Raw genomic sequence first — 52,681 nt, 5'->3', positions numbered from 1 at the left:
TTCTGGATTCTATTTTCCGTCGTCACAGCCGCCATCCTTGGAGCGATGCTGTAACGGCCGGCGAGGCTGCCTGCATTGGGCCTGCGCCGCCTGCGCGGCGAAGGCTTAAACCGTCGATACGGCCTTACCCTTCAAGATGTCAGGGCAGTTTCAGGTGGGGAAAAAAGAGATGGTGGACGTCGATCCAGCCACCTTGAACCAATTGTTTGAAACTCTTGAGGATTGGAACGCCTGCCTGTCCAGTCTTCCAGACCTGCCGATAGCTGAGGAAGCACCACCTCCTGCACCGGCACGGCGTAAACCACCCGCACCGTCGATCTAACCCACAATCTGAAAGAGCCTTTATCAGGCGGCCTCCCGTATCCCCCATCCTGACGGTGATCGACAACTGCACCCGCGAATGCCTGGCGCTGGTGGCCGATACCTCGCTGTCGGGCGCGCGAGTGGTGCGGGAGTTGGACGCCGTCATCCGGCAGCGGGGCCGACCGGACACCATCGTCAGCGACAACGGCACGGAATACACTTCGAACGCCGTCTTGGCCTGGGCCGACGACACCGGCGTCGGCTGGCACTACATCGCACCAGGCAAGCCCCAGCAGAACGGCTTCAACGAGAGCTTTAACGGGCGCCTGCGTGACGAGTTGCTGAACGAGACGCTGTTCCGCTCCCTGCCGCACGCCCGCGCGGTGCTGGAGGTTTGGCGGCGCGATTACAACGAGAGGCGACCGCACTCGAAACTCGGCTGGCTGACGCCGCAGGCCTACGCGCACACCCTTGCTGGAAACGTCGGGCGGTCTGCTGCGCTGGTTGAGGGCTGCGCAGGCCGCCCTATTGCCAACCCAGCCAACCTCTACTCAGATCAACCTCGGACTCTCGTTATGGCTGGATGAGAAACGGGGGTCACGTCAAAAACGGTCCATCTTTCCGAGCATGCGGGTCCAGCACAGTTCCCTCTTCGCCCATTCGGAAATGTTTGAAATTCCCTCCGGCGGATTCAACAGCTCTTCGTTCACAGAGCGAGAAACTGAAGCGAGTGTGCTTTCCAGCGTTGGGCTTATCTCCTGCACATTCCATACCCGCAGGAAATCGAGGCTCTTTTCCTGCCTCTTGGAAATCACGCCGATCACTGCGAGCGTATAGGCAACAATATTGGCTCTATAGCCGCCGTTGTACCAAGACTGCGCCGATACAAGCCGCTCCGTCGCTCTGAATATGATGGCACGCGCCACCGCACGTTTGAAATAGGCCTCGTTGAAGCTGTCCGAAGACTTACTCCACTCCTTGCCTATACGAGCAGCATACTGCGCAAAGTTCTTTTCTGCGCCGAGGTTCACAAACCTAGGGTGTTCATCCCAGACATTCTCGAACTTCGCGAGTTCGGACTTTGTGAACATCTGCGGTTTAGGGTTCTCGGCTTTGAAACGCCGCTGTTCGCCCGGCGTAAGTTTGGCCTGGGCATCAGCATACTGGCCACGCGCCCTCTCATAAAACCATTTGGTTTCGCGCTGAGCGCCTTTTCCAGCCGGAGCCCACAGCCGCCTGGAGAATTCCTCCATACGGATATGAAACGGGTGATTGGAGAAGAAGTCGGCGGCCTGAACCCGGTTCTGGGTGTTGGCGTACTCGGAAATCCGGGGCACGACTTTCTCGCTCGCCTCGCTATCGATCACGGAAAGCTTCATCTGAACGAAGATGTGAGCGAGGTCGGCTTTGTCCTTGCGTCGGGTGTGGAAAAGCGAAGCCGTCGTCTGGCCGCCATTCACAATCTGAAGGTCGGTGATGCGAGTGATCTGGAGGCCGTTTTCTCCCTGCCTGGTCTCGACACCCTGAAAGGTGCGCGCCGGCTGCTTTCAATGCGGATGAAGTATCTCGCCTATGAAGCCCCGCATCGCCTGCGCCTGTCGGAGCTGTGGCGGTTCGTGAACGCCTCCGACGGCCAGCTTCAAGCGGCCTTTGCCGATATGAGGGGCAGTCCGCGTGAAGATGTGGCCGGAACGGCAGCCTCCATGCTCTCGGTGATGCTGGAAGCGCCCAAACAGTTCGAGGCATACCGTTCGGATTGCATAGAGGCGCTGGCGCCCTTCTCCCCCGGCTCATCCCTCGACCGGGCCACCTCTGAAAACACCGTCGATCTGGCCGCCATGAAAGAGCGTCCGACGACCGTCTATCTGTGCGTCCCGTCATCAAAGATCGGCGTGGCGGCCCCGTGGCTCGCCCCTTCGTCAGGATCACGGTCACTGTCGTCCAGCCCTCATCCTGTCCGATGATCTCAGCCTGCAATACGGGAGTGCCGAGCTCGCTTTGAGCGGCATAGTCCATAGTGGCGTTGAGGCTGCCCGCATTCTCGATCCCGCGTCGCTGGCCGACGATCATCGCCTCGTCGCGTGACATGCCATTGGGGGCATAGAAGCTGGTCGGCACATTCCGAAACGTCGGGTTGGCGAGACGCAGGAAGGTCAACTCTTCTCGGACGCATAGCCTTGCGGGTGGCGCTGCATCCGAGCCGCGCTGCCCGGTAATCGCATAGCCCACGCTGCCGTCAGTGTTCGAGGTATAGATCACGCTGAGGGTGGGGTTTGTACTGACGCCCTCGACCAAGATCGCATCGCCATTGAACACAGCGCGCTGGCCTTCCGAGCGCAGGCGCGCGACCATCTCCTGATTGGGAAGACAAAGCCCTTTCTCGACTGCATGTGCAGGAGCGGCGGTGATGGCCAGTGCGGCAACCGCACCGGCCATCATAAATGCTCGGCCGATCCTAGAACGCGGCATCGACATACCCCGTGCCTCTGCACAGCGAGTGGCGCTGTCGTTCATACTGCTCGCGATAGCCCGTGCAGCAGTAAGTGTTGTCCGACATGTAGCCGCGACCGCCGCAGCGCGAGCAGGGATACTTGCGCGTCACGGGTACGTAACCGCCGCTACAACTAATATCAGGGCAAGGTTTCTTGTTCACTTGACGCTCCAATGATTGGGCTAAGCCCGCCTATGAGAGCCTGTTCTCAGTAGTTACGAGTCGTCTTTCTCAAAAACGACCGTTTATGGTGGCGGTTATCTAGCAGATTGGAGAGATCAGTGCTACATAGTGCTCACGCCTGATCTCTATCACGGCAACGCGGAGAGGGCGGGGTGATAGCCCCACATGCCCCATAGCGAGCCGTCTCGTTCGCCTCAGTGACGACCCGCAAACGGTCGTTTTCAGGAGGCGTGACCCCAGAGCTACAGGGCGCTTCGGAGACATGATGCTGATTGGCTATGCGCGCGTGTCCACGGCGGACCAATGCGCCGATCTGCAACTCGACGCCCTGAGGGCTGCGGGTTGCGAGCGTGTGTTCATGGAAAAGGCATCCGGTGCGTCGCGAGACAGGTCGCAGTTGAAGGCGGCGCTGCGGGCATTGAAGCCAGGCGATAGTCTGGTGGTCTGGAAGCTCGACCGGCTGGCTCGTTCCATCCGCCAGCTCATCGACACCATCGAACGCCTGGAACATCGCGGCATCGGCTTCAAGAGCCTGACCGAAGCCATAGACACCACCACCTCATCAGGGCGGCTGGTGTTCCACATCATGGCGGCGATGGCTGAGTTTGAGCGCTCGATCATCCGCGAGCGCACCTTGGCTGGTCTTGCCGCTGCTCGGGAGCGTGGTCGCGTCGGTGGACGCCGCAGGAAGCTATCGGATTCCGACCTCATACGAGCGCGGCAAGCTCTTCAGATGGGGACCAAGGTGTCCGAGGTCGCCAATCAGATGGGGGTTGCAAGCTCGACTGTGTATCGCATCAAGAACAGTAGAGACAATTTTTATTGATAAACGATATGTTGTTATGTTAAACACATGCCAACACTAACAAGTGAGGGATTGTGAAAGAAGAATTCAAAAGATTTTCTGCTAACGGAAAAGAATATGTGGATGACGGAGTTCAATCTTTTGAGGTTAGAAATGGTAAAGTCGATGAAGATCCTGTTGAGGAAGATCTAAACTGGGCCTATGTGAGCTCGACCGAAGTTTCGACCATCAAGAACGGACCACTGTTAAATGACAGGCATTATACCAGTTATGTGGTAATGAAAAATGCCGAAAGCATTCATGTTATCGGGCACCCAAGTGAAATATTAAGAATGGTGCAAGATCACGTGAAGATGTTTAAGAATGGAGAGTCTGGAATTGTAGCGCTTGACCCTGTTGATAGGGTGCATAGCTTCCCTGACTATTTACAGGGAAAACTGCCAAAATTTGATCCACGATTTGGCTAGGATGCCCAGTTCACGGACCCGCGCGCCAACACTTGATTGATATAGTTCCAGTTCGGCAGATTTGCGGCTTCCGATCTTAGCAATACGCACGGCTCTGGCGTGGTCTCGCTACGAACGATCAGCATGGCGCTGGCGGTGGGAAGCGATCCCGAGGAACCAACGATGACCGCGCCTTGGGCATGTGAGAGAACATTATTGGACTTGGCAAGTCTCGACAGAATGAAAATGAACGGCGCGCCTGTCCCCTCGATTTTTCCAAGAAAAAATGCGTTTCCCGCGTACGGAATGATTGAGCCCGTGACGTGACCCCCTGAATCTCCTCCAGGAATAGCTAGAGTCCGCCCTAACGAAGGACGGACAGAATGAAGCGATCAAGGTTCACAGAAGAGCAGATCATCGGGATTCTGCGGGAGCAGGAGGCCGGTGTGACGACGGCGGAGGTGTGTCGGCGTCACGGGGTCAGCTCGGCGACCTTTTACAAATGGAAGGCCAAGTTCGGCGGGCTCGACGTGTCGGAGGCTCGGCGGCTGAAGACGCTTGAAGACGAGAACGCCCGGCTCAAGCGGATGCTGGCGGACGCGATGCTGGACAACGTGGCCCTGAAGGACCTGCTGGGAAAAAAGTGGTGACGCCCGCCGGTTGGCGCGAGGCGGCTGGTCATCTGCAGGCCGCCTACGAGTTGAGCGAAAGGCGGGCGTGCCGTGCTCTGGGCGTCGATCGGACGAGCGTGCGCTATCAGGCGACGCGGCCGGACGACGGCGCCCTGCGCGACCGGTTGAAAGCCCTCGCCCAGGAGCGTCGCCGGTTCGGCTATCGCCGCCTGCACGTCCTGCTGCGGCGCGAGGGCCATGCGGTCAACAAGAAGCGGGTCCAGCGGATCTATCGCGAGGAACGGCTGACGGTGCGCCGGCGCGGCGGGCGGAAGCGAGCGATGGGCACGCGGCGACCGCTGGACCTGCCGCTGGTCGCCAATCAGCGCTGGTCGCTGGACTTCGTCGCCGACCAGATGACGGACGGGCGGCGCTTGCGCATCCTGACGGTGATCGACAACTGCACCCGCGAATGCCTGGCGCTGGTGGCCGATACCTCGCTGTCGGGCGCGCGAGTGGTGCGGGAGTTGGACGCCGTCATCCGGCAGCGGGGCCGACCGGACACCATCGTCAGCGACAACGGCACGGAATACACTTCGAACGCCGTCCTGGCCTGGGCCGACGACACCGGCGTCGGCTGGCACTACATCGCACCAGGCAAGCCCCAGCAGAACGGCTTCAACGAGAGCTTTAACGGGCGCCTGCGTGACGAGTTGCTGAACGAGACGCTGTTCCGCTCCCTGCCGCACGCCCGCGCGGTGCTGGAGGTTTGGCGGCGCGATTACAACGAGAGGCGACCGCACTCGAAACTCGGCTGGCTGACGCCGCAGGCCTACGCGCACACCCTTGCTGGAAACGTCGGGCGGTCTGCTGCGCTGGTTGAGGGCTGCGCAGGCCGCCCTATTGCCAACCCAGCCAACCTCTACTCAGATCAACCTCGGACTCTCGTTATGGCTGGATGAGAAACGGGGGTCACGTCACATGGAAGGGAAATCGCCCGACATGCACTCGGATTCAGGCGCGGAATAATAAGCCGCCAGATCATCGCCGCGCGTCGGCCTCTCCCCAAAAACCTCATACCAGACGCCCCCGCCGTGAGCCTATGCGCTCGCGACGCGCGGGCGCGCGCGAGACGCCCATGAACACACCCGCATACCCTTCTGCCTTCGACCCCAATCGCCACCTGCACCACTTCGACGGCCTCGACCTTACCCACGCCGAAAAGCTCGATCTCATTGAGACCGTTCGCCAGATGATGGAGGGCTTCGTTGACGCCGCCTTCGGCACGCATTCAGAGCAAATTGCTAGGGATATCGAGCGCAAACATCGTGCAATTACAAATTGTAAAGAGGTAAAATCAAACAACGATATTCGTAATTCATTCAACGCAAACAACGCGGGCGCAAGCCTCGCGGGAAAGATTGATCCATGAAAGCAAAGGAGATCAAAAAGGCGCTCATCTACTGCCGTGTGTCGAGCGCCAAACAACGCATCGAAGGCCACGGCCTTGAATCTCAAGAGACCCGCTGTCGCCAGTATGCGCAGGCGCGCGGCTATCAGGTGATCGAAACCTTCAAGGATGAGTTCACCGGCGCATCAACCAAACGTCCCGGCATGTTGGCCTTGCTGAAAACGCTCAAGGCTGCACGCGGCGAGACCTATATCGTCATCATTGATGACATCTCACGTCTCGCGCGATCTGTCGAAAGCCATATTGAGCTTCGCAGCGCGATCACGCTTGCGGGCGGCATTCTGGAATCTCCGAGTGTCGAGTTCGGGGATGATGCCGACAGCGAGTTGCAGGAGTTTATCTTGGCGACCGTGGCTCAACACCAACGGCGCAAGAATGCCGAACAGGTGAAGAACCGGATGACCGCTCGCGCCCTCAACGGCTACTGGGGTTTTCAAGCGCCTGTGGGCTATCGCTATGCCAAGGTTTCCGGTCACGGGAAGCTTCTGGTGAAGGATGAGCCTTATGCCTCCTACCTCAAAGAGGCGCTCGAAGGTTACGCCTCGGGGCGCTTCCAAACCCAGGCAGAAGTCATGCGCTTCCTGATGGCGCAGCCTGAGTGGGCCAACTCCACGGCCAGCAAGCTGCATTCTCAGGCCATCTCCAACATCCTGACCCGGGTGATTTATGCGGGCTACATCGACATCCCCGATTGGGGTGTGACGATGCGCCAGGGCCAGCATGAGCCGATCATCTCGTTCGAGACGTTCCAGAAAATCCAGAAGCGTCTGACGGAGGGCGCGAAGGTGCCTGCGCGCCTGAATATCAAGGATGACTTCCCGCTGCGCGGTTTCATCAAGTGTGGTGATTGCGGCATGGCGATGCAGGGCATCCACGCCAAGGGCAGAAGCAAGCACTACAATTACTATCTGTGCATGCACAAAGGCTGTTCGCAGTACGGCAAGTCCAGCAAGCAGGAGGTGGTCGAGGAACAGTTCGCTGACCTGCTCAAGGCCATGCAGCCAAGCTATGCGCTGTTCGCGGTTGCGCGCGACACGCTTTGCGACCTGTGGCGGGCGCGACTGGCGGCCAGCACGACGCAGCGGCGCTCATTGGAATTGGAGTTGAGCAAGCTCGACAGGGGCATAGCCCAACTGGTTGACCGCATCGTCGCTTGCGAGAGCGACAGCCTCGTCAAAACCTATGAGGCGCGCATACGAGAAATGGAAACCCGCAAGGTCGAGATAAGAGAAAAAGCGGCCAATCTCGGAAAACCGAAGAAGGACTTTCCTGTAATTTTTAAAACCGCCATGAGATTTCTCGCAAACCCTTATAATATATGGGCTTCCGGGGAGATGATTTATCGGCGGATGGTGTTGAAACTGGCCTTTGCAGACCGCGTGACCTACTTGCGCGGCGAAGGCTTTAAAACCGTCGATACAGCCTTACCATTCAAGATGTTAGGGCAGTTTCAGGCGGGAATAAAAGAGATGGTGGACGCGACAGGGATTGAACCTGTGACCCCCTCGGTGTGAACGAGGTGCTCTCCCGCTGAGCTACGCGTCCGCTCTGGAACGGGGCGGTCAGTGACTGCGCCGTCGGGAGGCGGGGACATAGCGTGGCCCTTCGGCCCACGCAACCCCAAATGCCGGAACCTCGCAAGAAGAGTCTGTTATCCAACGATGGTTTCGCACGCAGACGTCCGTTAACTCTCACAAGGCTGGCCTCATGCGCTTGTCGCAGCTTCATACAGGGGCGATCCAAGCCTTGCGCCGTCCGCGCAATGTGTGAATATGAGGTCATCTTCAATTTTGGGGGAGTTCAGTAAATGGTTCAGCCGGTCGATCAGGCTCAGGAAATGGTTTCGGACTGGGTCGAGGTGACGCAGACCATGATCGACGACTTCGGTCGCGCGACCCTGGATAACGATCCGTTCCACAACGATCCGGAATGGGCGAAGGACAACACCCCCTATGGCGGAACGATCGCCTTCGGTTTCCTGACGGTGTCGCTGCTGACCCATCTGGCCGCCAACGCCATCGAAGGCGCCGGTGGAAACTTCAAGCCTGCGGGCGGCTACTTCCTCAACTACGGTTTTGACCGTATGCGTCTGGTGGCGCCGGTCCCGACGGGCAGCCGCGTGCGCGGTCGTTTCGTCAAGGGACCGGAGCATACGGACGACGCCGGGCGCGTGCGCCGCTCAATGGACGCCGTTGTCGAGATCGAGGGCGGCGAACGCCCTGCCCTGGTGGCGACCTGGCTCAGCGTCTGGGTGCCGGACAGCGCGATGGAAGAGAGAGCCTGATGTCCAGCGTTCAGCAGCGGTTGATGCCTTCCATGACGACGTCGGTGGCAGGAGATGCCCCGCTGCTGACGCTGATTTCCGACTACCCAGCCTGGTATGCCGACAAAACACCGGACGCACCGGCGGCGACCCAGGACGGTCAGGTTCTGACATGGACGGAGCTGGCGCACGATGTCGACGCGCTGGCCCGCGCCATGATCGAGGCCGGCATCAGCAAGGGCGACCGCGTCGCCATGCTGGCGCCGCCCTCCCCTGACTTCCTGACCGTGTTCCTGGCCACCGCAGCGATCGGCGCCATCTGGGTCGGGCTGAACCCGCGCTATCGCCATGAAGAACTGGCCTATGTGGTGCAGGACTGCGCGCCATCGCTGATCATCGGTCGGCGCCGCGTGGCGGACCGGGACTATGTCAAGGATCTGGAGATACTGGCCGCCGAGGCCTCGGCCGATCTGGTCCTGATCGGCGAAGACGAACTGGATGCGCGCGCCCATCTGCCGCTCGGCGCCTATGTGGCCCAGGGCGCGACGGTTTCAGCCGAAGCCCTGGCTGAGCGCAAGGCCTCTGTCACGACCCGCGATCCCTGCCTGATCGTCTACACCTCGGGCAGCACCGGCAAGCCGAAGGGCGCTGTCCTGCATCATGAAGGGCTGATCCTGCCCGCGCTCGAACAGGGCGAGACGATGCGCGGCGAGCCGCTGTGCATGCTGAACTACCTGCCGATCAATCACATCGGCTGCGTTGGCGACATCACCGCCCTGGTGCTGGTCAATGGCGGCAAGCTGGCCTTTCTGGAACAGTTCGACGTCGAGACGGGCCTGAATGTCATGGCGTCCGAGGGCGTCACCCTGTGGGGCACGGTGCCGTCCGTGTTCGAGATGACGGTGGCGCATCCGGCTTTCGCTCAGGCGGACCTGTCGGCGGTGCGACGCGTGTTCTGGGGCGGCGCCGCCATGCCAGCGCCCACAATCAAGGCGCTGATGCCCGTCGCGACCTGTATGGGCACCAACTATGGCCTGACCGAATCCTGCGGTCCCATCACCGCCACTGGCGACATGACTGTCCAGAACGAGAAAGACATCGCCTTCGCCACCGCATCGGTCGGCCTTCCCACACGCCACTATGAGGTTCGACTGCGCGCCGAAAACGGGGCGTTGGTGCAGAACCCCGGCGTCGACGGCGAGATCGAAGCCAAGGGCGCGCCGCTGTTTCTCGGTTACTGGAACCGTCCTGACGCCACGGCCGAAGCCTTCACCAAGGACGGCTGGTTCCGCACCGGCGACGTCGGCGCCTGGCTGGAAGACGGGCGCCTGCGTATCACCGGCCGCCTGAAGGAGATGTACAAGTCCGGCGGCTACAATGTGTATCCGCGCGAGATCGAGATCGCCCTTGAGACGCACCCGGCCATCACCGAGGCCGCCGTGGTCGGGATCGCCGATCCGGTCTGGGGCGAGGTCGGCGTCGCCTTTGTCATCGCGCGCGGCGAAGTTGACGAAGCTGAGCTTCAGACCCATTGCCGCCACCGCCTGGCCAACTACAAGGTTCCCAAACGCTTCGTGATCGCGCCGGACCTTCCGCGTCTGCCGGTCGGCAAGGTGGACAAGATGGCGCTGCGCCGTCTGGCGCTGGAGGACTGATGGACGCCGCTGTCGAGACGACGAACGCCGTGGAGCAGGAAAAGCCCCTGCGCCCTCGCCTGCTGGCCGGATATGGTCTGGCCAATATCGGGCTGGCCTGTTTCCTGATCACGCCGCAGCTGCTGCTGCTTTACTTCCTGACCGACACCCTGGCGGTGCCGGCGGCGACGGCGGGCGTGGTTCTGCTATTGCCCAAGATCTGGGAGGTCGTGTTCGACCCGGTCGTCGGCCTGTGGTCGGATCGACTGCGCGGTCGGATGGGGCGACGCTGGCCGCTGATGGCGGCAGGCGCGGCCCTGTTCCCTCTCGGCTTTGCGGCCATGTTCGCCCCGCCGACGCATCTGACGGGCTTTAACGCCGTGATCTGGGTCATGGCGGCCTATATGGCGGCGACGACGGCCTACGCCCTGTTCTCAATTCCTTACGCCGCCATGCCGGGCGAGATTTCCCGACGCCAGCAGGACCGGACGCGTGTCGTGGCGTGGCGTGTCGGCTTTCTGGCGGTCGGCCTGATGATCGCGGGCGGCCTGTCGCCACTGCTGGTCGACATGGCCGGCGGCGGGCGGCCCGGTTATGCCGTCATGGGGATGCTGCTGGCCCTGATGGCGGGCGGCGCCCTGCTGGGTTCTTTGCGCGCGATCTGGAAGCTACAGGACCGCAGCCGCGATTTCGGCACGCCGCTTAAGCCCGTCAAGGCGCTGGCCGCCGGGGTGCGGGCCACCCTCGGCAACCCGGCCTATCGCTTTCTGTGGATCGGCTACGCCTTCCAGACGGTCGCCATGGGGGCCCAGTCGGCGATGATGCCCTATGCCGTCACCTATCAGATTCAGGCGTCATCCGGCGTGCTGGCGCAGTTGTTCGTAGCCGGCGCGATCGTTCAGGTCGCGGCCATGCCCCTGTGGGTCAAGATCGCCGACCGCTGGGGCGCGACGCGCGCCGCCATCGGCGCCGCCGGGGCCTACGCCCTGGCCACGCTGGGCTATGTGTTGTGCGGACCGGGCGATGTGGCGCTGGCGACGGTCGTTGCAGCGCTGGCGGGACTGGGTCAGGCCGGGTGCTATGTCCTGCCCTTCGCCCTGATGCCCAGCGTGGTCGCCGCCCGCGATCAGAAGGAAGCTGAGGCCAACCTCGGCCTGCTCACCGCCGTCTGGGTGTCGGGCGAGAAGCTGGGGCTGGCGCTGGGCGGTGCGGCTGCGGGCGTTCTGCTGGGACTGGCGGGCTATGTATCCGGCGGTCAGGCGCAGCCTGAGTCGGCGCTGAAGGCCATTCCCCTGCTGTTCGCGGCAGGTCCGGCCCTGATGCTGGCGTGCAGCGCGCCGCTGATGCTGATGCTGGACCGGTTGCGTCGCCGTCAGGGGAGACCGCTTTAAGACGCTAAATGTTTCAAGGGAATGCGCCGCCGTCAGGCGGCGCTTCCGGCTGCCGAGTGCGTTGCGCGCGACAGGAAGGCCGCCAGCCGCAAGGCCGCTTCGGGCAGTTTCTCGTCGCCGACATAGTCGTTGATCGGCGCGTCGCCATAGGTCAGCTGGTGCCAGACCACGGTCACGGCGTCGGCCAGAACGTCATCGGCGTCCGCCCCCATGCGCGCCAGCACCTCAATGAAGGATTCGTCCGGCAGGACGATCATCTTGCGGGCGATTTCATCGGCCATGGCGACCAGCATATAGCCCGCCAGACGCACCGCATCCGGGTCGCCGTCGGCACGTCGCCGCTGGATGCTTTCAGCCACAAGCTCGGCCCAGCGGCGGTTGATCTTCTGGGTGATCTGCAGAAACTCGGGCACATAGTTCCCGACCTGGAAGATGCACTTCATCAGGCCCGGATTTTCACGGCAGACACGGAACCAAAGACGGTTGGTCGAGCGGATGCGCGCAAACGGAGTATCACCCGTGGCCAGCGTCATCGCCTTGCCGACATAGTCGTCGAAGAAGCGGTTCAGCGCCTCTCCGGAAATCTCGGTCTTGTCCTTGAAGTAGACATAGAAAGAGCCTTCGGCGACCTCGGCCTGCGCGGTGATGTCGCCTACGCGCATGGCGTGATAGCCGCGCTCTTCCAGCACCTGAGCCGCTGACAACAGGAGACGCGCGCGCGTGCGCTGTCCCTTCAACCGGGGCGGATTATCCCGCAACTCGGCTGCCAGATAGGAAGTATAGCTCTGCAGTTCCATCAACGCCCCGTCGACGACGAGGTCGGATCACGCCCCAGCCCGCCGCTCAGATCAAGTAGGGACGGCGCCGGATAAATCCGACGCCGTCAGCCCCCTTAGTAACGCAAACGAAGATAGACGCCAGCGGAGCGGGGCTCGCCCATCGACACCCGGTCCATGCCAAGGGCCTCCAGGTTGACGATGCCGCGCTGATAGACCTCGTCCGTCAGGTTGCGCGCCCACAGGCCGACCTCGGTCTTGCCGTCCGGCAGAGCCCAGCCCAGTTCGCCGTTTACGGTCCAATAGCCGTCCTGGCTGAGGCGCTCGACGTTGCCCGAGCTGAAGTAGAACTTCGAGCGATACGACCCCGACAGGGTCATCAGCAGGTCGCCCTTGTCCGCCAGGCTGTGCTGATAGGACACAGCCCCGTTGAAGGTGAACTCCGGCGCGGTCGGCAGGCGATTGCCCGAGAAGTCCTCTCCGACCGAGATGTAGTTCTTGTATTCGCTGTCCAGCACGGCGGCGCCCAGCGAGATATCCAGTCCCTTCATCGGCGCAACGGTCAGCTCGATCTCTGCGCCCTTGATGACGGCGTCCGAGGCGTTGTCCAGGATCGGCACGCTGGTCGGGCCGCGCACGACGTAGCTGTAAACCTGCAGGTCCTGATAGTCGTAGTAGAAGGCCGCCGCGTTCAGGCGCGCGCGACGCCCGAACAGCTCGCTCTTGAAGCCGATCTCATAGGCGTTCAACACTTCGTCGTCATACGGACCGAGGTCCTGAATGTCGGTGATCATGCCGCCCGCAAAGCCGCCGCTCTTGTAGCCGCGATTATAGCTGACATAGGCGCGCGAGTTGTCGCTGAGATCGTAGTTCAGCACGGCGCGGCCCGAGATGCTCTCGAACGACTTGGAGCCGTGGAAATCGACCAGGGTCACGCCCGCCTCGGTGAAGCGGCTGTGATAATCCATGGTCTTGTCGTCACGCGACCAGCGCAGACCCGCGACCAGCGACAGGCGCTCGGTCAGCTTGTAGTCGACCTCGCCGAAGACGGCGTAGCTCTCTGTCTTCAGATCGTGCGGATAATAGACGCTGCCCACGCCCATGGCGACGCCGGTCATCGGATCCGGCAGGGTGTTCAGCAGATCAAGGCCGATCTCGAACGTGTTGGCCGACTTCAGGCTGTCGTTCATGTAGAAGACGCCCGCGACCCAGTCGAAGCGGCCGCCGCTGTTTGACTGCAGGCGGAACTCCTGGGTGAACTGGTCCTGATCGACGCGGTAGAAGCCCTTGATCAGTTTGTTCGGACCGGAATCCGTGTTCTCATCGTCGCGGTGGCGGGCGTTGACGAAGCCCGTGACCGACACCAGCGACACCTTGCCCAGCTCGACCGTCGTGGTGACGTCGGCGTTGAACAGCTTCAGCCGGTCGCGACCTTCCATCGAATAGTCGCCAGCATAGGGGTCGCCGTCGGTATCGACGTAGCCCAGTGCGTCGGTGCAGGCCGAAGTGCCATAGAAGGCGGGCAGGCACCAGCCGTCGGCCCCCGTGGCCTCAGCCGTATTGGGGATCAGCCCCCTCGCCTGCCCCTGCAGGGCGCCGTTGCGGCTGTTGCCGCCGCCGACGTGGGCCAGAACCTCAACCCGGTCGTTGGGCGTATAGAGCAGCGACAGACGCGCAGCCCAGCGATCGGTGTCGTTGACGTTGTGTCCCGTCAGACGGTTCTTCGTATAGCCGTCGTCGCGGACATAGTTGGCCGCCGCACGGAAAGCCAGAACGTCCTCGATCACCGGGCCGCCGACGCCGCCTTCCAGCTCCAGCCGCTCGCGCGAGCCGTAACGGGCGGTCATGTCAGCCGTATAGTAGTCCGTCGGGCGACGGCTGGTGATGTTCAGGGCGCCGCCCGTGGTGTTGCGGCCGAACAGCGTGCCCTGCGGCCCGCGCAGCACTTCGACCTGCGACAGGTCGAAGAAGGAATCCAGCTGCATGATCGACGAGCCGCGGATCACGCCGTCCACATAGACGGCGGTCGGGCTGGGATTGGTCGGGTTGAAGTCGTTCGATCCGACGCCGCGGATATAGACCTTGGGCGCCACGGAAGAATCGCCGCCGTGGACCTGAAGCCCCGGCGCCAGACCGCTCAGTTCCAGAACGTTGTTCACATTCATCCGGTCGAGATTTTCGCCCGAATATGCGGTAATGGAGATCGGCACGTCCTGCAGATTCTGCGCGCGGTGGCGCGCCGTCACGACAATGTCGCCAACGGTTGCGACATCAGAGGCCGCGTCCGACTGGGCGTGCGAGGTCTGGACTTGTGCGGTCTGGGCCTGGGCGTTCGCGGCAAAGGCGAGCGCCACAGTGCATACGGCTCCGAACAGGCTGGTCTTGTTCACGCTTCTTCCCCTAGAATGCCTCTGACTGTCATTTTAATTAAATATGAGGCCAGATTCATATACGCCTCATTCGAGCATTTCTGTCAATGCAACCTACAGGGTCGGATACAGGCCCGCCGATCAACTTGACCGGCGAAATCCATAAGGCATTGATCAACACGCGAAAAGTGTATCGTCACAAAAGACACACGTCGTCGATTTTTTAATAAGCGATGGCGCTGGCCGAGCGCTCGATACCCGGCCGCAGATTATGCATTTACAGCGTGTTCTTGTGAACGCGCCCGGCCTTTATGATCAGCTTCATGGTGCGATCCGGCTCGGCGATGATCGAAACATCCGTCAGGGGGTCGCCCTCGACCACCAGCAGATCGGCATAGGCGCCCGCTTCGATCCGCCCCAGTCTTGCCGGGTATGGATTACGCGGGCCGGACATGTTCAGAAGCTCGGCGTTGCCGCCTGTCAGCAGGCGCAGAACCTCCGCATCGCCATACCAGCGCGCGAACTTGGCCAGTTGACGGCCCTGTGTGGTCGCGCCTTTCGGGCTGAACAGGATGTCGGTGCCCAAGGCCATTTTGACCTTGTGCTTGCGTCCCCATTCCACCGCCATCGCCGTGCCCTGGGCGATGGCCTGCTGCTGGGCGCGCTGCTCGGCTGAGGCGTAAACATTGGCGTCTTCATCCGCCAGGAACGGCTGGATGCTCCACCATGCCCCGGCGTCGGCCATGCGCCGCACGGTTTCCTCATTGGCCAACTGGCCGTGCTCGATGGACTTCACGCCCGAGGCGATCGCGCGCTGGATGCCCGCCGACGTATAGGTATGGGCGCACACATAGACGCCCCAGTCCGTCGCCGCCGACACCGCCGCCTTCATTTCGGCCTCGGAATACTGCAGCGCATCGACCGGGTCGTAGGTCGAGGCGACGCCGCCGCCCGCATGGATCTTGATCTGGCTGGCGCCCAGCATCAGTTGCTCGCGCACGCGGCGCAGAACCTCGGCTTCGCCGTCGGCGATGGCGGCGATGCCCGCCTGCTCTCCGACGCTGAGAGGACTCTGCGAGGTGCGCGGCAGATCCGTCCGCATCCGGAAATCGCCATGGCCCGAGGTCTGGGAAATCATCGCACCCGAGGGATAGATGCGCGGACCGGCGAAACGCCCCTCATCAATCGCGCGCTTCAGGGCGAAGCTCGGCCCGCCCATGTCCCGCACGGTCGTAAAGCCGCGCATCAAGGTCCGCTCGGCTTCCTGAGCGGCGACCAGATGAAGATAGGGAATGTCGGCGGTCATCGCCGCCATCTGGGAAATGCCGACCAACATGGCGTGCCAGTGCGCGTCGATCAGACCAGGCATCAGGACACGCCCGCCGCAGTCGACGACATCGGCGTCCGCCACGATCTCTCCGGCCGGGACAAGGGCCTGAATACGATCGCCGACGATCAGAACATTGCGTCCCTCGATCAGACGCGCGCCCTGCCCGTCAAATATCCTGACGTTGGAGAGCAGCCGCGGCTTCGCGGCGTCCTGCGCAAAGGCCGGCAGCCCCGCCGCAGCGAATCCCGCCGTCGCCCCTGCCAGAACGGCCCGCCGAGACATTCCCTCCATACGCGCCAGCAGCTTCTGCGCCTGCGGGCTGTGGCAGGCGCAGCCTGCCCCATGATGCAGACTGCGTGTCTGTGAGACGCCCCCGAACCAGGTTTTCACAGCCCTATCCTCATCCGTCGCGCGGCGAGCGCCGCAGTTGAAACGATAAAAACAGTTACGCTAGACGTAATCCACAGGGCAGACGAAATTCTGAACAGATACAGCTCTGGCGAAGCGCAGGAAGCATCTCCGGCTTCTGGAAAAAGCTGGGTGACAATGACGACGTCGCTCGCAGACCTCCTGCGCGGCCAGACCTGCACCGTCAGGAACGCGAAGCGCATATGGACGGTATATGGCTTCGCCGTCTTCAGCGGGATCGCCGACCAACATCCTGAAAAGGAAGTGGTACGCCCCCCCGGGCTCGAACCGGGGACCCTCTGATTAAAAGCCAGATATATTTCTGTTTGTTTTCAAGCGGGTAATGCAAAATAGACTGTATATGTTTCGGCGGAGTTGGAGTGCGCCAGCACCCCTATCCGGCTACCGTGACGAGACCCCTCTCGTCCTAGAAGGCACCCGGGACCGTGAAGACGAAACCTCAGGACTGAACCGCGGACACGCATGCTTGCCATCCCAGACTAACCGAACGATGCTAGGCGAAGTGTGGGGGAGAGATTCTGTGGGTTGCTGGCAGCATCTAGATCGAAATATCGGCGCGTCATGGCTCAACCCAGGTGCGTCATTCTTGGTCGCACCTAACGACGGTCCGCCACCTTTAACTCGTCCTTTGCCTTCAGTTATGCATTAAGCCGTCATGGCAAGCGTGAACCCTGAAGTGCTGGCGTGGGCCCGAAAGACGGCAGGTCTTTCGGAAGAGCAGGCCGCTGCCCGGATCGGCCTAGGCGATACCAAAGTCATGAACCGCGCTGATCGCATCGCCGCGCTCGAGGAAGGAGCAATCGAGCCGACGCGCGCCCAGCTGGTAAAAATGGCTGCTGCCTACCGTCGTCCGCTAGTCGCTCTCTATATGGCCCGCCCCCCCGTCGATGCTCCCGCAATCGAGGATTATCGCACACTCCCCGATCGGGAACCTGATGGATCGGAAGGCACGCTTAAAGCCCTCGTTCGGGACATTCGCGCACGTCAGGAAGTCGTGAGAGACCTTCTGAAAGACCTAGAGGTGCCAGAACTGACTTGGGTAGGGTCGATTGCCCAGGGTCCAGTCGAGCAGGCCACGCAGCGTATCCGGCGAATTCTCGGTTTTGAACTGACCGATTTCCGCAACCAGCGGACTCCTGAACGGGCTTTTGAGTACTGTCGGCGGCTGACTGAGGCCCAAGGCTGTTTTGTGTTGCTGGTCGGCAACCTTGGCAGCCACCATACCAATCTTCCCGTCGACGTCTTTCGAGGCTTTGCCCTAGCCGATGCCCAAGCACCCTTTATCGTAATAAATGATCAGGACGCTAAGGTCGCTTGGTCGTTTACCCTTCTGCACGAACTCACTCATATCGCTCTAGGCGCGACGGGGATTAGTGCGGGCTTTGGTCAAAGCCAGATTGAACGTTTTTGCAATCAGGTCGCCAGCGCTTTACTTCTTCCTGAGAACGAATTGGAAGACATTCGAGTTGACGATCGTGGCATCGACGATCTCGCGACGGAGATCGGAAGGTTTGCCGGCACCCGCCTAATCAGTCGCCCCCTAGTGGCCTATCGCCTCTATACTGCAGGCAAGCTGACATTTCCTCAGTGGAACGAACTGAACGACACTTTTGCTGCATATTACCGCCAAGCCAAACAGGCGGCTACGGAGAAGCAAAAGGGTGCTCCCGACTATTATACCGTCCGGCGGCATCGCTTGGGCAGCGCCCTCCTGAGTCTCATCGAAACAACTATGGCTGAAGGTATGGTCACTCCGGTCCGCGCTGGAAAGGTGCTCGGCGTGAAGCCCCGCAATGTCGGCCACCTGCTTGCGGAGAGAGCCGCATAATGCACCTCATCGACGCGAACATACTGATCACAGCCCACAACAATTACTATCCGACCAACCGTGTTCCAGAGTTCTGGAGCTGGGTGCTTCACCATGCGGAGCATAATCGAATAAAAATGCCCGTTGAGATGATCGAAGAAGTGCAAGGCGGTACAAGCGACGCCGAGAAAGATCTTCTCTATGAGTGGCTACAGCAACCCGGTGTCGCCGACACTCTTCGCTTGGACGAAGAAGTCGATCTAGACGCGCTAAACGAAATCCTGAGCAATGGCTACGCCAACGATCTGAATGAAGTCGAGATCGAGGCGATTGGGCGCGATCCCTTCATAATGGCCTACGCATATAAGGATCCCCAAGTGCGCTGCGTTGTCACAAACGAGGTGCGTAGGCCGAGCGCACAACGCGCAAACCGGAAAATCCCAGATATCTGTGACAGGTTCAATTTACAGAGCTGCAACGCCTTCAAGTTGATCCGGAAGCTGGATTTCTCCACGTCCTGGGCCTGAAGCGGCTCTGCCTGCAAGGATTTGCAATGGGCTAGAGTGGGCACGTTCACCTCTTGGCCTCCATGCAGGCTTGGCTCAGCGCCTCACGATCTATGCAATGACTCCGACACACAAAGCCCGCGGGCGAGGCGGGGGGAAAAGCGCGGCGTTTGGGGGCGCGGCGGGCCGGGGCGCCTTGGGCGCCTCAGCGGGGTGGCCGCGCCCTATTCTGGCCAGACCCGGCGCACCGTCAGGGTGCCGGCCGGGCACGGAGCGAGCATCAGGTCCTGGGCGGCCGACAGGTCTAGCCAGTGGACGCCGGCCTCCGGAGGCAGCAGCACGATCTGACGGTCATGATAGGGCGCGACGTCCGGGCCGGGCTCGGTCGTTAGCATGGCGAATGCGCCATCCTTGACGATGCCCAGGATCCAGAACCACGGCTGGCCGGCCATGGTGAAGAGCCACTTCGTCTTCTTGCCCTGGACCTTCGGCTCGGTGAACTCATAGAAGCCGTCGGCCGGGATCAGGCAGCGCGTCGAGCCCTCAAAGGATCGGCCGTCCGATCGGAAGTTGAACACCGGCCGCCCTGTCGGCGCCTTCCACGCCCAGGGCGCCATCTCCAGCAGCGGGCCGTCCTCGCCCGCCACCACGATCGGCGCGCGATCGCCGATGCGATAATCGCCCGGCTCGAGGTTCGGCCGGCTCAGAGGCATGATCAAGGTGCGGCCCAGCGCGGTGAACGGCGTCGCCAGCTGGTTCGCCGGTACGTGGAGGCGATAGTTGTTGCACACCCTGGCCTACTCCCTGCGGGTCGCGGACTCAGCCCGAGGCCCCGCCTTATGTTCCCTCTCGAACTTGGCCTTGTAGCGCGCTTCCGCCCTCTGGAGCGCCCTGGCCTGATCCTCGCGCTGGCCGTCATCCCAGGCTCGAGGCCTCAGCGGCACCATCAGAAGCTTCTGGCCGGTCATGCCGTCGCGTCGAGAAATCTCGATCGCGCGCGGATAGACGCCGCATGTTCGGCACCGAAAGCGCAACTCCTGGAGATGATCATCCGCCAGGCGCGCGCCGATGCGCCAGACGTCCATCTCCCGCGACACGCGGCATCCCTCGCAGAAGGCGGACAGGACGATATCGCGCCACACGACCAGGTCGCGCGCGGTCACGTTCTCGGCGATCCATTCCTCAATGCGGCAGCTGCGCGGTCATCTCAGCCTCGCTCCGCCAGCCGTTCGAACAGAGCCCTGCCCTTGGCCGCCGCCTCGGGCGAGATCCGCGCCAGCTCAGCTGCAACCCTGGCCTGCATGTTCAGCAGCACCGGATCCGCGCGCGCGGCTTCGCCGTGCTGCCAGATGGCCATCAATGCGCCGAGCGCCCTATCCTCGCGCGTCGGCATCGTCTTCGGCGGCGCCTGCCGCCCTTCGTTCGTTTGCATGGTGCAGCTCCAGACCAGCTGACCGACCCGACGCCGCTCTAGGGCGCCGGGCCGTCACGGCTCAAGCTGTTTGTTCTTCATTTGTTCCACACCCTGCGCCGGGCTGTGGAGAAGGGTCAGCCGCCGCCGGTTATGATCACCTCTCGCGCGGCCGCGGCGCCCCTTCCAGCCAGCCCGTAGTGGGTCCCGACGCTTTCGATCTCGAATGCAGCGAAGATCTCGCGCACCTCCGGCCGGTCGTTCAGCGACAGGATGAACCGCCCTTTCAGGCCGGCCAGTTGCTCGGCCATCGCCGCGAACTGCTCGCGGCCGAAGCCGTCGCCATAGTCGCCCTCGCACCCGAAATAGGGCGGGTCGAGATAGAATAGCGCCCCGGGCCGATCGTATCGGCCCATGAAGACCGACCAGTCCAGGTTCTCGATCGTCACGGCTTCCAACCGCGCGGCCGCCGCCAGTAAATCCTCCGTCACCTGGCCGGATCGCCAGCGCGCCGGCCCATCCGTCCGAACGCCGAAGCTCTGTCCCCTCACCTTCCCGCCGAAGGCCAGCTTCTGCAGCTGGATAAACCGCGCGGCTCGCTGCAGGTCCGTCAGCGTCGACGGGTCCGTCCGCATCAGCAGATCGAAGTCCGCCCGACAGGCGAAGGTCCACGCCGTCAACTCGGTCAGCGCCGCCGGATGCGCCCGCATGCAGCGGAACAGGTTCGCCACCTCGCCGGACCAGTCATTGACGATCTCGCACTTCGGCCGGCTGCGGCGCCGGAAAAACACCCCGCCCATCCCGACGAAAGGCTCGGCATACAGCTCATGCGGCGTGGCCTCGATCATGGCGCACAGGCGCCGGGCAAGGTTCCTCTTTCCGCCGATGTAAGGGGCGACCGGGCGCACAGGCTTCACGGTTCTAATGGACGTTGCAAACATTCTCGACTCAACAGCTATTTGCGCCCGCCGGTCTGGCCGGTGGCGGGGCGAATGGGGCGTGCACCCCCTGACGTGCTGAGTTCCGGCTCGGCGGCTTGGGTGCGCTAACACCCCGGCCTCCGCCTCATTTCCGCGAAAGCCGAGGCTGCTGTCCGCCACCCAAGCTGTTCGGCAAAGCCTGCCTTCTTGTGCGGGGCGGACCCGACCACAGCTCAGGCTGTCGACGGCTCCCTCGGCTTGAACCGCACCACCTCCTGCCCCAGCCAGTCGTTGATCGCCAGGAACCGCTGCTGCAGCGGCTGAATCTCGTTGCGATAGAAGACGGCGTCCGCCTTCTCGACATCGCCGAACCCGCCGGCGTTCGCGGGAATGACGCCCAGCAACTGCGGCGGTACCCGGTGCGCGGCCAGCACGTCGTCCCGCGTCGTGTTCTTGATGCCAACGAACTCATCCTTCGCCGCCGCCTCGCCGGGATGCAGCAGCTGCAGGCTGTCCTTCTTGCCGTTCGGCAGATGAACGAACATCGACCTGAAGTTGCCGACGCCCTTGGTGTTCTTCATGGCTTCGCGCAGCGTCTTGGCGTCTTCCTGGGTCAGGCCGCCCTCGCCCACATACATGATGAACCCCGCATGGGCGCCGTTGATGTAATAGCGACGGCGGAACAGCGTCGCGCCTTCGTTCAGGAAGGCCGACTGCAGCGCGCTCAGATATTCCGGCACGCCATAGATTTCCTGATCCAGCCACGGCTGCATGCCGTGAAAGACGGCGCCGGTCTTGAACCAGTGTTCCTTCATGAAGCCCGACAGGAAGACGAAACGGCCCTCCTCCACCCCGCGCCGCGTATATCGCGCCAGGCTGCGCTTCAGCTTCATCGGCCGGCCGGCGATATTGTCGACCCGCTCGACGTAGAAGTTGGCCAGAACCAGCTGATCCAGCGCCAGCCCCTCGAACGTCTGCCGGTCCAGCAGGGGGTGCGGAATGAAATCGCGCAGCAGCTGGTTGATCTTCACGCGAAACGCCGAGGAATGGTGCGAGGTGACGTTCCCCGCCTTCGACAACACGTCCAGCGGCAGCGGCGGCTGGTAATACCGTCCATACAGGCCCGAAACCTCCCAACAGTCCAGGCCGTCCAGTAGCTCGCGCCGGTTCAGCACCGGCTCGGCGTCGCCCAGGGCGAAGGCCGTCGGCCCGCTCTCGACCACGCCCTCAACAGGTTCGGCCGGCGCGGCGGCAGCCAGGGTCTCAGTCGTCATCGCCGAAAATCTCCACGGTGGATGATCCGCCGTCCGCCCCGATGGCGGCCTCGATCGGTTCATTGAACAGGCATTGCAGCAGCGCCCAGGCCAGATCGGCGTGGCCGCTGGTCTTGGTGCGGCCGGCTTCGTATGTGACCTTGCGACCCGACGCGGTCAGGGCCCGGCGGATGGCCATCAGCGCCCCGGCCAGATCCTTGAAGTCGTGGTCGAACTCCAGGCGGTGCTTGGTGATGACGTCCAGCGCCTTGTAGACCATCTGGGCTTTCAGCAGCGCGTCGTACTGGTGCCCCGTCACTGTCGGGAAGAAGGTCTTCACCAGCTGATAGACGGCGTCGCCGATCCCGGTCTTGTCGATGTCGATCTTGGTGACGCGATACCGCTTCGTATATTTGCGGATCACCTCGGCCTGTTCATCGAACCGGCTGCCCTTGAACGACTTGCGCTCAATGACCCGGAACTTGCCGCCCGGTGTCGATGGCGGCGCCACGATGACCAGCGCCGCCGCATCCGCGTTTTCGCCGTCGCCGTTGGGGTCATAGGACAGCCAGACCTCGCCGGCGTAGGGCCGGCCGGCTCCAAGCAGAATCCGCGCCCGGTCCACGTCCGGCCAGGCCTCGACCGGGTCGACCATGCACGGCGTCAACATCGCCATCGGAAACACCGACAGGGTGTCATCGACGAAGGCACACATCAGCAGGTTTTCGAACTCGGGGACGGAATACTCGTCGCGCAGCTCGTCCAGATCGAACAGGTCGCAGCCCAGGCGCTCTGCGTCCTCGATCGTCACCATGTGGCGCCAGATATTGTCCGCGCCCATCAGGCCGTCTTCGTTCAGCGCCGCCCAGCTGACATCGAACGCCTCACGCTTGTCTTTCGAGCGCCGCTTGTTCCACTCCTCGCCGGTCCAGAACTTGTAGGCGTCGTGCGTGACTGACGACGGCGTCGAGAAGTAGGTCTTCCGATACCGCTTCTGCATCGCCATGCCGCTGGCGACCTTCTTCAGGGTGTCGAAGCCGTAGACCCAGAAGAATTCGTCGAAGTAGAAATCCCCGTGATATCCCTGCGCCGTGCGCGCATTGGTGCCCAGGAAGATCAGCTCGGGCTGCTCCAGCGGCTTGCCGTCCTCGCCTTCGCCGCGATCGATCACGATCGGATCGCCGGTCAGCTCGACGCCGATCTCTTTCATGACGAAGGCGCGGATATAGCCCTTGAAGACGTGCGCCTGGTTCTTCGACGCCGACAGGAAAATCTGGTTCTTGCCGGTCTCCAGCGCGACGATCAGCGCCTCCAGGGCGAAGTAGTAGGTCGCCCCGATCTGCCGTGACTTCAGGATTGCCCGATTGCGCAACTCGCGCTTCGACCACCAGATCGCCTGATAGCCAAACATCAGCTTCAGCAGGGCCGCCTTCAGCACCTCGACCTGGTCTGTCGTGATCCGGTTACGCTCCGGCTTCTTCTTCGGCCCGGCGTTGCGGTTCGCGACCTTCGGGTTCAGGTCGCCTTCATGGCCTCCCGGCTCCTGGTATCGGCGGATCCGCGCGAACCGCTCCGCCAGACGGCCCAGCAGGTCCAGCTCCTTGAAGTCCAGGCCGGTCTTGGCCGCCTTCATGGTCAGGGCGACGTACCGCGCCTCGGTGACGCCCTCCATCCGCTCCAGCGGCGAGGCGTCATCCCATTTGTCCCGGCTCTTCCAGCTGGCGATTGTGCCCTCTGGCTGATCCAGCAGCCTGGCGATGTCGACCAGGCGCCACTGCGACCAGTACAGGAACTTCGCCGCGCGCCGCTCATCCAGCATGGCCGCGACCGGAAAGCCGAACCCCCCGCACGACGCCAACAGCGCGCCCAGATCGTCAGGGCCGCCCGGGTCGGGCCCATCCTGCTTTTTCGGCTTCTGTCTCATGCCGGCGGACGCTACCCGCGCGACCCCGCCCGATCTGACGCCTCCCTGTGGTCAGGTCCGCCCCGCACAACAGCCGCGCCTTGAGAATGACGGCCGCTCGGCGGTGATCTGCACTCCTCACTCGCTGGTCCGCCCGTTCGCCCAGCAAAACGCCCTGCAGATCGCCCGAGGCTCCATGTCGAAGAAGCGCACCACCAAGTTCACCCGCGTCGCCGTCGCCGGCCTGACGGCCTCGGACGGCCGCACGATCGAGCCGCAGTGGCTGCGCGACATGGCGGCCACCTACAATCCCAAGACCTACACCGCTCGCCTGAACGTCGAGCACTACCGCAACGCCTCCGCCACCGGCCCCTTCCCGGCCCTGGGCGACGTGATCGCCCTGAAGGTTCAGGAAGACGACATCGAGATCGGCGGCAAGACCGAGAAGCGCGTCGCCCTGTACGCCCAGATCGAGGGCAATGAGACGCTGCAGGGCTACGTGGCCGCCGATCAGAAGAAGTTCACCTCCATCGAGGTCGAACCGAACTTCTCCGGCTCGGGCAAGGCCTACCTCATGGGCCTGGCCGCCACCGACAGCCCGGCGTCGCTGGGCACCGAGGCCCTGCAGTTCTCGGCCCGCACCGACGACGCCTACGCCAAGCAGCTGAAGGCCGATCTGGACGCGCGCAAACAGCACGAAACCTGCCTCTTCTCCGCCGCCTTCGAAACCCGGATCGAGTTCGCCGATCAGGCCGACCCGACCGCCGAGGCGGACACCCTGATCGACCGCATCGTCGCCCGCTTCACCAAGGCCCTGCCGGCGTCCGAACCGGTCACGCCGACGGCGCCGGAAACGCCCGCCGCCCAGCCCGACCTGACCGCCCTGACGACCGCCTTCACCGACGGCCTGAGGGAGATGGGTCAAAGCTTCACCCAGGCCCTGGCCCAGGCGTCGCAGGATTCAAGCGCCCGTTTCGCCAAGCTGGAAAGCGAATACGCCTCCCTCAAGTCGGACATCGAGGGCACGCCCGAGCGCGCCTACACCGCCCGCCCGACCCACGCCGGCGGCGACGGCCGCGAACTGGCCGACTTCTAAGCTCGCCCCCGCCCGCGCGCCCCACGCCCTCGCCCTCACGCCCGCCCCTTCACGGAAACCCTCCCCGATGCGCAACGCAACCCGCGAACACTTCAACGCCTATCTGGACCGCCAGGCCGAACTGAACGGCGTCGACCGCTCGACGGTCCGCGACGGCAAGGCCTTCTCGATCGAGCCGTCCGTCCAGCAGAAGCTGATCGAGAAGCAGCAGGAGTCTTCGGGCTTCCTGAAGCAGATCAACATCGTCCCGGTCCCGGAACAGTCGGGCGAAAAGCTGGGCCTGGGCATCTCCGGCCCGCTGGCCAGCCGTACCGACACCACCCAGGCCGATCGTGAAACTGTCGATCCTGGCACGCTGGACAGCGACAAGTTCCAGACGCGCCAGACCAACACCGACACCCATATCCGCTACGCCAAGATCGACTACTGGTCGAAGTTCAAGGACTTCCAGCCGCGCATGTCGTCGGCCATCACCCAGCAGTCGGCCCGCGATCGCATCATGATTGGCTTCAACGGCCGCACGGCGGCGGCCACCACCAACCGCACGACCAACCAGCTGCTGCAGGACGTGAACATCGGCTGGCTCCAGAAGATCCGCCTGAACCGCCCCACCCACGTCTTCGCCGAAGGCGCCAAGGAAGCCGGCAAGATCATCATCGACCCGACCAACGGCGACTACCGCAACCTCGACGCCCTGGTCTACGACGCCATCCATTCCTTCCTGCCGGAATGGGCCAAGCACGACGGCGGCCTGAACTGCATCGTCGGCGACGGCCTGCTGCATGAGAAGTATTTCCCCATGGTCGATCGGGAAGAGAAGCCGACCGAGCGCCTGGCCCTGGACGTGCTGATGTCCAAGAAGGAGCTGGGCGGGCGATCGGCCGGCCGCGTGCCCTTCATGGTCCCCGGCGCGATCCTGATCACCCCCTTCGACAACCTGTCGATCTACGAACACGAAGGCACCCGCCGCCGCACCGTGGTCGATAACGCCAAGCGCGACCGGATCGAAACCTACGAGTCCGTCAATGAGGACTACGTGGTCGAGAACTACGACTTCGCCCTGCTGATCGAGAACATCCAGATCGGCGCCACCGCAGATCCGGGCCAGGGCGGCTGACGCCGCCCATCCCTTCCCTTTTTCCGGATCGTTTGAATGGACCCGATCATGAGCATCGCCGCCCAGGCCCGCGCCAGAGCGGAAGCCGAAGCCGCCGCCAGAGCTGACGCCGAAGCCGCGACTCAGGCCGCGGCCGTCAAAGCCCGCCCCCGACCGCTGAAGCCAGCCCTGACGCCGGCCCCTTCCGTGCCGGCCATGGCGCCGCGCCCGGCCTCGCCGGCCGCCCGCCAGCGCGCCTTCCTGATCGCCAGCAGCCGGGGCTCCATCCTGGCCGCCGCCGGCGTCGCCCTTCAGGAAGCCGGCGCCAACGACGACATCGACCTGTCCAGCGACGTCGCCAAGGTCGTCATGCAGCTTGAAGCGGACAAGCGACGCCTGAAGGAGATCAAGGCGACCGAGCGCAAGGTCGACGCCAAGCGTCTGATGCTGCCCTTCTATTCGGGCTGGCGCGACGGCGTGCTGGCCGCTCCGGCGGCGGACCTCGGCGCCGTGGCGTCGGTGTTCACCACCCTGATGGCCTGGACCATCGACGTGGGCGACTATCTGGCCGCCCTGCCCATGGTGGAATACGCCGTGATCAACAGGCTGGAGATGCCGGCCGGGTTCAACCGCGACCCGATCACCTTCGCGATCGACCAGATCGCTGAAGCCGCCATCCATGCCTTCGACCTGGGCGGCGACGCGGCGGTCGGTTTCGAAGCCGCCGCCCTGCCGATGCTCCAGGACCTGGTCGAGGACCACGACATCGACCTGCATGACGAGGTCGAGGCCAAGCTGCAGAAGGCCATCGGTCACGCCATCCTGGCGGGCGCGACGCCCGACGACGCGGCCGACCTGCGACAGCGCCAGGAACAGGCCCTGAAGGCCTATCAGCGCGCCTTCGAGATCAATGACCGCATCGGCCTGAAGAAGGCGATCGAGCGCCTGCAGCGGGACCTGAAGAAGACTGAGCCCGACACATCGGACGCTCCCCCGACCACGTCTACCGACACGCCGCCCTCTTCGGGCGGCTAACCCCCTCGCCCCCCGGCGCTCGGGGCGGGGCTGGTCCGACAACAGCGGGTTCGCCCGTCTGCAGCGTCCGGCCAGCCCCCCACCCCGTAGTCGGCGGGCGGCAACCACGAAGGGCCAGCAGGCGGCCAATCAGGAACCCCTAGCAACAGCGCCATGACTGGACCCTTCTCCCCCTCCTCGACCATCGCCCCGCCGTCCACGGCGACGCCGGCCGGCACGATCACAGGCGACGGCTTCTGGCCGGACTTGGACCTGGACGCCCTGCGCAAGGCCATTCGCGTCGACCAGACCGTGACCCCCGAACGCCTGCGCGATGTCGCCTGCTCCGCCATCCTCGACATCATGGTCGAACTGGCAGACTGGCGCGCCGAGCAACGCGCGCTGGGTCATGATCGCCTGCAGGATGTCCCCGGCCGCCATCAGGTCGACGGCCGGTCCGACTATCAGATCCGCTGGGTTCAGGCGGTCCAGGCCGTCGTCGCCGCCGACCTGGGCGACCGCCATCTCGGCCAGGCCGCGCGCTCGGCCGGCGTCGATCGGGCCGAGGAGTTCGCCATCGACGTCGATCTGCACCGACGCAACGTCACCTGGGCGGTGCGCGCCTTCCTGGGCCAGCCCCGCATCATCGCCGAGGTGATCTGATGGCCTCTCCCGGCGATCTGACGGTCGAGGCTCTGAACGGCGAAACCGTGGACGAACTCGTCTGGCGAACGCTCCGCCTCACCTCCCCCGCTGTCGAGCGCGTGCTCGACGCCAATCCTCACCTGGCCGACGCCGACACCTTCCTGCGTCACGGCGAGCGCGTGACGATTCCTGACCAGGCCCGACGCCCGCAGACCGCGCCCATGACACAGCTGTGGACCTGACATGACCTCTCAGCCGCTCTCTGGCCATCACCTCCCCGCCCACCTGAACTGGTCCAAGATCGCCTTCCTGTGGGGCGTGGCCGTCACCCTGGCCGGCTGGATCGTGTTCGGCGCCCAGGCCGCCCAGCGCCTGTCCGCGCTCGAGACCCGCACCCAGCCCCTCGCGAACGGCGACCTGGTGGCCGTCCAGCGCGATGTCTCCTGGATCCGCTCCCGCCTCGAACAGGAGCGCCGTCCGTGACCGTCACGCGTCGTCAGATCTTCGATATCCTCCGTTCCCTGCCCATGATCCGCTTCGCCCTGATGCTGGGCGGCGGCGTCGTGGCGACCAGCTTTGTCGCCTGGGTCCAGGGCCTGATCGGCCACGGCCGCTGGCCCGCGTCCGAAGCCGTCGCGATCGCCCGTATCTCCGCCCTGCAATGGCTTGGCCTCGGCGGCCTGCTGATCATCGCCATCGTCATGGTCGCCCTCGCCTTCGGCCAGCTCGGCAAGGCCACGGTCGGGGTCGGCGGCGTCCAGGTCGATCTCGATTTCGACAACCCCGACAACCCCGAAGCCGGAGCCCCATGATGAGCTTTCGCCTCAGCGCCCGATCGCGCGAACGCCTTAAGGGCGTTCACCCCGACCTGGTCCGCGTGGTCGAACGCGCCATCCAGTTGACCGGCGTGGACTTCATGATCACCGAGGGCCTGCGCACGCCCGCCCGCCAGGCCGAGCTCAAGCGCGCGGGGGCCAGCCAGACCCTGAACTCGCGTCACCTGACCGGCCACGCCGTCGATGTCGCCGCCTGGGTGGATGGCGACGTGCGCTGGGACTGGCCGCTCTACCCCCGCATCGCGTCGGCCTTCAAACAGGCCGCACGGGAACTGAACACGCCCATCATCTGGGGCGGCGACTGGCCGCGCCTGCGCGACGGCCCCCATTTCGAGCTGGACCGAAAGGCCTACCCCTGATGACCCGCGCCCGCCGCAGCGTCCTTACGCGTACCTTCAACTTCGCCACGCCCTTCGGCGGCCTGATGGCGGCGGTCATCCTGATCGCCATCGTCGGTCTTCTGATCATGGCCGCCGGCGGTCTCGGCTTCCGTTTCGACCCGTTTGACCGCGCCGTCCGCCGCGCCGACCAGGCGGAGGCCACCGCCGCTGCCGCGACCTCAAACGCTCTGGCGCGAATGATCGAGGCGTCGGGCGAACGCGACACCGCCGCCCGCGTCGATGTCGTCGTCCGTCAGATCGCCGCCGCCGATCGCGCCGTCTTCTCCCTCACTTCCGACGCCAGGATCGCCCTCGATGCGAACGACCCACTGGACCCCGAGCGCGCTCGCCGCCTGCGCGATGTTGATCACCAGCTGTGCGCCGCTCGCCCGGCCATCTGCCCCGACCGTCCCTCCGCGTCGCTCGATGCCGACGGCGGCGATGCAGCCCTGCACCCTGGTCGGCCGCCTGCCTTCTGATCCGACACAGTCCGATCTTGAGATCGGCTACGCCGTGCGCGGCGCCGAGATCCTGGCCTGTGACGCCAGGCGCGATCTGGCTGTCTCCGTCCACCAGGGCGAACATGACGATATCGACGCCTGGCTGACCGCTCTTGCTCCTCGGCCGTCTCTGTGGCGCCGTCTGCTGGGCGCGCGCTGATGCGCAAGTACCAGAGCCTGAAGGATCACATGACCAAGGCCCTGACGCATCGCGGCGTCGCGGCCAACCCGGCGGATCTCTACTTCCACATTCCGCAAGGATCCCTGCAGGCGACCCAGCGCGACGGCCTGTCCTTCAACTACGCCTACACCCTGACCTTCGCCGTCCTCGATTCCGCCTGGTCGGTGGACGAGATCATGATCCCCCTGCTGATGTGGGTTCAGCGCTGGCAACCCGACCTGCTCGCGCCCACGGCGCCGGAAGGCGGCATCGCCTTCGAAATTGAAGATCAGGATGAGGGATCCAAGGTCGATGTCATGGTGCGCGTCCCGCTGACCGAAGCCGTCTGCCTGACGCCGCGCGAGGGCGGCGGCTATGACGTGACGCGGCCCGAAGAGCCTGTTCCCTTCGCCCTGCAGGGCGGCGAACCGCTGCACGCCGTCTATCTCGGCGACGAGCTCATCGGCCACTGCGCCGATCATCCCGAGCTGGGCTGACGGCGATCATGGACCGCGCCGACGAGCTCGCCAGCTACAGACAAGCCGTCTCCGATCTGCTGGAACGCCTGTCGCCCAAGGATCGCTCGCGCCTGCTGCGCAAAACGGCCCACATGCTGCGCCGGTCGCAGCAGCGACGGATCGCCGCCCAGGTCGGTCCGGACGGCGCGCCCTGGCCCGGGCGTAAACAGCGCGCCGACCCCAAACCCGCCAGCCGCGCCATCCGGTTTCTGTATCGCCGCCCTGGCGCTGACCCTCGTCTGGTGGACATGCGCAGCTGGACTCGACGCGGAAACATGCTCACCGGCTTCGACCGCGAAGCCGAGGGCGTCCGCACCTTTCGCGCCGATCGCATCTCTCGCCATCTTCCTGCAGAGGGCGCGGCTGACCCGGGTGCCATGGCCGGCTCGATCCGCGGCCGTCGCGGCGGGGTGAAGAAGAAGGCGCGAGCGATGTTCTCCCGAATGCGCACCGCCTCCCACCTCAAGGCCGGCGCCACGCCGGACGAAGCCTGGGTCGAGTTCACCTCCCGCGCCTCGCGCATCGCCCGCATCCACCACTTCGGCCTGAAGGATCGCGTCTCTCCCGGCGGCCCCGAAATCCGCTATCCCCAACGTGAACTTCTGGGCTTCAGCCAGGAAGACGACGAAGCCGTCCTGGCTCTGATCGTGGAAGAGATGGAGCGCTGAGGCGGCGCCGCTTCCTTGTGGTCAGGTCCGCCCCGCACAACAGAGCCCTATCGCCAGCGTCGGCGCCTGACGGCGACATGGCGCCATGTCCGGCGCCCTCGACCTGTCTAAGCTGCCGCCGCCAGCGGCGGTCGAACCCCTGTCGTTCGACGCCATACTCGGCGAGCACCGGTTCGACCTGATCCAGCGCCTGCCCGGCATGGCGGCTGTCGTCTACCTGCCCAGCGAGCCCGCCTCCAAGCTGGCCGAGTCCTACGCCTGGCGCGAGCTCCTGCTGCGCAACCGCATCAACCAGGGCTTCAAGGCTTCGACTCTCGCCTTCTCGACCGGCGCCGACCTGGACATCGCCGCCGCCAATCTGGCTGTCGAACGGCTTCCCGGCGAAGGCGATGAAGACCTGCGCGCGCGCGCCGTCATGGCGCCCGACGCCTGGTCGGTCGCAGGCCCGCGCAAGGCCTATGAGTTTCACGCCAAGTCGGCCTCCCCCCTGGTCGCCGGCGTCGCGGTCTCCTCGCCCAGCCCCGGCGTCATCCGCGTGGTGGTTCTGTCAGACGCGGTCGACGGCGTCGCTGATGCTGATCTGCTCGCCACCGTCTCCCGGGCGCTCAATCACGAAGACGTCTGCCCCTTCGATCAGGTCGACGTGGTCAGCGCCGGCGTCAGCCCCTTCGACGTGCGCGCCCGGCTAAAGATCCACGCCGGACCGGACCCCGGCCCTGTTCTGCAAGCCGCCGAAGCCGCCGTGCGGGCCTACGTCGCCAAGCGCCGGCGTCTGGACGACAGCATCGTTCACAAGGCGCTCATCGCCGCCCTGATGCAGCCGGGGGTGGAGGACATCGACCTGATCGCGCCCGTCGGCGACATCGCCGCGATACCTGACACGGCGCCGGTATTGCGGGATCTGTCGCTCGAGATCGAGGTGCTGCCATGACGGCGGGCGATCCCCAGCTGCTGCCCCGAAACGCGCGGCCGGTCGAACGCGGCTTCGACGCCATCGCTGAAACGCGCCTGAATCGTCTCGCCGCCATCGCCGCCGGCATCCGCAGCCTGAACGATCCGGCCACCTGCCCCCCGGCCTGGCTCCACGTTCTGGCCTGGTCGCTGGGCGTTGAGACCTGGCGATCGGACTGGCCGATCGCGACGAAGCGTGCGGTGATCGCCGCGACGCCGCGCATCAAACGCCGGAAAGGCACGGTCGGCGCGGTCCGTCGCGCCGTCCAGGCTGTCGCGGGCGCGTGCCGCGTGCAGGTCCTCCGCTGGTGCGATCCCGGCGGTTCGGGCGTTCCCCACACCGGTCTGGTGGACATTGACGTCACAAGCGGCGCGCCGTCGGGACTCCCCCGCGACGCCATGGAGGCGGCAAACGCGGCAAAGCGCGAAAGCGTCCATCTGTCGTTCCGTCTCACTGCCCGCCCCAGGACCGATGAAGTCACGGCCGCACTGATCCGCCGTCCCATCGTCAGCGCACGACTCGCCCTGTCCTCCGACCTGCGGCCGAACATCAGCGCCCCGATCCTCAGCGTCGCCCTCCTGCGCCGCCCACTCATCCTCGCCCGCATCGGAACCCCGTCATGAGCCTGCTTCCCGCGTTGACCAAGCTCGGACTTCTCGCCCTTCAGTCCGCAAAGGCCGGCGGCGAACCCGTCGTACTGACCGACGTCGCCCTCGGCTCAGCCCCGCGCCTGCCGACCACGGACGAGACAGGCCTGATCGCCCCCATCGTCTCGACCCCGATCACCTCGCACACCCTGGATACAATGACGGGCCAGCTGGACCTCGGCGTCCAGATCGACGGCGCGGCGGTCGGCCTGACCCAGGACCACATCGTCCACGAGGCGGGGGTCTTCGATCAGTTGGGCCGCCTCATCTACTACTGGGCCTCGCCCGACAGCCTGGGGTCGATCACCCCGCGCTCGGCCTATGCGCTCAACATCGCCGTCCTGCTGGCCCAGGCCGACGCCGCCGTCATCCATATCGTCGACCAAGGTCCGCCCTGGGACGCTGTCCTCGGCCGGCAGATCACTGCCTTGGAAGCCCGCACGCGCCAGGCTTCCTTCCGCAACCTCTTCCTCGCTCAAGCTTAAGGAGACGCCTCATGCGGCTCGCCGCCTCAAACCTGCCCGCAGCCCAGGACGTGTGTCTCTACGCGGTTCCTGCCGACAGCCGGGCGGTCTTCACCGTCTCGTTCTGCAACCGCACCCCTGCCATGGCCAAGGTGCGCCTGGCGATGACCAACGGCGAGGCTCCGACCGACGCCGACTGGCTGGAGTTCGACACGCCGCTGATCGGCTTCGCCGTGCTGGAACGCACCGGCCTAGCCCTGACAGGCGGCCAGAAAGTCTATGCCCGCGCCGACGTTGATGGCGTTTCGGCCGTGGCCTTCGGCGTGGTGGACAACTGATGGGCCGCTATCTGTCCAGCGCCGGCGCGTCTGCGCTCGGCCTCGCCGCCGGAGGTTATCTCCTGCCCGGTCAACTGCCCGGCTTCGGCTCGGGGCGGATCGAAGTCCTCGGGCCGCGTAATACCGCATGGCGTCCGCCTGCCGGCGTCACCCGCATTCGTGTCCGCGTGGCGGGCGGCGGCGGCGGGACCGAAACCGCCGCCACCACGTCGTTTGGCGCGCTGATTTCGGCTACCGGCGGCGCCCATGGAACAGCGGACGCGCCCGGCGCCGGCGGCCAGGGTTTCGGCGGCGACTTCCAGGCTTCGGGCGGGCCCGGCGGCGCTGGCCGCCGATCCGGCGGCGGCGCGGCCGGTTCGGAACTCGGCGACGGCGGCGCGGGCGGCGCGGGCCATCCATCTGGAGGCGCGGCTTCTGCAGGCGGCGGCGGCGCGGTCGGCGGCCGCGTCGGGGGCGCGGGAACCGACAGCGGCGAGACCAACGCCCGGAACGGCTCAGGCGCGTCCCCCTTCGCCGATGGCCAGCAATGGACCCCGACCGTCGGGCCCTTGAACCCAGGCGGCCCTGATTTCTCGACAGCGGGGCAATATGCCAATGCGCTAGGCGTCGCTTTGCCGCATCCGCTGTTCGCTTTCATCGGCTGCGGCGGCCGCGCCGAAAGCAACAACGTCAACCAAGGCGGCCCGGGCGGCGGCGGCGCGGGGGCGTCAAACAACGGCGGGCCGGGCGGCGTGCTGGGCGGCGGAGGCGGCTCCACTGGCAACAGTCCCGGAATGGGGGGGCTCTACCTACCCGCTGACACGACCAGACTGAAGGACGCCGTCTCATCCTACGAGCCACGCTACATCGGCGGCGGTCGTGGTGGTGACAGCACCCGCATGGGCTCCGGCGGCGGCGGCTATGCGCGCGGCGAGTTCGATGTCCTGCCCGGCGTGGACATCCCCCTGACCATTCCCGCCCACAACACCGCCGGCTGCTCGGGCGGCATCATCATCGTGGAATACTGACATGAAGTGCGCCCGCATCCTCAACAACGTCGCGGTCGATGTCATCGATCACGACCCGGCCGGGGCCTTCCACCCCGACCTCGCCGTCCAGTTCACGCCTGTCCCTGCCGAGGTCGTGCCCGGCGCGCGCCTCGTCAACGGCGAATGGATCGCGCCCGAGCCGGTCGCGCCTGCGCCCGCTCCGGCCCCGCCGATCCAGATGGCCATCATCGACTTCCTGCGCCTATTCACGCCCGCGGAGCTGGCCGGCTTCAACGCCCTGCGCAAGACGGTGGCCGCCCTGGCCCCCGAGGACTACGGCGACCCGACCAAGGCCGCTCTGGTCGGCTTCGAGGTCGGCCTGACACACTACGACGCCCTGCGCGCCGGCCTGATCGAGCTGGACCACCCCGAGACGATCCAGTGGCTGTCGCTGCTGGTGCCGCTGGGCGTCCTGACCGAGGCGCGTCTGGCCCAGGTGTTGAGCGGCCAGAAGGTCGACTGACCCCGGTGATCCGTTTCCCGCCGCCCGCGCAAATCCTTCTCTCGCCCGCTCTGGTGGAATTGCGCGGGCGCGGCCTCATGACGGTTCGCGCGCCGATCAGGGTGCGGCTGGAGCTCGGCGACACCTGCGCCTCCTTCATCACCATCCCGTCCGGTTTTCAATCTGACGGCGTCAGCAGGCCCTGGTGGCTGGGCTGGATGATCGACCCCTGGGGCCGGGCCGCCCTCGCCGCGCTTCTGCACGACTACCTGCTCTCCCTGCCCGGCGTAACGAAATGGCAGGCCGACCTGATGTTCCTTGCGGCCCTGCGCTCGCAGTCGGTCCCTGCGCTTCTGGCCCACCTGCTCTACTTCGCCGTGCGGACCCGGCGCCCAGGGCCGACGCCAACATCCTGACCAGCCCTCGCTCTTGTGCGGGGCGGACCTGACCACAAGCGACGCAGGCGTCTCTTGGCCGTCTGCGCCATCGTCCGCGCCATGAGCCGCCCTTCCCGCAGATCCAGCGCTGCCGCGCCTGCAACGACCGATCGCGCGATCGCCGATCTGGTGCGCGAAGGCGTAATCGACAGCGTCGACCTCAACGCCGGCAAGGCTGTGGTCCGCATGGGCGACATTCTCACCCCGCCAATCGACTGGCTCATGTCCGTGGGCGACACCACCATCTGGCTCGCCCCGACCGTGGGCCAGCCCGTCGCCGTCATCTGCCCGGAAGGCGACATCGAGCGCGCCTTCATCGCAGGCGGCCTGCCCTCCTCCCAGATGGCGCCGCTTTTCCTGGGCGCTCAGGTCGCGATCCGGTTCAAGGACGGCGCCCTGATCATCTACGACCCCGAAGTGAAGGCCCTGCAGCTGCAGCTGACCGGCTCGGCCGAAATCGTCGCTCCTGACGGCGTCTCGATCACGGCGGACGTCGCCATCGAGGGCGGCCTGTCGGTGACCGGCGACGTGGCTGTCAAGGGCCAGATCGACGCTCAGGGCAAGATCACCAGCCCCGACGATGTGGTCGGCGGCGGCAAGAGCCTCAAAGGCCACCGTCATACCGGCGTCCAGACCGGTGGCGGCCTCACGGGCGCGCCTCAATGAGCGGCATCTCCTCCATGACCGGCCGGGCCCTGGACCCGACCAGCGACGAATACGTCCTGCAATCCGCGGTCGACATCCTCACCACCCCGATCGGCTCGCGCGTCATGCTGCGCGACTACGGCTCCTGGCTTCCCGATCTGGTTGATCAGCCCGACAACGCTTTGACCCGCATCCGCCTGTATGGCGCCACCGCTCTGGCCCTGCTGCGCTGGCTTCGCCCGGCCCGCATGACGTCTGTCCGGCTCGAAGCCGAGGGCGACGCCCGCTCGCTGCGCATCGAGCTCGAACGCACCGACCTCCCCCGTCCCCGCTCGCTCGGCTTCTCCCTGCCGCTGGCGCGCGCCGGCCTCATGCCCCTCACCTGAACAAGGAATATCGCCCATGGCTCTCACGCCGCGACGCCACGGCGTCAAAATCATCGAAGGCGCCGCCGGCGTCGCCGCCCTCGCCCTGGTGGCGACTTCAGTCTGGGGCCTGGTGGCCGTAGCGCCGGGCGCCGATGCGGATGTCTTCCCGCTGAACAAACCGGTCCTGGTGACGGACATCGACGCCGCCGTGGCGGCCGCTGGCGCCGACGGCACCCTGGCGCGCAGCCTTCGCGCCATCAGCGACCAGGTGCGCGCGATTGGCGTCGTCGTCCGCGTCGCCCCCGGCGAAGGCGACACCGAGGGCGAAAGACTGGCGTCTCAGAACGCCAATCTGATCGGCCTGGGCGGCGTCGGCGAACGCACCGGCATGCAGGCGCTGCTGGACGCCGAAACCGTGACCGGCGTTCGTCCCCGTATCATCGCCGCGCCCGGTTTTTCCGAAGCGACCGTAGGCGCTGCGCTGGGCGTCCTGGCCGCCAAGCTGAACGCCATCGCCTATTTCGACGCCGGGCCGACCCGCACGGTCGCCGCCGCCGCCGCCTTCCGCGAAGGCTTCGGTCAACGCGAGCTCTTCCTGACCTTCGGCGACTTCCTGGCCGCCGATCCGACCACGGGCGAGCTCGAGGTTTCCTACGCCGCCGCGCGGGCGGTCGGCCTGCGCGCCCTGCTCGATCAGACGGAAGGCTACAGCAAGACGATCTCCAACGTGCCGGTCGCCGGCGTCGCGGGCATCACCCCCGCCGTCAGCTGGGACCTGCAGGACGAGAACACCGAGGCCGGCCTGCTGAACGGCGCCGACATCACCTGCCTGATCCGCCGCGACGGCTATCGTTTCTGGGGCAACCGCGGCTGTTCCTCGGACCCGCGCTACGCCTTCGAAAGCGCCGTGCGCACCAACCAGGTGCTGCGCGACACCATCGCCGAAGGGATGTTCCCCTACCTCGACAAACGCCTGACGCCGGCCCTGGCCAAGGACATCGTCGAGGCGATCAACGCCCTGTTCCGCCGCGAAATGGCGGCCGGCCGCATCATCGGCGCCGAGGCCTATCTCACCGAGGCCAACACGTCCGACCAGCTGGCCGCCGGCAAGCTGTCGATCGCCTACGACTTCACCCCGCCCGCGCCGCTCGAGAACCTCGAGATCACCGCGACCATCACCGACGAATACTACGCGGACTTCACCCTTGCCTGACGCGGCCCTCTGAAGGCGCGGCTCTCGTCGCGCTTTCAGACATCCCGACAGTCTCTTCAAACTTCACAGGATTCTAATCCATGAACATCCCGCGCAAGCTTAAGGACTTCGTCGTCCATGGCGAGGGCCAGTCCTTCATCGGCGAAGCCAAGAGCATCACCCGGCCGCCGCTCGAGCTCGAGGGCGAGGACACCAGGCTGTCGGGCATGATCGCCCCGATCAAACTGTTCAACGGTCTGCAGGCGCTCGAATTCCTGCACGTCTACGGCGGCGAAATCCCGGCGCTCAACGCCTCCTTCGGCCGTCACGCCCTGGACGCATCGCAGCTGCGCTTCACCGGCGTTTACCAGCATGGCCTGCAACAGGGCTACGATCAGGTCGAGATCACCGTGCGCGGGCGCACCTATTCCTTCGACCCGGGCTCGGACGAGATCGGGGCCGATGGCGACGTCACCTACAAGACGACCTGCGTCTATTACAAACAGGTCCGCAACGGCCGGCCCGAGTTCGAAATCGACATCCTGAACAAGGTCTTCCGTGTCGCCGGCGTTGATCGCCTGGCCGAAGAACGCCGCCTGCTGGGCATGTTCTGATCCACCGCACCCTCAGCCGTCGTCGCGCCTCCTGCGACGACGGCCCCTGCCCTCTTCAAACTGACCGCCGTCCATCGACCGGGGAACCGCCATGAACAACGCCGCCGAAGCCGCTGTAACTGAAGACAAATCGACTGTCCGCGTGCCGCTGGACAACCCGCTGAAGCGCGGCGACGAGACGATCACCTCCGTCACCCTGCGCAAGCCTCTGGGCGGCGCCACCTCGGGGACCAAGCTGGTCGACCTGCTGAACCTCGACCTGGTGGCCGCATCGAAAGTGGTGCCGCGCATCTCCTCGCCGGTCATCACCGCCGTCGAGTTTCTGAACATGGACGTCGAGGACTGCACGGCCATCGCCGGCGAGATCGCGGCTTTTTTGCTGCAGAAGCGCCAGAAGGAGGCGCATGGCCTCTAAGCGTCGATGACGCCATGGCCGACATCGCCGCCGTCTTTCACTGGACGCCGGCGGCGATGGCGGACCTCACCCTGACTGAGCTTTTCGAATGGCGTGACCGCGCCGTCGATCGCTGGAACCGCATGCACGCGGCGCCGGAAAAAGCGTCCTGACACACCCTCCTGACCGGCCATCATGTCGCGCAACCTCCGCCTTTCCCTGATCATGGACGCCGCCGGCAACGCCACGCGTTTCCTGAAAGGCGTGCATGGTGAAACCGAAGCCACGTCAAAGGCCTTGCGCGCCGCCCGCGAGCGGTTGCAAGAACTGAAGGCCTCCTCACGCGACGTCGCCTCCTATCGTCGGATGACGGACAGCCTTGGGCAGACTCGCCAGAACCTCAAAGCAGCGCGCGAAGAGGCGGCCCGTCTGGCCAAGGCCCATGCTGCGACCACGACACCCACCAAACAGCTGACCCGCGCCTTCGAACTGGCGAAGATCAAGGTGCGAGAGCTCAAAAAGGCCGAGGAAAGCCAGCGCCACGGCTTGCAGGCCTTACGCGGCAAGCTGGATGAGGCGGGGCTTTCGGCCAAGCGTCTGAGCGCCTCCGAAGCTAGACTCGCCAGCGACACCCGGCGCGCCAACGCGGCCCTGCATGAACAGCGCGACAAGCTCGAGAAGCTTAAGGATCGTCAGGACAAGATGCGGGGCGCGCGCGAAGCTTACGACAAGCGCCAGCAGTTCGCCGGAACGGCGGCGGGCGCCGGCGCCTCGGCGATCGGCGCGGGCATGGCGGTCGCGGCGCCCCTGGTCCTCGGCGCCAAGGCCGCAATCTCCTTCCAGGACGCGATGCTGGATGTGAGGAAGGTCGTGGACTTCGACACCCCCGAACAGTTCGCCGAGATGAACCGCGACGTGCGCAATCTGTCTCGCGACCTGGGCCTTCCGGCCGAGGGCGTCGCCCAGATCATCGCCGCCGCCGGCCAGGCCAAGATCCCGCGCGAGGAACTGCGCGGATTCGCCAGGGATGCGGGCCAGATGGGCGTGGCCTTCGGCACGACCGCCGAGGACGCGGGGCAGAAGATGGCGACCTGGCGGACCGCCTTCGCCATGACCCAGGACCAGGTGCGCAGCTTCGCCGACCAGATCAACTATCTGGGCGACAACGGCAACGCCACGGCCATGCAGATTTCCGATGTCGTCACCCGCGTCGGCCCCCTGGCCGGCGTGGCCGGCGCGGCCGCGTCCGAAGTCGCCGCCCTGGGCTCGACCATCGTCGGCTTCGGCGTGGCCGAAGAGATCGCAGCGACCGGCATCAAGAACACCATGTTGGCCCTGACCAAGGGCGAGGCCGCCACCAAGTCGCAACAGAAGGCCTACGCCGCCCTCGGCCTGGAAGCCAAGGCGGTCGCCAAGGCCATGCAGATGGATGCGGGCGGCACGATCGTCGACGTTCTGGAGCGTGTGCGCGGCCTCTCTGTCGATCGTCAGGCGGCCGTCCTGACCCAGCTGTTCGGCTCTGAATCCGTCGGCGCCATCGCCCCCGTCCTGACCCAGCTCGACGTGCTGAAGACCAACCTCGAGGCCGTCGCCGACAGTCAGAAGACGGCGGGTTCCATGGCCGTCGAGTTCGCCAATCGCCAGTCCGGCGTCCAGGGCGCAGCGGATCAGGCGGTCAACGGATTGAAGGCGGCCGCATCCGCCGCGGGCGAGCCCTTCCTCGCCCCGCTCCGCGAAGGGGCGCTTGCGCTCGTCAGGATGTCCGAACACTTCCAGGCCTTCGCCGAAAAACACCCTGGCCTGATCACCGTCATCGGAACCTTGGTCGGCGTGATCGCCGGCGCGCTGCTCGTCTTCGGCGGTCTCGTCCTGGCCGTCGCCGCCATCCTGGGCCCCTTCGCCCTGCTTCAGTTCTCCCTGGCGATGGCCGGACCGATGTTCGCGCCCGTCATCGCCGGCGCGCTGGGCGCAGCGCAGGCCTTCGCCGCCTGGGGCCTCGCCATGCTGGCCAACCCGGTCACCTGGATCGTGCTGGGCATCGTGGCGGCTGTGGCCCTGCTGGCGGGCGGCGCCTATCTGCTGTTCAAGAACTGGGGCCGGGTCACCGCCTTCTTCGGCCGGCTCTGGGACGGCGTCAGCCGGGCCGTCGCCGGCGGCGTCGCCTGGATCACCGACGCACTGGTGAAATGGTCGCCGCTCGGTCCGATCGTGCGGAACTGGAGCGCCGTCGCCGACGTCTTCAGCGCCCTGTGGCGAGCTATGGCCGAAACCGTCGGCCTCGGCCTCGACCTGATCAAGCTGGCCATCCTGCGCTTTACCCCCCTGGGCTTCATCCTGCGCAACTGGCAGCCGATCACCGGCTTCATGTCCGGGCTGTGGACCGGCCTGCAGCATCTCGTCGGACTGGGCCTGGACGTCCTGCGGGCCCTCTTCTTCAACTTCACCCCGCTGGGCCTGGTCATCCGCAACTGGTCGGGCGTCACCGGCTACATCGGCTCGGTATGGTCCAGCGCGCGGTCGGCCGTCTCGACCGGCATCGGCGCGATCAAATCCGCCATCGCCAACTTCGCCCCGCTCAACGACTTCAAGTCCGCCTTCGCCCAGGTCTGGACCTGGATGAAAGATTTGCCGGCCAAGCTGATGAGCGCCGGCGCTGACGCCATGCGCGGCTTCACCCAAGGCATCCGGGGCCAGCGCGACCGGGTGCAGGCTGCGGCGGCCGAGGCGGCCGGGCGCGCCGAAACCGGCGCCCGGCGTCGTCTGGACACCCATTCGCCTTCGCGCGTGTTCGCGGCGATCGGGGGCGATGTCATGGACGGCTTTGCGCTGGGCGTGCAACGGGGCTCCGGGTCCGTCGTCGGCAGAATGCGAACGGCCGCCGCCGCCGTCGCGGCCGCCGGCGCCGTCACCGTCGCTGCCCCGACCCACGCCGCGCCGCTCAATTCTCCGGCGGGCGTTCGCTCGACGGTCGAAGAGCCGCCGGCGTCCTTCCGGCTTGGCGCCGCGCCGCCCGACGGCCGCAAACACCCGACGCCCGCCGCGGACATCGTCGCGCCCGCAGCAGTCGTCAGCTCCCCAGCGCTCGACTACGCAGCCTTGGCTGCAGCGCTAAAGATGACGGCAGTGCCGACGGTCGTCGATCATGCCCCGCCGCTCGAAACCTCAGGGCAGCCGAGTCAGCTCGATCTCTCCGCTATCCTTCGAACCGCGGAGGCGGCGCTGGGCCAGAGGGTCGGAAACGGCGAGGCGGGCAGCGGCGATCGCTCGCCTGCTGAACTGGCCAGGCCGCGCGACTTTGCGCCGGCCGTACAGTCATATCCCACCCCGCCGCCCCGGCCGGGCCGCCCGTCGATAGGCTCGGTCACCCTGCATGTTTACGCCCAGCCCGGTCAGGACGCCCAGGAGATCGCCCAGGAGGTCATGCGGCTGATGCAGGATCCGAACAACGCAGCCTTTGAAGACGACGGGGAAGGTTTCGACTGATGGCCTTGATGACCCTGGGCATGTTCGCCTTTGATCTTCCGACGCTCGCCTACGGGGAGCTGCAGCGCCGCTCCTCCTGGCGTCACCCGACCAATGACCGCGTCGGCGCGCGCGCCGCCGGGCAGTTTGTCGGCCCCGGCGAGGACGCCATCACCCTCAGCGGATCGCAGGCGCCGGGCCTGATCGGCGATCCTGACAGTCTGCCGGAACTTCGTCGCATGGCCGACAGCGGCGAGGCCTGGCCGCTCATCGATGGGATGGGCCGCAACTTCGGCGCCTTCGTCATCACCAATCTGGACGAGACGTACCGGAAGATCATCGACAACGGCGCCCCGCGCATCATCGACTTCACCCTGACGCTCGCGCGTATGGAGGATGCCGACGCGGCCGATCAGGCAGGCGGCGCCCCGGCCGGCGCGGGCGGCTGATCATGCGCACCAGTCCCAAAGCCTACATCCACCGCAAGCCGGCCTGGAGCCTGACAGTCGACGGTCAGGTCATCGACGACACCGTCAATCCGCGGCTGATCAGCATCGCCCTGACCGAAAAGCGCGGCGCCGACGCCGACGAGCTTGAGATCTCCCTGACCGACCACGACGGCGAGCTGCAGATCCCCAGGCGCGGCGCCGAGATCGCCCTCTCGATCGGCTGGCTGGACCTGGGCGAAAACCGCAGCCCCGTCCTGGTCGACAAGGGAAGGTTCAAGGTGGACGAGGTCTCCCATTCCGGCGCGCCTGACGTCCTTTCCATCCGCGCCCGGTCGGCGGACCTGACCAGAGCCTTCCGCAACCGCCGCTCCAGGTCCTGGAAGCAAACCACCCTCGGCGAGATCCTGGGGGAAGTCGCGGGCCGCAACGGCCTCCAGCTGGCCTGCTCCGACGACATGGCCTCGGTCGAGATCCCGCACCTGGCGCAGAGCCGCGAAAGCGACGCCGCCTTTCTCGCACGGCTTGGGCGCGTCCACGACGCCGTCGCCACAGTCAAGGCGGGTCGCCTGATCTTCATGGCCTGCGACTCCGGCGTCAGCCCCTCCGGTCAGCAGTTGGGCGCGGCGACGATCACCCGCGCCGACGGCGACAAACACAGCTGGAAGCAGTCCGAGCGGGGTGCCTATTCCGGCGTCGTCGCGGAATGGCACGATCGCGCCGGCGCAGAACGCAAGAAGGCCGTCGCCGGCTCGGAAGAAAACGCCAAACAACTCAGCCGGGTCTACGCGTCCGAAGCGGCCGCCGTGCGCGCGGCCAAGAAGGAGCATCAGCGCCTCCAGCGCGGCAAGGCCGAGTTCTCGCTGAACCTCGCGCGCGGTCGCCCCGACCTCTTCCCGGAGAAGCGCCTGACCGTCTCGGGCTTCAAGCCGGAGATCGATTCAGCCGACTGGCTGATAACCGAGGCGCGCCATTCAATCACGGCCAGCGGCTTCGTCACGACCGTGCAGATGGAGTTGGGCGCCGCGTCGTGAACGAGCTTCAGAACGCAACTACCGCAGGAAAAAGGCGATGAACTCTGCTATGGATATCGCGGGGGCGAAGTCGGGGACAGAACACACCATGGACGCATGCGCGCCCGCCGCCGATACCCGTTTCGGCGGCCCTCAGGCCAATCGCAGTCACCGGGGCGGCGGCGCCATCCGCATGCACTGCCCGCACTGTGAACACCTCTCCAAAGCACGTTCCAGCGAGCCCCTGACGCCCCTGTGTCGGGAAATCCGCTACCAGTGCATGAACGTCGACGGCGACGACCCGTGTGGCCACACCTTCGTCGCCGTGATCGAGATCCGGCGCACCATCGTCCCGTCCGCCCGCCCCAACCCGCGCATCAAACTGCCGATCTCCCCGCCCCGTGCGCCGATGACGCCGCGTGGTCCGGCATCCCTGGCCGCCAACGACGATGCGCCCAGCAAACCCAGAGCTTAAACCGGTCGCTCCTCAAGCCGGCTTTGCGGCGTTTCAGTCAGGTTACAGTCGATGGCGTTGGCCACGCCTAAGAAGACAGCGGCCAACATCGCCAACACCTCCACTCTCCCGGGGGCGCTCACACAGCTGTGGAACGCCCCCAGAAGTTGGCAGTTAAGATCCAACCAAGTCTTTGATCTGCTTCAGAATGACATGGCTGTCATTGCGAGCGAGCTCTCTTAGCGCCTCGTCTCCTTCTTCTCCGACCTCAAAGGCCGCGCGCAGAAGATCTCCCACCGCCGTGCCGCGCTTATAGATTCGGGCCACTTCCCACTGATTAACCGGAAGCGGGTCCGGATAATGGCTCAAACCCTCATTGTTAAGCTTGTCGCTGATGTTGGCGACCACGTTGACGCCCAATTTCCCTGCGCCGTGGATCGAGCGCAGGTCGCCCATCTTGACCGACAGAACGCCCTCCGCATCGTCCACAGCTTGGGCCAACTCCTTGTAATTTTCCATTTATGAACCTCCTGATGGATAATATACCGCTCAACTAAACGATAAATATTTATATGTCTAGTTTTATTTTGCTTTTATTTCTCTGTTCCATGCAGTCTGGGTCGCTCTGGAGCCGAAGACCTCGAAACCCCTCGCCCTTCGCAGAGCCAGCGGCGCTGGCCCCATACAGCAACGGCCGCCGTCCCTGCGGGCGGCAGCCGGGTTGATCCGGGGGCGAGCACGGCTCGCCCGCAGTCTGGTCTGCTGGTGTTCCACCGCCCTTGGCGGCTTCGATCTCGGGATTTGTGTCGTCGGCCGACCAGGCCGACGCCTTTCATCCCTGCATTGAGCTGTCTCGCGACCAGCGAGACGCCTTCTAAAGAGATGTCAGGACGGATTCTCGCCCCTCAGGTGATTCACGTTCCTTCCAGATCGGGACGGTCGTTTTCGGCGCTGCCTAGGGCGACGTGGACGTTCAGCGTTTCAAGGTTCTCGCGCAGCCGGGCGCGTTCAGCGGCGGCCCTGGCCCTCAGGCGCTCCTCCTTGGCGCTCAGCGGCGCAGGGGCGGCCGCTGGGGCCTCTTCCTTGCGGCGACGGCGCACCAGCTTGGAAATGCCGTCCCAGGCTCTGGCGGGCAGCTTCAGGGCATAGGCGTTGGACGTCTGCTGCACCTGGGGGCCGCGCTGCCCCTTCAGCCCGCATTCGACATAGCGGCGCCGCCACGTGAGGAAGCCGTGCTCTTTCAGCTGGGCCTTCCAGGCATGGATGACCTTGCCCGGCACGTTCAGCCGCTCGGCCAGCCATGCGACGCTCGGCTCCAGTCTGCCGCGCCCGCGCACGGCGATGTTGGCCAGCAGCTGGAAAAGGTCGACGGCCCCCGCCGAGATCGTCCCGGGGGCGCCCCAGCGCTGCCCGGGTTGGCGCAGCTTCTCTCGGTAGACGCGTAGCGCCAGAACCATGGTGTTGGCCTGGTCGCGGCTGACCTTCGTCCATTCCTCGCTGCCGGCATACCGGCTTTCGCGGCGGACCTTCTGATAGGTGCGGCGGTGCTCAGGCTCTGCGGCCCGGAAGCGACGGCCGGGTTCGGCCCTGATCACGGCGCTCATGTCGGCGCGCCTTCATGCAGGACCGCGCGGAGCTCGGCGGTCTCGCGGTCCACCCGCTGCAGCAGCCGCTCGGCCTCGCGCCGCTCCGCTTCGGTCAGGTCCCGCCCTTCGGCCGCCAGGTGGCGCAGGAAACGCCACACGTCGTTTCCGGCCTCATCGACGTCGGCCGCCTCCTGGACGACGCAGGCCGTCTGGGGCTCGGCCTGCACCTGGCTGAGCAGGAACTGAGAATAGACCGGATTCTTCGCCCGGGTTTCCAGTACGTCGATGACGTCGGCGGGCATGTACACGCCCGAATTGAAGTCTCGATAGGCGTAAAGCTGGGATCGTTCGACGCGCGTAACAGGCTTGCAGCAGGCATCGACGCCGCCATTGGCGTCGATCAGCGCCCGCGCCAGCAGCACATGCTGGGTGCGGTTCATGGGCTGGATTCGCTTTCTCAGAATCCGCCTGACGAACTTGGGTTCAGGCCGCAGACATGCATTCGCTCCGGCGGTTCAGGGCCGGGCGTTGGCAAAAGGCGTCCCGATGACCGTTCGTAAGGCGGCCATGGTTGGCTTGAATGAGGGCAAGGGGGCCGCACGCGCCGCCGCTGGCGTCGTCGTTCCGCCCCGCAGAAATCCGTCCCCGGCGTCGTGCGGCGGCGGCTCGAATCAGCCGCTGGGCGGGCTCACAGGCCTCGCCGATGTGGTTGGGGCGCTCGCCAAGCCGCGTCGGATCGAGAAGGCGAAGCCTTCTGACCGCGGCCCAGCGTCAATGGCGCTAGGCCGCGCGTCGCTCGCGGTCCAGGGCCAGCTGTTTCAACAACTGGCGCACGAGCGCGATCAGGCGCGCCACCGGCGCGTGGACCAGGGGAACGCCGGAACGCCTCAGCACGGCGTCCCTGCGGGCTCAAAGGACGGCCCGCCGGTGCGGTCGGCGTTGGGGGCGCACGGCGCCGCACCGGCGGGGAACGCCGTCGCACGGAAGGAGCGTGCGACGACGACGACGGGGCCGCGCCCTGAAGCAGGCGCGGCCAAGAAGGGGGAACGCCCGGCGCCAGGCAGGGTCTGGCCGGCTGCGCCGGGCGTTCCGGCCCCGACCCGCGAGGCGGCGCGGACGAGGCGTGGGGAGGGCGCGGCGCTATTCATGCGTCACGACCGTGTTCTGCGTGATCAGGGCGCCCGGCGGCAGTTCCGCCGCCAGCTGCTCCAGCTCCTCAGGCGTCAGATTGCGGGCGGCGACGGCCACGGCGTCGGGCCGAGCGCTCAGGTCGACGCCGACGACGACCACGCCGTCGATCAGGTCCTGCGGCTCGACGCCCAGCTGCGCGGCGCGCGCCTGCAGGCAGCCGGCGCCCTTGAAACAGGCCTGCCAGCCGCAGTCGTCGCAGAAATCGGAAAAGCCCCCCGGCGTCATGGCTACGCCGCCCGCCGGATGGCGTCGTTGACGGGGCGCAACCCGCCGCCGCACACGCTGGACGCGGCGGCGGGCGCCTCTACCTTGGCTGTTTCCACACACCCCAAGGAGAGATTCGAATGTCTCAGCAGCGATTGGCCGCCGTTGAAAAAGACGTTGAAGCCGTGGCGCTTCAACAGGCCGAACTTCATGAGCGGGTCAGCGGCCTCGAGCAGGCCGTCTATCTCGCCTTGGCGATGGCGTTCGACGAAGCGCATAGCGCGCAGGAGCGGTTCGAGAACGTGGCCGCTCTGGTCAATCCTCCGAACGAAACCAACGCGACGCGGAAAGCTTTCGAGCGAATGGTCAAGTCCATCCGCCAGTATCAGAAGACCGTTCGCCTCATCGAGAATGAAGGAAGCAACTGAACTACTCATCGTCCTCGACCAAATCGAAGATCGTGTAAGTCTCGGCGGGCTTGCGGCCGTAAACGACTTCGGCCGCCAGCCAGCTTGCCCACTCTGGCAGTTCGACCCGGATCATCGCGACCTGATCTTCCGGCGCGACGCCGTGCACGGCCAGGACGGACTGCGCCTTGGTCGCCCGGCGCCGGTGACGCGCCACAGCGCTGCACCTCACATGCCAGTAGGTGAACCGGCGCCGCCGACGGGCGTCGTCTTCGGTTTCGCCCGCCCGGATCGACAGGATGTCGTGATAGCGCGCCAGAAGCGCCTGCTGGTCGCTCACGCCCGCGCCTCCGGCTGGATGACGCGGACGTCGTGGAGGTCGGGGCGGAGTTCGGCGACCGGGACGGCGCCACGGGAGAGGCGGTCCACTGCTATCGCGAGATCCGTCGGCCAGCGGTCGGCACGGCTTTCGAGCCGACTGATACGACCCTTCGACCGGAGCCCCAGCTGAATGGCTAGGTCTTCCTGGGATAGCCGCTTCGATTCACGCCACGCCTTGAGGTCCATGACGCATGGTTTCTCATATCGAAACTTTGAGTCAACCCCTCCGCTTGACGAAGTTTCTTTACGAGGCGGCGACTGTAGGCGTGACGCCGGACACAATCTCGGCGTGAGCGATCAAGAGCCGGACTGGCACCTTCAGGATTGGATGCGCTATCGCGGGAAGCGTCAGGCCGATCTCGTGAAGGATTTGGGCTGGGCGAAAGGTCGAGCCAACAAGTTTTTTCACGGCATCCATCCCTACCGACGCGACATCGTGAATGAGCTCTCGTCGTGGCTTGAAATCGCCCCGTTCGAGCTACTGATGCCGCCCGACGAGGCCATACGGCTTCGACGGCTTCGTGATGCGGCGTTGGCCATTGCAGCGTCGGAAGAAGTGATGCCGGAGCAGAACTTAAAGCCGCTAAGGGCGCCGCAGCATACTCGCGCCGCCCAGCCAGCGTAACACCCGATCCTTTCGGAAGGTCCTGGGCGCTGCGGCGGTGTGGCAATAACCCCTAAGATGCTGGGCATGCTCCCGCCACGGCGAAATCAGGCGCTCGGTTACATTGCCACTCACGTCCGCGTATTCGAACTCAAGGAACCCCTCACCTTCAGTCAGCACCGGGCCTAACTCAAAACTTTCTTCTTCATCGTCGAGCGAGGGTACGGTGACAGTGAAGGGCACCCTGACTTCAGAGCGCTGCGGCGCGGCAGATTTGAACGTCTCGGCGAAAGTCTTCACCTCGACCTTTTCAATGGCGCTTTGATGTTTCTTGAAGGACGGCCAAGCCGCCCCCGCTGCTAAAAGCACAATCAAAGGCATCACCCAGAAGAACGGCCCGAGGACAAATCCACCCACGACTGCCGCACCCAGCGCCGCGAGGGCTGTCAGACAGCCACACCCGTTTTTCACGTTGGAATCCAAATCTCACCCCCAATTCAGATGGCTGCTCTAAGGCACTCGGCTCCCGCATAACAAGGCGACGCAAAGCGGCAGTTTCCAGAAAGGAAACTTCGTGATTGACTCGTTGGTTTCGCTTTGAGAAACTCTCCCTGACGTTGAGCAGGGGGAGCAAATGCCCGCAACCGCAAGATTGCAGATCAATGGGGGTCGCCATCGGGGCGCCCTCGCCCACTTCGCCGTAAAGTCTGGCCGATCCGGCTGGACCGCTGGCCGCCTGTCCGCCCTGCGCGACCTGGCCCATTCCTTCCGCGGCGATCTGACCGAAGTCGCCGCCGCCCTCGGCCGGAACAGGGTCGACTGCGATATCGCCCTGAACGCCCTCCTCGGCCGCACCCCGGCCCAGGCGCTGCAGGCCCTCGAGGCCCGTTCATGAGCCGGGGCCTGACTATCAAGATGCTGTCGGCCAAGCTGGACGCTTTGGCGTCGCCAGAGGCCCAGGTCTTTTTCTGCGACGATCTGGGCGTGATCCACGCTATCGGCGGCGGCCTCCTCGACGTCGACAGCGACACGCAGCAGCCCGTGCTGCTCCTGTCGGCCGAACCGGTCGTGACGGAGGGGGGCTTCTGATGACCGATCATCACCACCTTCCGAACGACACGTCGTTCGACGCCAGCCCCGACGTCCTGAACGCCACGGCCCAGGGCCGCCTGCGAACCATCATCGAGCGCCTGGAGCGCCTCGAGCAGGACAAACAGGACGTCATGGGCGACATGAAGGAGGTCTTCGCCGAGGCCAAAGGCGAGGGCTACGACGTGAAAACCCTCCGCAAGGTTCTGCGCATCAGGAAGCAGGACAAGGCCAAGCGCCAGGAGGAGGAGGCGATCCTCGACCTCTACCTCTCCGCCCTGGGAGAGGTTTGATGTCCATCGTAACCAGAAGCGCCAGCGACCGCCTAGCCGACGCAGCCTTGATCCTTCTCGATGCCGCCCGCGAAGCGGCGAAGGAGTCGCCGTCATACAAGCCCGGCGAGACCAATCTCGAGGGCACGCTTTCACTCGCGACCCAGGCCCTGGTGATGGGCGATCATTGGCATCTGGCCGGTGAGCCCGGCGTAAAGGTGCCCGCAGGATTTCAGCATCGCTGGATGGGCGTGGCCCATGGCCTCGGGGTCACGATCGGCCTGGTGGACAACTCTTCGGTGCGCACCTTGGTCGTCCTGGCGGCCTCTCAGTCGATCGAGAAGGGCGTAGCGGTCGGGGTCTCGACAGTGCGAGGCGTGAAATGAACACCACCCCTTCACGCCCCGTCCTGACCGATAATCAGCAACGCCAGCTGCAGGCCCTGCGCTACGCCGGCGCCTTGTCGGCCGACAGCGCCGTCGGCCCGTTCGACGGCGCCCGCTACTTCAACAACATGGTGCTGGGCCGCCTGCAGACGCTGGGCTTGACGCGCAGCCGCATCCTGCGCTCCGGCGCACGGCGCGCGGACGGGTCGATCAACGGCTCTCAGCAGACCCTCTACTGGCTCACCGATGCAGGTCTGGAGCGGACGGCATGAGCGCACCTCAACGCAGCCCGCTCAGCTGGCCGGCGCATCGGCCGCGCACGCCCGCCTTCCGCCGCCAGACCGGAAAGTTCCGGCAGCACGGCGGGCCGATCACCGTGGCTGGGGCCATGGACCGGGTTGAGATCGAGGTTCAGCGCCTCGGCGGCATCAACGCCCTGCTGTCATCCAACCTCGATCTGCGCATTGATGGCCGTCCTCGCAGCGGCGGGGCCCGCCCTGCGGATCCCGGCGTCTGCCTCTATTTCACTCTGAAGGCCGAGCCGTTCGCCCTGGCCTGCGACACCTACACCGACCCGGCTCAGAACATCGCCGCCCTGGCCGCGCATCTCGAGGCGACCCGCGCCATCACGCGCCACGGCGTCGCCTCGGCCGCCGAGACGTTGCAGGCCTTCAGCGCCCTGCCCCCGCCGGCATCGGCGCCCGCCCGACGCGCCTGCTGGGATGTGCTGGGCCTGTCGCGGGCCGTGGTGATGGCCCTGCCGGTGACGGTGCGCGCCGCGACGGTGAACGAGGCCTTCCGCACCCTTTCCCGCGAAACCCATCCGGACGCCGGCGGCGACCCGGCCGCGCAGGCCGAACTGAACGCCGCCCGCGACCACGCCCTGAAGGAGATCAAAGCATGACGCCTTCCCACAACATCATCGGCAGCGAGGCCTTCAAGCCCCGCCCCCAGCTTCAGGTCAGCGCGCAACGTCGCCCCAAGCCGCGCCTGTCGACCATCCTGGCCTGGTACGCCGGAGCTATCCTGATCGGCGGCGGCGTGTCCCTGATCGACGTCGTCATCGGCGCTCCCGTCTGCCTGGTCGCGGTGCTGGTCATCTTCGCCGTTCTGTGGCTGCGCGCATGAAGATCGACCGACCCGCCATCGGCCGCGCCGCCCTGGTCGCGTTCGCCGCCTACGTCCTCGTCTTCATCCTGCTGAAAGGTCGCTTCTGATGGCCGGCCGCAAACGCTCCGACATCGACATCGAGATCGGTCGCCGCCTGCGCCAGGCGCGCCTGCGCCTGAGCCTGACGCAGGAAGAGGTGGGCGCGAAGATCGGCGTCACTTACCAGCAGATCCAGAAGTACGAGCGCGGCGAGACCCGCCTCACCCTGTCCACTCTCGCGCGTCTGCGCTGCGTACTGAGCATCGAAGCTGACGACCTGCTGCCGCCGCTCCGCGACGACGGCAGCGCCATCCCCGACCCGGTCGCGGCCATGGGCCAGACCATCGTCGGCGTCCACCTGGCCAACCTGTTCGGCCGGATGACGCCCGCCCACCAACAGAACCTGTTGAACGTCGCCAAGGCGATCGACAGCGCCGCCCAGGCGACGGCCTGAAGGAGTCCGCAATGACCAACCGTCTCAACAAGCGTCAGCTTGCCAAAGCCGCGACGCGCCAGAAGGTGATCGACGGTGCCCGCGCCTGCTGGAAGAAGCCCGGTTCTTATGTCGAGCGCACGGCCGGCGGCGCCGGCATCCGCGAGATCGCCAAACACATCAGGATGTCGACGGGCGCAGTTTTCGCCAACTTCGATAGCAAAGACGATCTGTGGCGCGCGGCTTTCGGCTGCGAGCCTCCGATCGACAGCGTCATGACCCGCGCCGCGCCCGCCCTGTTCGAAGCCCTGCAGGACTTGGTCGACGCGGTTTCGGTCAAGCCCGAGGAGCACCGCCCCTACCCCGCCTTGGTCGCCGCAGACCTGCTGGATCGGTTGAAGGAGCAGCTGCTCGATGAACAGGCGGAGCGCGAAAACGCCGAAGCTGCTCCCGCCCTTACGACCGCCGCCCCCGGGGCCGTCGAGCTCGCTGCAGCATGATAGGTTTCAACCCCACCCCGGGCCACCACGAGCGCCTGATCATTTGGGCGACGTGGTTCCGCAACGCCGGCTGGTCCGCGCGCACGATCGCCGGGTTGTTCAACGTCGAAGTCGGCCTCCTGATTGAGGCGGGGCTGCAGCCGTGACGGCCTTCCTGATCGCCCTGGCCTTCGCGGTCGTTCTGATCCGCACGCGAGCGCGCTCATGAAACGGATCTCTGAGACCTCGCACCAAGTGCGCGCCGGTTGCCGAGCCTGCCACGGAGACCAGCCGCACTGGCTCGGCCGGAATGCTCTGGCCATGGCCGCCCAGCACCACGACCGGACCGGTCATCAGACCTGGTGCGAGCAGGAGCTCCGCACGGTCTA

69 protein-coding genes, 2 tRNA genes and 1 pseudogene are annotated in these 52,681 nt (G+C 65.3%); 53 read left to right on the top strand and 19 right to left on the bottom strand.

The features are described from left to right. Positions 1 to 368: 368 nt before the first annotated feature. Positions 369 to 773, top strand: a pseudogene (locus ACORJG_RS05740) (integrase core domain-containing protein); the annotation flags it as partial. Between the two features lie 132 nt (positions 774 to 905). Here ACORJG_RS05740 and ACORJG_RS05735 read toward each other — a convergent pair. Then, positions 906 to 1,763, bottom strand: a complete 858-nt coding sequence (locus ACORJG_RS05735; protein ID WP_427792301.1) for an AIPR family protein — start codon at positions 1,761 to 1,763, stop codon at positions 906 to 908. Between ACORJG_RS05735 and ACORJG_RS05730 the strand changes: the two genes are divergently transcribed. From ACORJG_RS05730 to ACORJG_RS05705, 6 genes are all read left to right on the top strand, one after another. After that, positions 1,695 to 2,267, top strand: a complete 573-nt coding sequence (locus tag ACORJG_RS05730) for a hypothetical protein (RefSeq protein ID WP_427792300.1) — start codon at positions 1,695 to 1,697, stop codon at positions 2,265 to 2,267. The genes ACORJG_RS05735 and ACORJG_RS05730 overlap by 69 nt on opposite strands. 972 nt (positions 2,268 to 3,239) lie before the next feature. Then, a complete protein-coding gene (locus tag ACORJG_RS05725) occupies positions 3,240 to 3,803 on the top strand; it encodes a recombinase family protein (protein WP_427792299.1) in 564 nt (187 codons plus the stop codon). Positions 3,804 to 3,856: 53 nt separating this feature from the next. Continuing rightward, on the top strand, positions 3,857 to 4,249 hold the full coding sequence (locus tag ACORJG_RS05720; protein WP_427792298.1) for a hypothetical protein: 393 nt from the start codon (positions 3,857 to 3,859) through the stop codon (positions 4,247 to 4,249). 362 nt (positions 4,250 to 4,611) lie between these two features. Continuing rightward, a protein-coding gene (locus ACORJG_RS05715) for an IS3 family transposase (protein ID WP_427788494.1) occupies positions 4,612 to 5,801 on the top strand; the annotation gives its coding sequence in 2 pieces (ribosomal slippage) (positions 4,612 to 4,864 and positions 4,864 to 5,801; 1,191 coding nt in all). 176 nt (positions 5,802 to 5,977) lie between these two features. After that, complete coding sequence (locus ACORJG_RS05710) at positions 5,978 to 6,271, top strand: hypothetical protein (protein ID WP_427792297.1); 294 nt, start codon at positions 5,978 to 5,980, stop codon at positions 6,269 to 6,271. Beyond that, positions 6,268 to 7,824: a recombinase family protein gene (locus tag ACORJG_RS05705; RefSeq protein ID WP_427792975.1), complete on the top strand. Its 1,557-nt coding sequence runs from the start codon at positions 6,268 to 6,270 to the stop codon at positions 7,822 to 7,824. Before ACORJG_RS05710 ends, ACORJG_RS05705 begins: the two co-directional genes overlap by 4 nt. Here ACORJG_RS05705 and ACORJG_RS05700 read toward each other — a convergent pair. Next, positions 7,781 to 7,855, bottom strand: a tRNA-Val gene (locus ACORJG_RS05700). The two genes, ACORJG_RS05705 and ACORJG_RS05700, sit on opposite strands and share 44 nt — an antisense overlap. Before the next feature lie 262 nt (positions 7,856 to 8,117). On the opposite strand from ACORJG_RS05700, the gene ACORJG_RS05695 reads away from it, so the two are divergent. Genes ACORJG_RS05695 through ACORJG_RS05685 form a run of 3 tightly spaced genes read left to right on the top strand, consistent with a single transcriptional unit; the run spans position 8,118 to position 11,598 of the window. Beyond that, on the top strand, positions 8,118 to 8,594 hold the full coding sequence (locus ACORJG_RS05695; protein ID WP_427792296.1) for a MaoC/PaaZ C-terminal domain-containing protein: 477 nt from the start codon (positions 8,118 to 8,120) through the stop codon (positions 8,592 to 8,594). Positions 8,595 to 8,626: 32 nt separating this feature from the next. Further along, positions 8,627 to 10,228, top strand: a complete 1,602-nt coding sequence (locus ACORJG_RS05690; protein ID WP_427792295.1) for a class I adenylate-forming enzyme family protein — start codon at positions 8,627 to 8,629, stop codon at positions 10,226 to 10,228. After that, entirely contained in the window at positions 10,228 to 11,598 is a 1,371-nt protein-coding gene (locus tag ACORJG_RS05685; protein ID WP_427792293.1) for an MFS transporter, read from the top strand. The genes ACORJG_RS05690 and ACORJG_RS05685 overlap by 1 nt, the downstream gene beginning before the upstream one ends. 32 nt (positions 11,599 to 11,630) lie before the next feature. Here ACORJG_RS05685 and ACORJG_RS05680 read toward each other — a convergent pair whose 3' ends face one another. The 4 genes from ACORJG_RS05680 to ACORJG_RS05665 form a co-directional block, all read right to left on the bottom strand. Beyond that, on the bottom strand, positions 11,631 to 12,395 hold the full coding sequence (locus ACORJG_RS05680) for a TetR/AcrR family transcriptional regulator (protein ID WP_427792292.1): 765 nt from the start codon (positions 12,393 to 12,395) through the stop codon (positions 11,631 to 11,633). Between the two features lie 95 nt (positions 12,396 to 12,490). Then, on the bottom strand, positions 12,491 to 14,764 hold the full coding sequence (locus tag ACORJG_RS05675) for a TonB-dependent receptor (RefSeq protein ID WP_427792290.1): 2,274 nt from the start codon (positions 14,762 to 14,764) through the stop codon (positions 12,491 to 12,493). A gap of 256 nt (positions 14,765 to 15,020) precedes the next feature. Beyond that, positions 15,021 to 16,463: an amidohydrolase family protein gene (locus ACORJG_RS05670; RefSeq protein WP_427792289.1), complete on the bottom strand. Its 1,443-nt coding sequence runs from the start codon at positions 16,461 to 16,463 to the stop codon at positions 15,021 to 15,023. A 283-nt stretch (positions 16,464 to 16,746) separates the two neighbouring features. After that, positions 16,747 to 16,821: transfer RNA gene (locus ACORJG_RS05665), tRNA-Ser, on the bottom strand. Positions 16,822 to 17,157: 336 nt separating this feature from the next. Here ACORJG_RS05665 and ACORJG_RS05660 point away from each other — a divergent pair. Together ACORJG_RS05660 and ACORJG_RS05655 are read left to right on the top strand one after the other, a co-directional pair. Then, positions 17,158 to 18,330 carry an ImmA/IrrE family metallo-endopeptidase gene (locus ACORJG_RS05660; RefSeq protein ID WP_427792288.1) on the top strand — a complete coding sequence of 391 codons (1,173 nt, stop codon included), beginning with the start codon at positions 17,158 to 17,160 and terminating at the stop codon, positions 18,328 to 18,330. Next, positions 18,330 to 18,836, top strand: coding sequence for a DUF4411 family protein (locus tag ACORJG_RS05655; protein WP_427792287.1), 507 nt, complete (start codon positions 18,330 to 18,332; stop codon positions 18,834 to 18,836). Before ACORJG_RS05660 ends, ACORJG_RS05655 begins: the two co-directional genes overlap by 1 nt. Before the next feature lie 203 nt (positions 18,837 to 19,039). Here the strand turns inward: ACORJG_RS05655 and ACORJG_RS05650 are convergent, their stop codons facing one another. The 6 genes from ACORJG_RS05650 to ACORJG_RS05625 form a co-directional block, all read right to left on the bottom strand. Beyond that, positions 19,040 to 19,606: an SOS response-associated peptidase gene (locus tag ACORJG_RS05650; protein WP_427792286.1), complete on the bottom strand. Its 567-nt coding sequence runs from the start codon at positions 19,604 to 19,606 to the stop codon at positions 19,040 to 19,042. 6 nt (positions 19,607 to 19,612) lie between these two features. Next, a complete protein-coding gene (locus ACORJG_RS05645) occupies positions 19,613 to 19,978 on the bottom strand; it encodes a hypothetical protein (protein ID WP_427792285.1) in 366 nt (121 codons plus the stop codon). 44 nt (positions 19,979 to 20,022) lie between these two features. Beyond that, on the bottom strand, positions 20,023 to 20,247 hold the full coding sequence (locus ACORJG_RS05640; RefSeq protein WP_427792284.1) for a hypothetical protein: 225 nt from the start codon (positions 20,245 to 20,247) through the stop codon (positions 20,023 to 20,025). Positions 20,248 to 20,363: 116 nt separating this feature from the next. Beyond that, entirely contained in the window at positions 20,364 to 21,167 is an 804-nt protein-coding gene (locus ACORJG_RS05635; RefSeq protein WP_427792283.1) for a DNA adenine methylase, read from the bottom strand. 212 nt (positions 21,168 to 21,379) lie between these two features. Beyond that, entirely contained in the window at positions 21,380 to 22,420 is a 1,041-nt protein-coding gene (locus ACORJG_RS05630) for a phage portal protein (protein WP_427792282.1), read from the bottom strand. Further along, entirely contained in the window at positions 22,410 to 24,323 is a 1,914-nt protein-coding gene (locus tag ACORJG_RS05625) for a terminase large subunit domain-containing protein (RefSeq protein ID WP_427792281.1), read from the bottom strand. The genes ACORJG_RS05630 and ACORJG_RS05625 overlap by 11 nt, the downstream gene beginning before the upstream one ends. On the opposite strand from ACORJG_RS05625, the gene ACORJG_RS05620 reads away from it, so the two are divergent. From ACORJG_RS05620 to ACORJG_RS05480, 29 genes are all read left to right on the top strand, one after another. Next, the gene (locus tag ACORJG_RS05620; protein ID WP_427792280.1) at positions 24,322 to 25,398 is read left to right on the top strand and encodes a GPO family capsid scaffolding protein; all 1,077 of its coding nucleotides are present in this window, start codon (positions 24,322 to 24,324) and stop codon (positions 25,396 to 25,398) included. The genes ACORJG_RS05625 and ACORJG_RS05620 overlap by 2 nt on opposite strands. A gap of 67 nt (positions 25,399 to 25,465) precedes the next feature. Then, positions 25,466 to 26,515, top strand: coding sequence for a phage major capsid protein, P2 family (locus tag ACORJG_RS05615; protein ID WP_427792279.1), 1,050 nt, complete (start codon positions 25,466 to 25,468; stop codon positions 26,513 to 26,515). Between the two features lie 48 nt (positions 26,516 to 26,563). Then, positions 26,564 to 27,529 carry a phage terminase small subunit gene (gene gpM, locus ACORJG_RS05610; protein WP_427792278.1) on the top strand — a complete coding sequence of 322 codons (966 nt, stop codon included), beginning with the start codon at positions 26,564 to 26,566 and terminating at the stop codon, positions 27,527 to 27,529. A gap of 153 nt (positions 27,530 to 27,682) precedes the next feature. After that, complete coding sequence (locus ACORJG_RS05605; protein ID WP_427792276.1) at positions 27,683 to 28,171, top strand: head completion/stabilization protein; 489 nt, start codon at positions 27,683 to 27,685, stop codon at positions 28,169 to 28,171. Further along, positions 28,171 to 28,395 carry a tail protein X gene (locus ACORJG_RS05600; protein ID WP_368933333.1) on the top strand — a complete coding sequence of 75 codons (225 nt, stop codon included), beginning with the start codon at positions 28,171 to 28,173 and terminating at the stop codon, positions 28,393 to 28,395. The genes ACORJG_RS05605 and ACORJG_RS05600 overlap by 1 nt, the downstream gene beginning before the upstream one ends. 1 nt (position 28,396) lies before the next feature. Next, complete coding sequence (locus tag ACORJG_RS05595) at positions 28,397 to 28,636, top strand: hypothetical protein (protein ID WP_427792275.1); 240 nt, start codon at positions 28,397 to 28,399, stop codon at positions 28,634 to 28,636. After that, positions 28,633 to 28,965 carry a hypothetical protein gene (locus ACORJG_RS05590; protein WP_427792274.1) on the top strand — a complete coding sequence of 111 codons (333 nt, stop codon included), beginning with the start codon at positions 28,633 to 28,635 and terminating at the stop codon, positions 28,963 to 28,965. Before ACORJG_RS05595 ends, ACORJG_RS05590 begins: the two co-directional genes overlap by 4 nt. Beyond that, a complete protein-coding gene (locus ACORJG_RS05585) occupies positions 28,965 to 29,348 on the top strand; it encodes a M15 family metallopeptidase (RefSeq protein WP_427792273.1) in 384 nt (127 codons plus the stop codon). The genes ACORJG_RS05590 and ACORJG_RS05585 overlap by 1 nt, the downstream gene beginning before the upstream one ends. Continuing rightward, positions 29,348 to 29,848 (top strand): hypothetical protein, encoded by a 501-nt coding sequence (locus ACORJG_RS05580; RefSeq protein ID WP_427792272.1) that lies wholly within the window; start codon positions 29,348 to 29,350, stop codon positions 29,846 to 29,848. Before ACORJG_RS05585 ends, ACORJG_RS05580 begins: the two co-directional genes overlap by 1 nt. Continuing rightward, the gene (locus ACORJG_RS05575; protein ID WP_427792270.1) at positions 29,811 to 30,029 is read left to right on the top strand and encodes a hypothetical protein; all 219 of its coding nucleotides are present in this window, start codon (positions 29,811 to 29,813) and stop codon (positions 30,027 to 30,029) included. Before ACORJG_RS05580 ends, ACORJG_RS05575 begins: the two co-directional genes overlap by 38 nt. Beyond that, positions 30,029 to 30,526 (top strand): phage tail protein, encoded by a 498-nt coding sequence (locus ACORJG_RS05570; RefSeq protein ID WP_427792268.1) that lies wholly within the window; start codon positions 30,029 to 30,031, stop codon positions 30,524 to 30,526. The genes ACORJG_RS05575 and ACORJG_RS05570 overlap by 1 nt, the downstream gene beginning before the upstream one ends. 8 nt (positions 30,527 to 30,534) lie before the next feature. Continuing rightward, on the top strand, positions 30,535 to 31,215 hold the full coding sequence (locus tag ACORJG_RS05565) for a phage virion morphogenesis protein (RefSeq protein ID WP_427792267.1): 681 nt from the start codon (positions 30,535 to 30,537) through the stop codon (positions 31,213 to 31,215). Positions 31,216 to 31,300: 85 nt separating this feature from the next. Beyond that, positions 31,301 to 32,146, top strand: coding sequence for a baseplate assembly protein (locus ACORJG_RS05560; protein ID WP_427792265.1), 846 nt, complete (start codon positions 31,301 to 31,303; stop codon positions 32,144 to 32,146). Beyond that, entirely contained in the window at positions 32,143 to 32,790 is a 648-nt protein-coding gene (locus ACORJG_RS05555) for a phage tail protein I (protein ID WP_427792263.1), read from the top strand. Before ACORJG_RS05560 ends, ACORJG_RS05555 begins: the two co-directional genes overlap by 4 nt. Next, positions 32,787 to 33,299 (top strand): hypothetical protein, encoded by a 513-nt coding sequence (locus ACORJG_RS05550; RefSeq protein WP_427792261.1) that lies wholly within the window; start codon positions 32,787 to 32,789, stop codon positions 33,297 to 33,299. Before ACORJG_RS05555 ends, ACORJG_RS05550 begins: the two co-directional genes overlap by 4 nt. Positions 33,300 to 33,310: 11 nt before the next feature. After that, positions 33,311 to 33,616, top strand: a complete 306-nt coding sequence (locus tag ACORJG_RS05545) for a hypothetical protein (protein ID WP_427792260.1) — start codon at positions 33,311 to 33,313, stop codon at positions 33,614 to 33,616. Then, entirely contained in the window at positions 33,616 to 34,623 is a 1,008-nt protein-coding gene (locus ACORJG_RS05540) for a hypothetical protein (protein ID WP_427792258.1), read from the top strand. Before ACORJG_RS05545 ends, ACORJG_RS05540 begins: the two co-directional genes overlap by 1 nt. 1 nt (position 34,624) lies before the next feature. Beyond that, positions 34,625 to 35,107, top strand: a complete 483-nt coding sequence (locus ACORJG_RS05535; RefSeq protein WP_427792257.1) for a hypothetical protein — start codon at positions 34,625 to 34,627, stop codon at positions 35,105 to 35,107. A 77-nt stretch (positions 35,108 to 35,184) separates the two neighbouring features. Then, on the top strand, positions 35,185 to 35,502 hold the full coding sequence (locus ACORJG_RS05530; protein ID WP_427792255.1) for a DUF1353 domain-containing protein: 318 nt from the start codon (positions 35,185 to 35,187) through the stop codon (positions 35,500 to 35,502). A gap of 81 nt (positions 35,503 to 35,583) precedes the next feature. After that, positions 35,584 to 36,189 carry a phage baseplate assembly protein V gene (locus tag ACORJG_RS05525; protein WP_427792253.1) on the top strand — a complete coding sequence of 202 codons (606 nt, stop codon included), beginning with the start codon at positions 35,584 to 35,586 and terminating at the stop codon, positions 36,187 to 36,189. Next, the gene (locus ACORJG_RS05520) at positions 36,186 to 36,554 is read left to right on the top strand and encodes a GPW/gp25 family protein (RefSeq protein WP_427792251.1); all 369 of its coding nucleotides are present in this window, start codon (positions 36,186 to 36,188) and stop codon (positions 36,552 to 36,554) included. Before ACORJG_RS05525 ends, ACORJG_RS05520 begins: the two co-directional genes overlap by 4 nt. A gap of 16 nt (positions 36,555 to 36,570) precedes the next feature. Continuing rightward, positions 36,571 to 37,749, top strand: coding sequence for a phage tail sheath subtilisin-like domain-containing protein (locus ACORJG_RS05515; protein WP_427792249.1), 1,179 nt, complete (start codon positions 36,571 to 36,573; stop codon positions 37,747 to 37,749). An 80-nt stretch (positions 37,750 to 37,829) separates the two neighbouring features. Beyond that, positions 37,830 to 38,342, top strand: a complete 513-nt coding sequence (locus ACORJG_RS05510) for a phage major tail tube protein (protein WP_368933315.1) — start codon at positions 37,830 to 37,832, stop codon at positions 38,340 to 38,342. A gap of 91 nt (positions 38,343 to 38,433) precedes the next feature. Beyond that, entirely contained in the window at positions 38,434 to 38,757 is a 324-nt protein-coding gene (locus ACORJG_RS05505) for a phage tail assembly protein (protein ID WP_427792247.1), read from the top strand. A gap of 14 nt (positions 38,758 to 38,771) precedes the next feature. After that, positions 38,772 to 38,909, top strand: coding sequence for a GpE family phage tail protein (locus tag ACORJG_RS05500; RefSeq protein ID WP_427792246.1), 138 nt, complete (start codon positions 38,772 to 38,774; stop codon positions 38,907 to 38,909). A 22-nt stretch (positions 38,910 to 38,931) separates the two neighbouring features. Further along, complete coding sequence (locus ACORJG_RS05495) at positions 38,932 to 42,219, top strand: phage tail tape measure protein (RefSeq protein ID WP_427792244.1); 3,288 nt, start codon at positions 38,932 to 38,934, stop codon at positions 42,217 to 42,219. Then, positions 42,219 to 42,647, top strand: a complete 429-nt coding sequence (locus ACORJG_RS05490) for a phage tail protein (RefSeq protein ID WP_427792243.1) — start codon at positions 42,219 to 42,221, stop codon at positions 42,645 to 42,647. Before ACORJG_RS05495 ends, ACORJG_RS05490 begins: the two co-directional genes overlap by 1 nt. A 2-nt stretch (positions 42,648 to 42,649) precedes the next feature. Continuing rightward, positions 42,650 to 43,678: a contractile injection system protein, VgrG/Pvc8 family gene (locus ACORJG_RS05485; protein WP_427792241.1), complete on the top strand. Its 1,029-nt coding sequence runs from the start codon at positions 42,650 to 42,652 to the stop codon at positions 43,676 to 43,678. Between the two features lie 37 nt (positions 43,679 to 43,715). Continuing rightward, positions 43,716 to 44,132, top strand: a complete 417-nt coding sequence (locus ACORJG_RS05480; RefSeq protein WP_427792239.1) for an ogr/Delta-like zinc finger family protein — start codon at positions 43,716 to 43,718, stop codon at positions 44,130 to 44,132. A 153-nt stretch (positions 44,133 to 44,285) separates the two neighbouring features. Here the strand turns inward: ACORJG_RS05480 and ACORJG_RS05475 are convergent, their stop codons facing one another. The 4 genes from ACORJG_RS05475 to ACORJG_RS05460 all read right to left on the bottom strand — a co-directional run bounded on the left by ACORJG_RS05475 (position 44,286) and on the right by ACORJG_RS05460 (position 47,113). After that, on the bottom strand, positions 44,286 to 44,630 hold the full coding sequence (locus ACORJG_RS05475; RefSeq protein WP_427792237.1) for a hypothetical protein: 345 nt from the start codon (positions 44,628 to 44,630) through the stop codon (positions 44,286 to 44,288). Positions 44,631 to 45,025: 395 nt separating this feature from the next. Further along, positions 45,026 to 45,715 carry a hypothetical protein gene (locus ACORJG_RS05470; RefSeq protein WP_427792236.1) on the bottom strand — a complete coding sequence of 230 codons (690 nt, stop codon included), beginning with the start codon at positions 45,713 to 45,715 and terminating at the stop codon, positions 45,026 to 45,028. After that, the gene (locus tag ACORJG_RS05465; protein ID WP_427792234.1) at positions 45,712 to 46,137 is read right to left on the bottom strand and encodes a hypothetical protein; all 426 of its coding nucleotides are present in this window, start codon (positions 46,135 to 46,137) and stop codon (positions 45,712 to 45,714) included. Before ACORJG_RS05465 ends, ACORJG_RS05470 begins: the two co-directional genes overlap by 4 nt. Before the next feature lie 700 nt (positions 46,138 to 46,837). Beyond that, positions 46,838 to 47,113, bottom strand: coding sequence for a hypothetical protein (locus tag ACORJG_RS05460; protein WP_427792232.1), 276 nt, complete (start codon positions 47,111 to 47,113; stop codon positions 46,838 to 46,840). A 134-nt stretch (positions 47,114 to 47,247) separates the two neighbouring features. Between ACORJG_RS05460 and ACORJG_RS05455 the strand changes: the two genes are divergently transcribed. Continuing rightward, entirely contained in the window at positions 47,248 to 47,520 is a 273-nt protein-coding gene (locus ACORJG_RS05455; RefSeq protein ID WP_427792230.1) for a hypothetical protein, read from the top strand. 1 nt (position 47,521) lies between these two features. Here ACORJG_RS05455 and ACORJG_RS05450 read toward each other — a convergent pair whose 3' ends face one another. Both ACORJG_RS05450 and ACORJG_RS05445 read right to left on the bottom strand, forming a co-directional pair. Next, positions 47,522 to 47,839 carry a hypothetical protein gene (locus ACORJG_RS05450; RefSeq protein WP_427792229.1) on the bottom strand — a complete coding sequence of 106 codons (318 nt, stop codon included), beginning with the start codon at positions 47,837 to 47,839 and terminating at the stop codon, positions 47,522 to 47,524. Then, a complete protein-coding gene (locus tag ACORJG_RS05445; protein WP_427792227.1) occupies positions 47,836 to 48,066 on the bottom strand; it encodes a hypothetical protein in 231 nt (76 codons plus the stop codon). Before ACORJG_RS05445 ends, ACORJG_RS05450 begins: the two co-directional genes overlap by 4 nt. Positions 48,067 to 48,169: 103 nt before the next feature. Here ACORJG_RS05445 and ACORJG_RS05440 point away from each other — a divergent pair, with 103 nt between their 5' ends. Beyond that, positions 48,170 to 48,505 (top strand): hypothetical protein, encoded by a 336-nt coding sequence (locus ACORJG_RS05440; protein WP_427792225.1) that lies wholly within the window; start codon positions 48,170 to 48,172, stop codon positions 48,503 to 48,505. Here ACORJG_RS05440 and ACORJG_RS05435 read toward each other — a convergent pair. Continuing rightward, a complete protein-coding gene (locus tag ACORJG_RS05435) occupies positions 48,464 to 48,967 on the bottom strand; it encodes a hypothetical protein (RefSeq protein WP_427792223.1) in 504 nt (167 codons plus the stop codon). The two genes, ACORJG_RS05440 and ACORJG_RS05435, sit on opposite strands and share 42 nt — an antisense overlap. A gap of 151 nt (positions 48,968 to 49,118) precedes the next feature. On the opposite strand from ACORJG_RS05435, the gene ACORJG_RS05430 reads away from it, so the two are divergent. From ACORJG_RS05430 to ACORJG_RS05385, 10 genes are all read left to right on the top strand, one after another. Further along, positions 49,119 to 49,379 carry a hypothetical protein gene (locus ACORJG_RS05430; RefSeq protein ID WP_427792222.1) on the top strand — a complete coding sequence of 87 codons (261 nt, stop codon included), beginning with the start codon at positions 49,119 to 49,121 and terminating at the stop codon, positions 49,377 to 49,379. Then, positions 49,376 to 49,573: a hypothetical protein gene (locus ACORJG_RS05425; RefSeq protein WP_427792221.1), complete on the top strand. Its 198-nt coding sequence runs from the start codon at positions 49,376 to 49,378 to the stop codon at positions 49,571 to 49,573. Before ACORJG_RS05430 ends, ACORJG_RS05425 begins: the two co-directional genes overlap by 4 nt. Then, positions 49,573 to 49,866, top strand: coding sequence for a DUF2312 domain-containing protein (locus ACORJG_RS05420; RefSeq protein WP_427792219.1), 294 nt, complete (start codon positions 49,573 to 49,575; stop codon positions 49,864 to 49,866). The genes ACORJG_RS05425 and ACORJG_RS05420 overlap by 1 nt, the downstream gene beginning before the upstream one ends. After that, the gene (locus tag ACORJG_RS05415; protein WP_427792217.1) at positions 49,866 to 50,231 is read left to right on the top strand and encodes a hypothetical protein; all 366 of its coding nucleotides are present in this window, start codon (positions 49,866 to 49,868) and stop codon (positions 50,229 to 50,231) included. Before ACORJG_RS05420 ends, ACORJG_RS05415 begins: the two co-directional genes overlap by 1 nt. Next, a complete protein-coding gene (locus tag ACORJG_RS05410; protein WP_427792216.1) occupies positions 50,228 to 50,503 on the top strand; it encodes a hypothetical protein in 276 nt (91 codons plus the stop codon). Before ACORJG_RS05415 ends, ACORJG_RS05410 begins: the two co-directional genes overlap by 4 nt. Beyond that, positions 50,500 to 51,135 (top strand): hypothetical protein, encoded by a 636-nt coding sequence (locus ACORJG_RS05405; RefSeq protein WP_427792214.1) that lies wholly within the window; start codon positions 50,500 to 50,502, stop codon positions 51,133 to 51,135. Before ACORJG_RS05410 ends, ACORJG_RS05405 begins: the two co-directional genes overlap by 4 nt. Continuing rightward, positions 51,132 to 51,359 carry a hypothetical protein gene (locus ACORJG_RS05400; RefSeq protein ID WP_368933618.1) on the top strand — a complete coding sequence of 76 codons (228 nt, stop codon included), beginning with the start codon at positions 51,132 to 51,134 and terminating at the stop codon, positions 51,357 to 51,359. Before ACORJG_RS05405 ends, ACORJG_RS05400 begins: the two co-directional genes overlap by 4 nt. An 88-nt stretch (positions 51,360 to 51,447) precedes the next feature. Further along, on the top strand, positions 51,448 to 51,834 hold the full coding sequence (locus ACORJG_RS05395; protein ID WP_427792212.1) for a helix-turn-helix transcriptional regulator: 387 nt from the start codon (positions 51,448 to 51,450) through the stop codon (positions 51,832 to 51,834). A gap of 11 nt (positions 51,835 to 51,845) precedes the next feature. Beyond that, positions 51,846 to 52,313, top strand: a complete 468-nt coding sequence (locus tag ACORJG_RS05390) for a TetR/AcrR family transcriptional regulator (protein WP_427792211.1) — start codon at positions 51,846 to 51,848, stop codon at positions 52,311 to 52,313. Next, positions 52,310 to 52,459 (top strand): hypothetical protein, encoded by a 150-nt coding sequence (locus ACORJG_RS05385; RefSeq protein ID WP_368933621.1) that lies wholly within the window; start codon positions 52,310 to 52,312, stop codon positions 52,457 to 52,459. Before ACORJG_RS05390 ends, ACORJG_RS05385 begins: the two co-directional genes overlap by 4 nt. Positions 52,460 to 52,681 lie beyond the last annotated feature (222 nt).

Source organism: Brevundimonas diminuta, from assembly GCF_050310045.1.
Lineage (GTDB): Bacteria > Pseudomonadota > Alphaproteobacteria > Caulobacterales > Caulobacteraceae > Brevundimonas > Brevundimonas diminuta_F.
Note: the sequence above shows the minus strand (reverse complement) of the source record. Positions and strands in the feature narration are given on the sequence as shown.

Coding starts and splice junctions, on each gene's coding strand:
- ACORJG_RS05600 (WP_368933333.1), top strand. CDS start 28,171: ATGGCCTCTCCCGGCGATCTGACGGTCGAGGCTCTGAACGGCGAAACC.
- ACORJG_RS05640 (WP_427792284.1), bottom strand. CDS start 20,247: ATGCAAACGAACGAAGGGCGGCAGGCGCCGCCGAAGACGATGCCGACG.
- ACORJG_RS05465 (WP_427792234.1), bottom strand. CDS start 46,137: ATGAACCGCACCCAGCATGTGCTGCTGGCGCGGGCGCTGATCGACGCC.
- ACORJG_RS05570 (WP_427792268.1), top strand. CDS start 30,029: ATGCGCAAGTACCAGAGCCTGAAGGATCACATGACCAAGGCCCTGACG.
- ACORJG_RS05510 (WP_368933315.1), top strand. CDS start 37,830: ATGAACATCCCGCGCAAGCTTAAGGACTTCGTCGTCCATGGCGAGGGC.
- ACORJG_RS05660 (WP_427792288.1), top strand. CDS start 17,158: ATGGCAAGCGTGAACCCTGAAGTGCTGGCGTGGGCCCGAAAGACGGCA.
- ACORJG_RS05575 (WP_427792270.1), top strand. CDS start 29,811: ATGCAGCCCTGCACCCTGGTCGGCCGCCTGCCTTCTGATCCGACACAG.
- ACORJG_RS05390 (WP_427792211.1), top strand. CDS start 51,846: ATGACCAACCGTCTCAACAAGCGTCAGCTTGCCAAAGCCGCGACGCGC.
- ACORJG_RS05395 (WP_427792212.1), top strand. CDS start 51,448: ATGGCCGGCCGCAAACGCTCCGACATCGACATCGAGATCGGTCGCCGC.
- ACORJG_RS05385 (WP_368933621.1), top strand. CDS start 52,310: ATGATAGGTTTCAACCCCACCCCGGGCCACCACGAGCGCCTGATCATT.
- ACORJG_RS05550 (WP_427792261.1), top strand. CDS start 32,787: ATGAGCCTGCTTCCCGCGTTGACCAAGCTCGGACTTCTCGCCCTTCAG.
- ACORJG_RS05405 (WP_427792214.1), top strand. CDS start 50,500: ATGAGCGCACCTCAACGCAGCCCGCTCAGCTGGCCGGCGCATCGGCCG.
- ACORJG_RS05630 (WP_427792282.1), bottom strand. CDS start 22,420: ATGACGACTGAGACCCTGGCTGCCGCCGCGCCGGCCGAACCTGTTGAG.
- ACORJG_RS05565 (WP_427792267.1), top strand. CDS start 30,535: ATGGACCGCGCCGACGAGCTCGCCAGCTACAGACAAGCCGTCTCCGAT.
- ACORJG_RS05475 (WP_427792237.1), bottom strand. CDS start 44,630: ATGGAAAATTACAAGGAGTTGGCCCAAGCTGTGGACGATGCGGAGGGC.
- ACORJG_RS05400 (WP_368933618.1), top strand. CDS start 51,132: ATGACGCCTTCCCACAACATCATCGGCAGCGAGGCCTTCAAGCCCCGC.
- ACORJG_RS05535 (WP_427792257.1), top strand. CDS start 34,625: ATGAAGTGCGCCCGCATCCTCAACAACGTCGCGGTCGATGTCATCGAT.
- ACORJG_RS05620 (WP_427792280.1), top strand. CDS start 24,322: ATGCCGGCGGACGCTACCCGCGCGACCCCGCCCGATCTGACGCCTCCC.
- ACORJG_RS05635 (WP_427792283.1), bottom strand. CDS start 21,167: ATGTTTGCAACGTCCATTAGAACCGTGAAGCCTGTGCGCCCGGTCGCC.
- ACORJG_RS05530 (WP_427792255.1), top strand. CDS start 35,185: ATGACGGTTCGCGCGCCGATCAGGGTGCGGCTGGAGCTCGGCGACACC.
- ACORJG_RS05420 (WP_427792219.1), top strand. CDS start 49,573: ATGACCGATCATCACCACCTTCCGAACGACACGTCGTTCGACGCCAGC.
- ACORJG_RS05595 (WP_427792275.1), top strand. CDS start 28,397: ATGACCTCTCAGCCGCTCTCTGGCCATCACCTCCCCGCCCACCTGAAC.
- ACORJG_RS05625 (WP_427792281.1), bottom strand. CDS start 24,323: ATGAGACAGAAGCCGAAAAAGCAGGATGGGCCCGACCCGGGCGGCCCT.
- ACORJG_RS05680 (WP_427792292.1), bottom strand. CDS start 12,395: ATGGAACTGCAGAGCTATACTTCCTATCTGGCAGCCGAGTTGCGGGAT.
- ACORJG_RS05410 (WP_427792216.1), top strand. CDS start 50,228: ATGAACACCACCCCTTCACGCCCCGTCCTGACCGATAATCAGCAACGC.
- ACORJG_RS05485 (WP_427792241.1), top strand. CDS start 42,650: ATGCGCACCAGTCCCAAAGCCTACATCCACCGCAAGCCGGCCTGGAGC.
- gpM (WP_427792278.1), top strand. CDS start 26,564: ATGAGCATCGCCGCCCAGGCCCGCGCCAGAGCGGAAGCCGAAGCCGCC.
- ACORJG_RS05690 (WP_427792295.1), top strand. CDS start 8,627: ATGACGACGTCGGTGGCAGGAGATGCCCCGCTGCTGACGCTGATTTCC.
- ACORJG_RS05725 (WP_427792299.1), top strand. CDS start 3,240: ATGATGCTGATTGGCTATGCGCGCGTGTCCACGGCGGACCAATGCGCC.
- ACORJG_RS05685 (WP_427792293.1), top strand. CDS start 10,228: ATGGACGCCGCTGTCGAGACGACGAACGCCGTGGAGCAGGAAAAGCCC.
- ACORJG_RS05605 (WP_427792276.1), top strand. CDS start 27,683: ATGACTGGACCCTTCTCCCCCTCCTCGACCATCGCCCCGCCGTCCACG.
- ACORJG_RS05585 (WP_427792273.1), top strand. CDS start 28,965: ATGAGCTTTCGCCTCAGCGCCCGATCGCGCGAACGCCTTAAGGGCGTT.
- ACORJG_RS05580 (WP_427792272.1), top strand. CDS start 29,348: ATGACCCGCGCCCGCCGCAGCGTCCTTACGCGTACCTTCAACTTCGCC.
- ACORJG_RS05505 (WP_427792247.1), top strand. CDS start 38,434: ATGAACAACGCCGCCGAAGCCGCTGTAACTGAAGACAAATCGACTGTC.
- ACORJG_RS05540 (WP_427792258.1), top strand. CDS start 33,616: ATGGGCCGCTATCTGTCCAGCGCCGGCGCGTCTGCGCTCGGCCTCGCC.
- ACORJG_RS05480 (WP_427792239.1), top strand. CDS start 43,716: ATGAACTCTGCTATGGATATCGCGGGGGCGAAGTCGGGGACAGAACAC.
- ACORJG_RS05710 (WP_427792297.1), top strand. CDS start 5,978: ATGAACACACCCGCATACCCTTCTGCCTTCGACCCCAATCGCCACCTG.
- ACORJG_RS05525 (WP_427792253.1), top strand. CDS start 35,584: ATGAGCCGCCCTTCCCGCAGATCCAGCGCTGCCGCGCCTGCAACGACC.
- ACORJG_RS05560 (WP_427792265.1), top strand. CDS start 31,301: ATGTCCGGCGCCCTCGACCTGTCTAAGCTGCCGCCGCCAGCGGCGGTC.
- ACORJG_RS05415 (WP_427792217.1), top strand. CDS start 49,866: ATGTCCATCGTAACCAGAAGCGCCAGCGACCGCCTAGCCGACGCAGCC.
- ACORJG_RS05430 (WP_427792222.1), top strand. CDS start 49,119: ATGCCCGCAACCGCAAGATTGCAGATCAATGGGGGTCGCCATCGGGGC.
- ACORJG_RS05695 (WP_427792296.1), top strand. CDS start 8,118: ATGGTTCAGCCGGTCGATCAGGCTCAGGAAATGGTTTCGGACTGGGTC.
- ACORJG_RS05520 (WP_427792251.1), top strand. CDS start 36,186: ATGAGCGGCATCTCCTCCATGACCGGCCGGGCCCTGGACCCGACCAGC.
- ACORJG_RS05470 (WP_427792236.1), bottom strand. CDS start 45,715: ATGAGCGCCGTGATCAGGGCCGAACCCGGCCGTCGCTTCCGGGCCGCA.
- ACORJG_RS05500 (WP_427792246.1), top strand. CDS start 38,772: ATGGCCGACATCGCCGCCGTCTTTCACTGGACGCCGGCGGCGATGGCG.
- ACORJG_RS05425 (WP_427792221.1), top strand. CDS start 49,376: ATGAGCCGGGGCCTGACTATCAAGATGCTGTCGGCCAAGCTGGACGCT.
- ACORJG_RS05445 (WP_427792227.1), bottom strand. CDS start 48,066: ATGGACCTCAAGGCGTGGCGTGAATCGAAGCGGCTATCCCAGGAAGAC.
- ACORJG_RS05460 (WP_427792232.1), bottom strand. CDS start 47,113: ATGACGCCGGGGGGCTTTTCCGATTTCTGCGACGACTGCGGCTGGCAG.
- ACORJG_RS05545 (WP_427792260.1), top strand. CDS start 33,311: ATGCGGCTCGCCGCCTCAAACCTGCCCGCAGCCCAGGACGTGTGTCTC.
- ACORJG_RS05495 (WP_427792244.1), top strand. CDS start 38,932: ATGTCGCGCAACCTCCGCCTTTCCCTGATCATGGACGCCGCCGGCAAC.
- ACORJG_RS05555 (WP_427792263.1), top strand. CDS start 32,143: ATGACGGCGGGCGATCCCCAGCTGCTGCCCCGAAACGCGCGGCCGGTC.
- ACORJG_RS05655 (WP_427792287.1), top strand. CDS start 18,330: ATGCACCTCATCGACGCGAACATACTGATCACAGCCCACAACAATTAC.
- ACORJG_RS05515 (WP_427792249.1), top strand. CDS start 36,571: ATGGCTCTCACGCCGCGACGCCACGGCGTCAAAATCATCGAAGGCGCC.
- ACORJG_RS05615 (WP_427792279.1), top strand. CDS start 25,466: ATGCGCAACGCAACCCGCGAACACTTCAACGCCTATCTGGACCGCCAG.
- ACORJG_RS05705 (WP_427792975.1), top strand. CDS start 6,268: ATGAAAGCAAAGGAGATCAAAAAGGCGCTCATCTACTGCCGTGTGTCG.
- ACORJG_RS05490 (WP_427792243.1), top strand. CDS start 42,219: ATGGCCTTGATGACCCTGGGCATGTTCGCCTTTGATCTTCCGACGCTC.